General features: G+C 61.8%; 54 protein-coding genes, 1 tRNA gene and 1 pseudogene (1 of these 56 only partly in view). 32 read left to right on the forward strand and 24 right to left on the reverse strand.

Annotation, left to right across the window (positions count from 1 at the left end; translation table 11 throughout):
* Together NKI39_RS17285 and NKI39_RS17290 are read left to right on the forward strand one after the other, a co-directional pair.
* On the forward strand, nucleotides 1-14 hold the 3' end of the coding sequence (locus tag NKI39_RS17285; protein WP_010915070.1) for an SEL1-like repeat protein. The gene continues 253 nt to the left of window position 1, outside the view; only the last 14 of its 267 coding nucleotides appear in the window; its start codon lies off the left edge, out of view; the stop codon is at nucleotides 12-14.
* A gap of 390 nt (nucleotides 15-404) precedes the next feature.
* Nucleotides 405-1,526, forward strand: a complete 1,122-nt coding sequence (locus NKI39_RS17290) for a branched-chain amino acid ABC transporter substrate-binding protein (protein WP_352471026.1) — start codon at nucleotides 405-407, stop codon at nucleotides 1,524-1,526.
* Nucleotides 1,527-1,625: 99 nt separating this feature from the next.
* On the opposite strand, the gene NKI39_RS17295 is transcribed toward NKI39_RS17290, so the two are convergent.
* The 11 genes from NKI39_RS17295 to NKI39_RS17345 all read right to left on the reverse strand — a co-directional run bounded on the left by NKI39_RS17295 (nucleotide 1,626) and on the right by NKI39_RS17345 (nucleotide 11,542).
* Entirely contained in the window at nucleotides 1,626-3,614 is a 1,989-nt protein-coding gene (locus NKI39_RS17295; RefSeq protein WP_352833184.1) for an acetyl/propionyl/methylcrotonyl-CoA carboxylase subunit alpha, read from the reverse strand.
* A gap of 528 nt (nucleotides 3,615-4,142) precedes the next feature.
* Nucleotides 4,143-4,523 carry a hypothetical protein gene (locus NKI39_RS17300; RefSeq protein ID WP_352566154.1) on the reverse strand — a complete coding sequence of 127 codons (381 nt, stop codon included), beginning with the start codon at nucleotides 4,521-4,523 and terminating at the stop codon, nucleotides 4,143-4,145.
* Between the two features lie 29 nt (nucleotides 4,524-4,552).
* Nucleotides 4,553-4,927, reverse strand: a complete 375-nt coding sequence (locus tag NKI39_RS17305) for a hypothetical protein (RefSeq protein WP_352566208.1) — start codon at nucleotides 4,925-4,927, stop codon at nucleotides 4,553-4,555.
* Between the two features lie 115 nt (nucleotides 4,928-5,042).
* Nucleotides 5,043-5,573, reverse strand: coding sequence for an O-acetyl-ADP-ribose deacetylase (locus tag NKI39_RS17310; protein ID WP_352471028.1), 531 nt, complete (start codon nucleotides 5,571-5,573; stop codon nucleotides 5,043-5,045).
* Between the two features lies 1 nt (nucleotide 5,574).
* Nucleotides 5,575-7,182 (reverse strand): carboxyl transferase domain-containing protein, encoded by a 1,608-nt coding sequence (locus NKI39_RS17315; protein WP_352833188.1) that lies wholly within the window; start codon nucleotides 7,180-7,182, stop codon nucleotides 5,575-5,577.
* A 4-nt stretch (nucleotides 7,183-7,186) separates the two neighbouring features.
* Entirely contained in the window at nucleotides 7,187-7,570 is a 384-nt protein-coding gene (locus NKI39_RS17320) for a type II toxin-antitoxin system VapC family toxin (RefSeq protein ID WP_023677795.1), read from the reverse strand.
* Entirely contained in the window at nucleotides 7,567-7,959 is a 393-nt protein-coding gene (locus NKI39_RS17325) for an AbrB/MazE/SpoVT family DNA-binding domain-containing protein (protein ID WP_352833191.1), read from the reverse strand. The genes NKI39_RS17320 and NKI39_RS17325 overlap by 4 nt, the downstream gene beginning before the upstream one ends.
* A gap of 82 nt (nucleotides 7,960-8,041) precedes the next feature.
* Nucleotides 8,042-9,205, reverse strand: coding sequence for an isovaleryl-CoA dehydrogenase (locus tag NKI39_RS17330; protein ID WP_352833194.1), 1,164 nt, complete (start codon nucleotides 9,203-9,205; stop codon nucleotides 8,042-8,044).
* A gap of 47 nt (nucleotides 9,206-9,252) precedes the next feature.
* Nucleotides 9,253-9,915 (reverse strand): TetR/AcrR family transcriptional regulator, encoded by a 663-nt coding sequence (locus NKI39_RS17335; RefSeq protein ID WP_352540763.1) that lies wholly within the window; start codon nucleotides 9,913-9,915, stop codon nucleotides 9,253-9,255.
* A gap of 145 nt (nucleotides 9,916-10,060) precedes the next feature.
* Entirely contained in the window at nucleotides 10,061-10,339 is a 279-nt protein-coding gene (locus tag NKI39_RS17340) for an acylphosphatase (RefSeq protein WP_352616858.1), read from the reverse strand.
* A gap of 90 nt (nucleotides 10,340-10,429) precedes the next feature.
* Nucleotides 10,430-11,542, reverse strand: coding sequence for a pyridoxal phosphate-dependent aminotransferase (locus tag NKI39_RS17345; RefSeq protein ID WP_352833196.1), 1,113 nt, complete (start codon nucleotides 11,540-11,542; stop codon nucleotides 10,430-10,432).
* 119 nt (nucleotides 11,543-11,661) lie between these two features.
* On the opposite strand from NKI39_RS17345, the gene NKI39_RS17350 reads away from it, so the two are divergent.
* Nucleotides 11,662-13,314 (forward strand): tetratricopeptide repeat-containing sulfotransferase family protein, encoded by a 1,653-nt coding sequence (locus tag NKI39_RS17350; protein ID WP_352833199.1) that lies wholly within the window; start codon nucleotides 11,662-11,664, stop codon nucleotides 13,312-13,314.
* A 44-nt stretch (nucleotides 13,315-13,358) separates the two neighbouring features.
* On the opposite strand, the pseudogene NKI39_RS17355 reads toward NKI39_RS17350, so the two are convergent.
* Nucleotides 13,359-13,509: pseudogene (locus tag NKI39_RS17355) on the reverse strand (pyridoxal phosphate-dependent aminotransferase); the annotation flags it as partial.
* Nucleotides 13,510-13,616: 107 nt separating this feature from the next.
* Here NKI39_RS17355 and NKI39_RS17360 point away from each other — a divergent pair.
* Nucleotides 13,617-15,269 (forward strand): tetratricopeptide repeat-containing sulfotransferase family protein, encoded by a 1,653-nt coding sequence (locus tag NKI39_RS17360; RefSeq protein WP_352833202.1) that lies wholly within the window; start codon nucleotides 13,617-13,619, stop codon nucleotides 15,267-15,269.
* Nucleotides 15,270-15,531: 262 nt separating this feature from the next.
* Here NKI39_RS17360 and NKI39_RS17365 read toward each other — a convergent pair whose 3' ends face one another.
* Nucleotides 15,532-16,683, reverse strand: a complete 1,152-nt coding sequence (locus tag NKI39_RS17365) for a porin (protein WP_352616846.1) — start codon at nucleotides 16,681-16,683, stop codon at nucleotides 15,532-15,534.
* A 449-nt stretch (nucleotides 16,684-17,132) separates the two neighbouring features.
* On the opposite strand from NKI39_RS17365, the gene NKI39_RS17370 reads away from it, so the two are divergent.
* The 4 genes from NKI39_RS17370 (at nucleotide 17,133) to NKI39_RS17385 (ending at nucleotide 20,160) form a co-directional block, all read left to right on the forward strand.
* Nucleotides 17,133-17,223: transfer RNA gene (locus NKI39_RS17370), tRNA-Ser, on the forward strand.
* A gap of 94 nt (nucleotides 17,224-17,317) precedes the next feature.
* Complete coding sequence (locus NKI39_RS17375) at nucleotides 17,318-17,569, forward strand: GIY-YIG nuclease family protein (RefSeq protein WP_352833205.1); 252 nt, start codon at nucleotides 17,318-17,320, stop codon at nucleotides 17,567-17,569.
* Between the two features lie 97 nt (nucleotides 17,570-17,666).
* Nucleotides 17,667-18,863: a porin gene (locus NKI39_RS17380; RefSeq protein WP_352833207.1), complete on the forward strand. Its 1,197-nt coding sequence runs from the start codon at nucleotides 17,667-17,669 to the stop codon at nucleotides 18,861-18,863.
* Nucleotides 18,864-19,101: 238 nt separating this feature from the next.
* Nucleotides 19,102-20,160 carry a tyrosine-type recombinase/integrase gene (locus tag NKI39_RS17385; protein ID WP_502898578.1) on the forward strand — a complete coding sequence of 353 codons (1,059 nt, stop codon included), beginning with the start codon at nucleotides 19,102-19,104 and terminating at the stop codon, nucleotides 20,158-20,160.
* A gap of 312 nt (nucleotides 20,161-20,472) precedes the next feature.
* Here NKI39_RS17385 and NKI39_RS17390 read toward each other — a convergent pair whose 3' ends face one another.
* Entirely contained in the window at nucleotides 20,473-21,360 is an 888-nt protein-coding gene (locus NKI39_RS17390) for an alpha/beta fold hydrolase (protein WP_352471040.1), read from the reverse strand.
* A gap of 665 nt (nucleotides 21,361-22,025) precedes the next feature.
* Nucleotides 22,026-24,065, reverse strand: a complete 2,040-nt coding sequence (locus NKI39_RS17395) for a lytic transglycosylase domain-containing protein (RefSeq protein WP_352833250.1) — start codon at nucleotides 24,063-24,065, stop codon at nucleotides 22,026-22,028.
* 327 nt (nucleotides 24,066-24,392) lie between these two features.
* On the opposite strand from NKI39_RS17395, the gene dapA reads away from it, so the two are divergent.
* The 4 genes from dapA to NKI39_RS17415 all read left to right on the forward strand — a co-directional run bounded on the left by dapA (nucleotide 24,393) and on the right by NKI39_RS17415 (nucleotide 27,199).
* Nucleotides 24,393-25,274 carry a 4-hydroxy-tetrahydrodipicolinate synthase gene (dapA, locus tag NKI39_RS17400; protein ID WP_352540767.1) on the forward strand — a complete coding sequence of 294 codons (882 nt, stop codon included), beginning with the start codon at nucleotides 24,393-24,395 and terminating at the stop codon, nucleotides 25,272-25,274.
* A gap of 25 nt (nucleotides 25,275-25,299) precedes the next feature.
* Nucleotides 25,300-25,779, forward strand: coding sequence for an SsrA-binding protein SmpB (smpB, locus tag NKI39_RS17405; RefSeq protein WP_023768487.1), 480 nt, complete (start codon nucleotides 25,300-25,302; stop codon nucleotides 25,777-25,779).
* Nucleotides 25,780-25,885: 106 nt separating this feature from the next.
* Nucleotides 25,886-26,614, forward strand: a complete 729-nt coding sequence (locus tag NKI39_RS17410) for a GH25 family lysozyme (protein ID WP_352471042.1) — start codon at nucleotides 25,886-25,888, stop codon at nucleotides 26,612-26,614.
* Nucleotides 26,615-26,677: 63 nt separating this feature from the next.
* Nucleotides 26,678-27,199: a hypothetical protein gene (locus NKI39_RS17415; protein WP_352471043.1), complete on the forward strand. Its 522-nt coding sequence runs from the start codon at nucleotides 26,678-26,680 to the stop codon at nucleotides 27,197-27,199.
* 30 nt (nucleotides 27,200-27,229) lie between these two features.
* Here the strand turns inward: NKI39_RS17415 and NKI39_RS17420 are convergent, their stop codons facing one another.
* Both NKI39_RS17420 and NKI39_RS17425 read right to left on the reverse strand, forming a co-directional pair.
* The gene (locus NKI39_RS17420) at nucleotides 27,230-27,907 is read right to left on the reverse strand and encodes a uracil-DNA glycosylase (RefSeq protein WP_245274739.1); all 678 of its coding nucleotides are present in this window, start codon (nucleotides 27,905-27,907) and stop codon (nucleotides 27,230-27,232) included.
* Entirely contained in the window at nucleotides 27,904-28,485 is a 582-nt protein-coding gene (locus tag NKI39_RS17425; protein WP_023677774.1) for a LabA-like NYN domain-containing protein, read from the reverse strand. The genes NKI39_RS17420 and NKI39_RS17425 overlap by 4 nt, the downstream gene beginning before the upstream one ends.
* A gap of 278 nt (nucleotides 28,486-28,763) precedes the next feature.
* Here NKI39_RS17425 and rpoZ point away from each other — a divergent pair, with 278 nt between their 5' ends.
* From rpoZ to NKI39_RS17520, 19 genes are all read left to right on the forward strand, one after another.
* A complete protein-coding gene (rpoZ, locus tag NKI39_RS17430; protein ID WP_023677773.1) occupies nucleotides 28,764-29,165 on the forward strand; it encodes a DNA-directed RNA polymerase subunit omega in 402 nt (133 codons plus the stop codon).
* Nucleotides 29,166-29,276: 111 nt separating this feature from the next.
* On the forward strand, nucleotides 29,277-31,505 hold the full coding sequence (locus NKI39_RS17435) for a RelA/SpoT family protein (RefSeq protein WP_352501814.1): 2,229 nt from the start codon (nucleotides 29,277-29,279) through the stop codon (nucleotides 31,503-31,505).
* Between the two features lie 122 nt (nucleotides 31,506-31,627).
* Complete coding sequence (gene pyrE, locus NKI39_RS17440; RefSeq protein ID WP_352471045.1) at nucleotides 31,628-32,206, forward strand: orotate phosphoribosyltransferase; 579 nt, start codon at nucleotides 31,628-31,630, stop codon at nucleotides 32,204-32,206.
* A gap of 42 nt (nucleotides 32,207-32,248) precedes the next feature.
* Nucleotides 32,249-32,659: a VOC family protein gene (locus NKI39_RS17445; RefSeq protein ID WP_352820945.1), complete on the forward strand. Its 411-nt coding sequence runs from the start codon at nucleotides 32,249-32,251 to the stop codon at nucleotides 32,657-32,659.
* A gap of 230 nt (nucleotides 32,660-32,889) precedes the next feature.
* Complete coding sequence (locus tag NKI39_RS17450; RefSeq protein WP_023677769.1) at nucleotides 32,890-33,471, forward strand: DUF2062 domain-containing protein; 582 nt, start codon at nucleotides 32,890-32,892, stop codon at nucleotides 33,469-33,471.
* Nucleotides 33,468-33,881 (forward strand): holo-ACP synthase, encoded by a 414-nt coding sequence (acpS, locus tag NKI39_RS17455; protein WP_352467214.1) that lies wholly within the window; start codon nucleotides 33,468-33,470, stop codon nucleotides 33,879-33,881. Before NKI39_RS17450 ends, acpS begins: the two co-directional genes overlap by 4 nt.
* Nucleotides 33,882-33,958: 77 nt before the next feature.
* Entirely contained in the window at nucleotides 33,959-34,708 is a 750-nt protein-coding gene (gene lepB / locus NKI39_RS17460) for a signal peptidase I (RefSeq protein WP_352471047.1), read from the forward strand.
* A 4-nt stretch (nucleotides 34,709-34,712) separates the two neighbouring features.
* The gene (gene rnc, locus NKI39_RS17465) at nucleotides 34,713-35,438 is read left to right on the forward strand and encodes a ribonuclease III (RefSeq protein WP_352833209.1); all 726 of its coding nucleotides are present in this window, start codon (nucleotides 34,713-34,715) and stop codon (nucleotides 35,436-35,438) included.
* Complete coding sequence (era, locus tag NKI39_RS17470) at nucleotides 35,435-36,361, forward strand: GTPase Era (RefSeq protein ID WP_352501817.1); 927 nt, start codon at nucleotides 35,435-35,437, stop codon at nucleotides 36,359-36,361. Before rnc ends, era begins: the two co-directional genes overlap by 4 nt.
* 369 nt (nucleotides 36,362-36,730) lie before the next feature.
* On the forward strand, nucleotides 36,731-37,435 hold the full coding sequence (locus NKI39_RS17475) for an antitoxin Xre/MbcA/ParS-like domain-containing protein (RefSeq protein WP_352833213.1): 705 nt from the start codon (nucleotides 36,731-36,733) through the stop codon (nucleotides 37,433-37,435).
* A gap of 362 nt (nucleotides 37,436-37,797) precedes the next feature.
* Entirely contained in the window at nucleotides 37,798-38,886 is a 1,089-nt protein-coding gene (locus NKI39_RS17480; RefSeq protein ID WP_352540773.1) for a porin, read from the forward strand.
* A gap of 117 nt (nucleotides 38,887-39,003) precedes the next feature.
* Entirely contained in the window at nucleotides 39,004-39,792 is a 789-nt protein-coding gene (gene recO / locus NKI39_RS17485; RefSeq protein ID WP_352833216.1) for a DNA repair protein RecO, read from the forward strand.
* 97 nt (nucleotides 39,793-39,889) lie between these two features.
* Nucleotides 39,890-40,111, forward strand: coding sequence for a hotdog family protein (locus NKI39_RS17490; protein WP_352833219.1), 222 nt, complete (start codon nucleotides 39,890-39,892; stop codon nucleotides 40,109-40,111).
* Between the two features lie 37 nt (nucleotides 40,112-40,148).
* Nucleotides 40,149-42,866 (forward strand): DUF2339 domain-containing protein, encoded by a 2,718-nt coding sequence (locus NKI39_RS17495; protein ID WP_352833221.1) that lies wholly within the window; start codon nucleotides 40,149-40,151, stop codon nucleotides 42,864-42,866.
* Between the two features lie 154 nt (nucleotides 42,867-43,020).
* Entirely contained in the window at nucleotides 43,021-43,539 is a 519-nt protein-coding gene (locus tag NKI39_RS17500) for a sigma-70 family RNA polymerase sigma factor (protein WP_023719875.1), read from the forward strand.
* The gene (locus tag NKI39_RS17505) at nucleotides 43,536-44,327 is read left to right on the forward strand and encodes an anti-sigma factor family protein (RefSeq protein ID WP_352471054.1); all 792 of its coding nucleotides are present in this window, start codon (nucleotides 43,536-43,538) and stop codon (nucleotides 44,325-44,327) included. The genes NKI39_RS17500 and NKI39_RS17505 overlap by 4 nt, the downstream gene beginning before the upstream one ends.
* A gap of 209 nt (nucleotides 44,328-44,536) precedes the next feature.
* Nucleotides 44,537-45,643 (forward strand): peptidase C39 family protein, encoded by a 1,107-nt coding sequence (locus tag NKI39_RS17510; protein WP_352833224.1) that lies wholly within the window; start codon nucleotides 44,537-44,539, stop codon nucleotides 45,641-45,643.
* The gene (locus tag NKI39_RS17515) at nucleotides 45,640-47,103 is read left to right on the forward strand and encodes a RimK family ATP-grasp domain-containing protein (protein ID WP_352833227.1); all 1,464 of its coding nucleotides are present in this window, start codon (nucleotides 45,640-45,642) and stop codon (nucleotides 47,101-47,103) included. Before NKI39_RS17510 ends, NKI39_RS17515 begins: the two co-directional genes overlap by 4 nt.
* Before the next feature lie 22 nt (nucleotides 47,104-47,125).
* The gene (locus tag NKI39_RS17520; protein WP_352833230.1) at nucleotides 47,126-47,398 is read left to right on the forward strand and encodes a DUF3303 domain-containing protein; all 273 of its coding nucleotides are present in this window, start codon (nucleotides 47,126-47,128) and stop codon (nucleotides 47,396-47,398) included.
* A gap of 129 nt (nucleotides 47,399-47,527) precedes the next feature.
* Here NKI39_RS17520 and NKI39_RS17525 read toward each other — a convergent pair whose 3' ends face one another.
* From NKI39_RS17525 to ygfZ, 3 genes are all read right to left on the reverse strand, one after another.
* Nucleotides 47,528-49,666: a putative bifunctional diguanylate cyclase/phosphodiesterase gene (locus NKI39_RS17525; protein ID WP_352833232.1), complete on the reverse strand. Its 2,139-nt coding sequence runs from the start codon at nucleotides 49,664-49,666 to the stop codon at nucleotides 47,528-47,530.
* 64 nt (nucleotides 49,667-49,730) lie between these two features.
* Complete coding sequence (locus NKI39_RS17530; RefSeq protein WP_023677753.1) at nucleotides 49,731-50,363, reverse strand: HD domain-containing protein; 633 nt, start codon at nucleotides 50,361-50,363, stop codon at nucleotides 49,731-49,733.
* Entirely contained in the window at nucleotides 50,363-51,223 is an 861-nt protein-coding gene (ygfZ, locus tag NKI39_RS17535; protein WP_352833235.1) for a CAF17-like 4Fe-4S cluster assembly/insertion protein YgfZ, read from the reverse strand. Before ygfZ ends, NKI39_RS17530 begins: the two co-directional genes overlap by 1 nt.
* An 83-nt stretch (nucleotides 51,224-51,306) precedes the next feature.
* Between ygfZ and NKI39_RS17540 the strand changes: the two genes are divergently transcribed.
* Nucleotides 51,307-52,638, forward strand: a complete 1,332-nt coding sequence (locus tag NKI39_RS17540) for a dihydroorotase (RefSeq protein WP_352833238.1) — start codon at nucleotides 51,307-51,309, stop codon at nucleotides 52,636-52,638.
* Here the strand turns inward: NKI39_RS17540 and NKI39_RS17545 are convergent.
* The 4 genes from NKI39_RS17545 to NKI39_RS17560 form a co-directional block, all read right to left on the reverse strand.
* On the reverse strand, nucleotides 52,635-53,435 hold the full coding sequence (locus NKI39_RS17545; protein WP_352833241.1) for a hypothetical protein: 801 nt from the start codon (nucleotides 53,433-53,435) through the stop codon (nucleotides 52,635-52,637). The genes NKI39_RS17540 and NKI39_RS17545 overlap by 4 nt on opposite strands.
* 80 nt (nucleotides 53,436-53,515) lie before the next feature.
* Nucleotides 53,516-53,773: a hypothetical protein gene (locus NKI39_RS17550; RefSeq protein WP_023677749.1), complete on the reverse strand. Its 258-nt coding sequence runs from the start codon at nucleotides 53,771-53,773 to the stop codon at nucleotides 53,516-53,518.
* Nucleotides 53,774-54,145: 372 nt separating this feature from the next.
* Complete coding sequence (locus tag NKI39_RS17555) at nucleotides 54,146-54,523, reverse strand: TIGR02301 family protein (protein ID WP_023677748.1); 378 nt, start codon at nucleotides 54,521-54,523, stop codon at nucleotides 54,146-54,148.
* A 48-nt stretch (nucleotides 54,524-54,571) separates the two neighbouring features.
* On the reverse strand, nucleotides 54,572-54,997 hold the full coding sequence (locus NKI39_RS17560) for an NUDIX hydrolase (RefSeq protein ID WP_352833244.1): 426 nt from the start codon (nucleotides 54,995-54,997) through the stop codon (nucleotides 54,572-54,574).
* Between the last annotated feature and the right edge of the window lie 144 nt (nucleotides 54,998-55,141).

The following is a 55,141-nucleotide window of genomic DNA, read 5'->3' on the forward strand; positions in this document are numbered from 1 at the left end:
TGACGATGCACTGAATTCGCCGGCATCGACCTCACAAGGGGTACTGACCTCACGACAGGGACGCTTCGGGTCAAGGCCGCGCAGAGGGCCGGGCCCGAAAAATCAAGGCCGCGCAAGACGGCCGGGCCAACAAGATCAAGAACACGGCGGACGAGCCGCGCCATAAACCGTACAAACAGGGAAGGCGAGCGGATCCTGGTGGGGATACCTCGGGAACTCGATGAGAAAAGCTGCGACCGGCCGGAACAAGGCTGGCGCGGCTTTGTCTTTGGAACAGCGCATTACAGGCCCAATCGAGCGCCGACGATGCGTCTAGACAGCTCCGGTGAAGGATGAAATTCTCCCGCCATTCTGGAAGAGGCGCGGCCGGGATGGTCGCGCGAGAGTGGAGGAGTTGTGTCACCATGAAGAAATTCAGTATTTTCAGCGCAGCCATATTTGGCCTGATGATGACCGCGCCGGTCGCCTTCGCCGATGACATCACCTTTTCGGTGGTCGGACCGATGACCGGTCAGCTTGCCAACATCGGCGATCAGTTTAAGCAAGGCGCGCAAGCCGCCGCCGACGCGATCAACGCGGCGGGCGGCGTCGACGGCCGCCAGATCAAGCTCGACATCGAGGATGACCAGTGCGATCCGAAGCAGGCGGTTTCGGTCGCCAACCGCATCATCGCCAACGGTGTCAAGTTCATCGATGGCCACGCCTGCTCGGGCTCCAGCATCCCGGCCTCCGCTGTCTACGCCGAAGCCGGTGCGCTGATGATGAGTCCGGCTTCCTCGAACCCGGTGTTGACCGATGCAGCGGCGAAAGCCGGCTGGCCGACGATCATGCGCCTCTACACGCGCGACGATGCGCAGGGCGCTTTCATCGGTCCCTGGATCGCCAAGAAATATGCCGGCAAGAAAGTCGTCATCCTGCACGACAAGAGCGCCTATGGGCAGGGCGTGGCCGATGCCGTGAAGGCAACGATGAACCAGAACGGTCTCAATGAAATCCTCTACGAGGGCATCAACGCTGGCGAGAAGGACTATTCCGCTCTTGTTACCAAGCTCAAGGAGCTGAAAGCCGACGTCGTCTATTTCGGCGGCTATCACCCCGAAGCCGGCCTGATCCTGCGCCAGTCGGCGGAGCAGAACCTCAAGTTCCAGTTGATCATGCCGGACTCGATCGCTTCGCCGGAATTCTGGCAGGTTGCCGGTCCGGCCGGCGAAGGCACCATGTTCGTCTTCCCATCGAATCCGCAGGCGAAGCCCGAAGCCAAGGAGGCCATCGCCAAGATCAAGGCCGGCGGCTTCGTGCCTGAGGGCTTCACGCTGTTTTCCTATGCGGTGATCCAGGCCTTCGCCGAAGGCATCAAACGCGCCGGCAGCGACGATCCGGCAAAAGTCGCCGAAGCGTTAAAGAACGGCCAGCCGATCAGCACGGTTGTCGGCTCGGTCACCTTCGACGAGAAGGGCGACCTCAAGAACGCGAGCTACGACATCAACCAGTGGCATGACGGCAAATACGCGCCGATCCAACCGTGATGGCCGCGGCGCCGCAAGACGCGCTGCTGTAATCGAACATGGCCGGGGGTCAAACCCGGCCACATTTTTTTTGGCGACGCCTTTGTCACGCGTTCGAGATCACTTCGTGGATAGGGAAACAGCAGTCAACTGAGGTTCCTCGACAAAGCGAACCAGCACGGTGCCGTCGGTTACCTGCGCGCCTTCGGCAGCAATCTCGGCGATAACCCCGTCATGGGGCGCGGCAATGGTGTGCTCCATCTTCATCGCCTCCAGGATCAGCAGCGGCTGGCCCTTGATCACGGACTCGCCTTTGCCTGCACGCACCAATTTGACCAGGCCGGGCATTGGAGCGCGCAGGCTGACGGAAGCGGCGGCGGCTTCGTCGGCTCGGGCCAGCGGATCCGGCACGGCAAAACCGTAGCCGATGGCGCCATCGAAGACCGTGACGTGGCCCGGCCAGCGGGCGAGGCGAGGCGCCGCGCGGAGATCCCGCGAATTGACGCTGTCATAGGGCGCATCCAGCGCCACCTCGAACCGCCCGTCCGGCCGCACCGACACGCGCGCGCCGATCTCCTGCTCGCCAAACTTCAGCAGGGTGCTCCGCGCTACAGCGTGGAAATGCGCATAGCCGGCCAGTGACGACCAGGGATCGTCCGAGGACGGCAAGTCGCGCGCACCGGACGCGGCAAGTGCCGCGGCGGCAATCGTCTCACCGCTCGGCGGCGGAACCGCCGTCAACGCCTGCTGGTGCCTGGCGATCAGGCCGGTATCGACATCGCCCGCCGCAAAATCCGCATCAGCGGCCAGCGCGGCAAGAAAGCCAGTGTTGACCGTCGAGCCGGCGATTTCGGTCTGCGACAGTGCCGTGCCAAGCGCGATGAGCGCCGTCCGTCTGTCCTTGCCATGAACGATCAGCTTGGCGATCATCGGATCGTAGAACGGCGAAATCGCATCGCCAGCGCGTACACCGGTTTCGACGCGCATGGTCGCACCCTCCGGTGCCGGCTGCGGAAATTTCAAATGGTGCAAGGTGCCGGTCGCCGGCAAAAACCCTCTTGCCGCGTCCTCGGCATAGATGCGCGCCTCGAAGGCGTGGCCGGAGAGCGCGATCTCGCTCTGCGTCTTCGGCAGTTTTTCGCCGGCGGCTACCCGCAACTGCCACTCGACCAGGTCGATGCCGGTAACCATTTCGGTGACGGGGTGCTCGACCTGCAGACGGGTGTTCATTTCCATGAACCAGAAACGGTCGGCCTTCAGACCTTGCGAGGCATCGACGATGAACTCGATGGTACCGGCGCCGGAATAGTGGATTGCCTTGGCGGCTTTCACCGCCGCCTCCGTCATCGCCTTGCGCAGTGCCGGCGTCATGCCGGGGGCAGGCGCCTCCTCGATCACCTTCTGGTGGCGGCGCTGCGCCGAGCAGTCGCGTTCGTGAAGATGCACGGCGTTGCCGAAATTGTCACCAAACACCTGCACTTCGATGTGGCGCGGCTTGTCGACATATTTTTCCACCAAGACGCGGTCGTCACCGAACGCGGCTTTCGCCTCGCGCCGCGCGCCCGACAGTGCTTCCGAAAAATCATCGGGATGCTCGACGCGCCGCATGCCTTTGCCGCCGCCGCCGGCGCGCGCCTTGATCAGTACGGGGTAGCCTATCTCGCGCGCCTTGGAGGCGAGCAACACGATCTCCTGCCCTTCGCCGTGATAGCCCGGAACGACAGGCACGCCGGCCTTTTCCATCAGCCGCTTGGCCGCGTCCTTCAGTCCCATGGCACGGATCGAGGCCGCCGACGGGCCAATGAAGATCAGCCCCGCCGCGACCACCTGGTCGACGAAATCGGGGTTTTCCGAAAGAAAGCCGTAGCCCGGATGGATAGCCGCGGCACCTGTGGCCAAAGCCGCCGCGATGATCTTGTCGCCGCGCAGATAGCTTTCGTTGGCGGGAGAGGCGCCGATATGCACCGCTTCGTCGGCCATTTCGACATGCAGGGCGTGAGCGTCGGCGTCGGAATACACGGCGATGCTGCGCACACCCATCCTGCGTGCCGAGCGGATCACCCGGCAGGCGATCTCGCCACGGTTGGCGATCAGGATCTTGGCGAACATCGGGCCTCCACAGGCAGAGCTGCCGCCAACGGCGCGAATTCTCGTCACGCGAACTGCGGCAATGCCCTGCTTTGTAGTCTGGCGGTCAAAGGGTAGGCAAGCGAGGCCTGCCTACTTTGAGGCCGCGATTTCGCAAGCTCCCCCGGTCGTGACCCTGTAACGGTCGCGGGTGACCTGGCAGGATTTCATCGCCATATCCTCGGCAGCCTTTTGCGAGGCGCATTCAAGCGCGAGCCGCACAGGATGTACAACGAACGCACCCGGGAATACGGAGTGGTCGCATAAGCTGAATGGCCGCTGGCCGCGACATAGGCCTTATATGCCTTGGTGCATGGCCGATCCGCGGTCGCCGGAAAATACGGGTAGAAGCGGACGTCGCCCTTGCTTCCAGCCAGCGATTCCGCCGCGCCGACATTGGGGCTCGAGATTAGAAGCAACCCGGTTATTAGCGAGAAGACTGCTTGTTTGACGCTTATAGATTTCATTTTTCCCACCCATTGAATATGTCGAAGGCCGACGAGTGTCGGTCTATTTGGAGGCAGCTATGGCGCAGGCCCCTGCAGTCGTGACCTTGTACTTGCTGCGCGCGGACTGGCAGGATTTCAACGCCAGCGCCTCCGCAGCCTTCTGGGATGTTGCATTCAGATAAGCACCGCAAATAGTGAATTCGGTTGCCCAGTTGAATGGCGTCATCGCATAGGCCGAGTGACCGCCAGCCGCCACATAGTCCTTGTAATTCTTGCCGCAGCCTCCGATTGTACCCGGTGCAAAATAGACCGGAAAACGGCTGTCGCCCTTGCTTCCCGCCAGCGATTCGGCGGCGCCGACATTCGGTGCAGAGGCCACAAGCAGTGCAAGTACCGACATGGCTGCTCGCTTGATTGATAAAGATTTCATTGCCAAACCCATTTGAACCCCAAACACTGAAATATATTCGCCTACTTGGAGGCAGCGATTTCGCAGCCGCCGCCTGTTGTAACTCTGTAACTGTTGCGGGCGGCCTGACAGGATTTCAACGCCAATTCTTCGGCAGCTTGCTGTGACGGTGCATTCAAGCGCGAGCCGCAGATGATGTACAGAAAACGCACCCGGGAATACGGAGTGGTTGCATAGGCTGAATGGCCACCGGCCGCTACATAGGCCTTATAGGCCCTGGTACACGGATCCTTCGGGCTCTGCGGCAAATAGGGATAGAAACGGGTCTCGCCCTTGCTTCCCGCCAGCGACTGCGCTGCGCCGATGCCAGGGGTCACTAATATAAGCAACCCTGCAAGTAAATGCACAGTTGTTCTCTGAAAAACGCGCCGCCTCATCTTCGCCCAATCCCCATTGGTATTTGCGATGATCAATAGCCGTGATTCTTTCGTCTGGCCAGATCGAGAAGCAAAAAATAGTCTGGAGATGTGGTGGGTTGTCTCCCGCGCAGGGTCACACCCTGCCGAGTGCAGCGACGACCCGCTGATACAATTCGGCCGTCGGCTCGTCGAAGCAGCAGAAAATGACGGTTTCCGGAGCGATGTTCTGGCCGATGAAGGCGCTCACGGTCCCGACAGCAATTTGCGTCGCCTGATCCTTCGGATAGCGGTAGGCCCCGGTCGAGATCGCAGGAAACGCCACCGTCCGGCAGTCCTTTGCGGCGGCGATTTCGAGCGACCGGCGATAGCAGGAGGCGAGCAGTTCGGCTTCTCCTTTGCTGCCACCTTGCCAGACCGGCCCGACCGTATGAATGACGTAGCGCGCGGGCAGCCTGTAGCCCTTGGTGATTTTTGCGTCTCCGACCTTGCAGCCATGCAAGGTCCGGCATTCTGCCACAAGCTCGGGGCCGGCCGCGCGGTGGATAGCGCCGTCGACGCCGCCGCCTCCGAGAAGAGAGGTATTGGCGGCGTTGACGATGGCATCGACCGCCAGCTTCGTGATGTCGCCGGTTTGAATGCGAATCCTCTGGCCGATTTCGCTCATCTCACATCCTGAACACGCCGAATTTTGTCTCCTCGATCTCGGCGTTGAGCGCGGCCGAAAGGCTGAGCGCCAGCACCTCGCGGGTCTTGGCCGGGTCGATGATGCCGTCGTCCCAGAGCCTTGCCGACGAATAGAGCGGGTGTCCCTCGTGCTCGTACTTCATCAGGATCGGCTTCTTGAATTTCGCTTCCTCCTCAGCGCTCCATTCCCCGCCCTTGCGCTCGATGCCTTCGCGCTTGACCACGGCCAGCACCGTTGCCGCCTGCTCGCCGCCCATCACCGAAATGCGGGCATTCGGCCACATCCACAGGAAGCGTGGCGAATAGGCGCGTCCGCACATGCCGTAATTGCCGGCACCGAACGAGCCGCCGATGATCACGGTCACCTTCGGCACCTTGGCCGTTGCGACCGCCATCACCAGCTTGGCGCCGTCCTTGGCGATGCCGCCGGCCTCGTATTTTCGCCCGACCATGAAGCCGGTGATGTTCTGCAGGAAAATCAGCGGGATCCTGCGCTGGCAGCACAGCTCGATGAAATGCGTGCCCTTCAGCGCGCTTTCCGAAAACAGCACGCCATTGTTGGCGACGATGCCGACCGGCATGCCGCTGAGATGGGCGAAACCGGTGACCAGCGTGGTGCCATAATTCTGCTTGAACTCATCGAACTCGGAACCGTCGACGGTGCGGGCGATTACCTCGCGCACGTCGTAGGGCTGGCGCAGATCCGTCGGCACGATGCCGTAGAGTTCATGTGGATCGTGAAGCGGCGGAATCGATTTCTGTAAGGCAAGGCTTACAGTCTTGTTCCGATTCAGGTTTTTGACGATACGCCGGCATATGGCCAGCGCATGCTCGTCGTCGAGCGCATAGTGGTCGGCAACGCCGGAAAGCCTTGTGTGCACGTCGGCGCCACCGAGGTCCTCGGCGGTGACATCCTCGCCGGTGGCCGCCTTCACCAGCGGCGGCCCGCCGAGAAAGATGGTCGCCTGGTTGCGCACCATGATTGTCTCGTCCGACATCGCAGGCACATAGGCGCCGCCGGCCGTGCACGAACCCATGACGCAGGCGATCTGCGGAATGCCGGCGGCCGACATGTTGGCCTGGTTGTAGAAGATGCGGCCGAAATGATCGCGGTCGGGAAACACCTCGTCCTGGTTGGGCAGATTGGCGCCGCCGCTGTCGACCAGATAGACGCAAGGCAGATTGTTCTGCAATGCGATCTCCTGTGCACGCAGATGCTTCTTCACCGTTAGTGGATAATAGGTACCGCCCTTCACCGTGGCGTCATTGACGACGACCATCACTTCGGTGCCTTCGACGCGGCCGATGCCGGCGATGAGGCCGGCCGAAGGGATGTCCTCGCCATACATCGACCATGCCGCGAACTGGCCAATTTCGAGGAAGGGCGAGCCTGTATCGAGCAATTGGGCTAGGCGTTGCCGCGGCAGGAGCTTGCCGCGGGAGACGTGCCGCTCACGCGCCTCTTCCGAGCCACCGCCCTCGATGGCGGCGGCTTTTTCAGCAATATCGGCGACCAGCGCCCGCATGCGCTCGGCATTGCCGCGGAAAATATCGGAGGCGGGCGACATCTGCGAGGTGAGGGGGGCCATGGCGCTACCGGATCAGCTCGATCTTGCAGCCGACATCGAGGTCGCCCCAATCGCGATCAGCGGTGACGGCAATGGCATTCTCGCGAATTGCCAGCGCCAGGCAAGCCCGATCGCCCAGCGACAAGCCGCGATGCCGCGTCAATTGGCGAAGCTGCCCGGCGGCGATGCCCATCGCGTCGTCGAAAACGGCGATCGGCATGCCGAGACTGGCGAGGTCGTCCGCAGCCTGTTCCATGCTGCGTCCCTTGTCGATCAGTTTGGCGATGATTTCGGCCGCATTGACCGAACTGCATTGTGCATCCGGCGCGAACCCCAAAGCATTATCGGTGCCTTGCTCGTTGAGCAGGATTGCGAGCGCCGCCGAACTGTCCATGACATAGGGCTTCATTTCGCCCGCTTTCCCGTTGTCCCTTCGGCGTGAAGCCGGTCGAGACGCTTGTCGCTTCGACGCTGCTCTTCCCGACGCTCCTTCAGAAATTCGTCGACGATGCTTTCACCGGGCTGTTTCAGCGCCGACAATTCGGCCTGGACGCGTCGCAGATTCTGCAGCCACGATCTTACCCGCAGCTCGCCGTTCTCGACATGCAGGATCATGTCCTCGCCAGGCTTCACGCCCATCTCCTCGCGCATCGCGGCAGGAATGACGAAGCGCCCGCCCTCGCCAAGCTTGACACGCTCGCGTTTCGCCGGAGCACGAAGCTGTGGTTGGCGAGCACCGGCATCGAACCGTGCTTGCGGATCTTCGTCAAATCCGGACCTTCCCGTTCTGCCCGCCATGGTCCGCCTCGCCTGGATTGTGGCACATTACCCGAAGTATGCCACATCGTGCGGCTTCTGGCAAAAGCTCAAAAGAATGCCATTAGGCGCTCTCGGACATGATTTCTCGTCCGATCAGCCAGCGACGGATTTCGCTGGTGCCGGCGCCGATCTCGTAGAGCTTGGCGTCGCGCAAAAGCCGGCCGGTCGGGTAGTCGTTGATGTAGCCGTTGCCGCCCAAAAGCTGGATGGCGTCGAGCGCCATCAGCGTTGCCTTTTCGGCGGCGAAGAGAATACAGCCGGCAGCATCCTTGCGGGCCGTCTCACCGCGATCGCAGGCGGCGGCTACGGCATAGACGTAGGCGCGCGCCGCGTTCATCGTCGCATACATGTCGGCGAGCTTGCCTTGCACCAGCTGGAATTCGCCGATCGGCTGGCCGAACTGCCTGCGTTCATGCACGTAAGGGATCGCCACGTCGAGGCACGCTGCCATCAGCCCGACCGGCCCGCCGGCCAGCACGGCGCGTTCGTAGTCGAGGCCCGACATCAGCACCTCGACGCCGCGCCCTTCCTCGTGCAGCACATTGTCGAACGGCACTTCGACATCCTCGAACACCAGCTCGCCGGTGTTCGAGCCGCGCATGCCGAGCTTGTCGAGCTTTTGCGCCACGGAAAAACCGGCAAAGGCTTTTTCGACGATGAAAGCGGTGATGCCGCGCGAATTGAGTTCCGGATCGGTCTTGGCGTAGACGACCAGCGTCTCGGCGTCCGGCCCGTTGGTGATCCACATTTTGGTGCCGTTGAGCACATACCGATCGTTGCGCTTTTCGGCGCGCAGGCGAAGCGACACCACATCAGAGCCGGCACCCGATTCCGACATCGCCAGTGCGCCGACTTTTTCGCCGCTGCAGAGCGAAGGCAGATACTTTTCCTTCTGCGCCTGCGTTGCCCAGCGGTTGATCTGGTTGACGCAGAGGTTGGAATGAGCGCCGTAGGAGAGGCCGACCGAGGCCGAGGCGCGCGAAATCTCCTCCATCGCCACGACATGGGCGAGGTAGCCCATGCCGGTGCCGCCGAAATCGGGATCGGCGGTGATGCCGAGCAGGCCGAGCCCACCGAGCTCCGCCCACAGATGCGCCGGGAATTCGTTCGAGCGGTCGATTTCGGCGGCGATCGGTGCGATCTTTTCCTGGGCGAAGCGCCGCACCAGGTCGCGCAGCGCGTCGATGTCTTCGTCAAGCCCGAAGTTGAGCGTATGCGTGTACATGCCGTTCCTCCCGGCGCACGATCCCGAAATCGGGATCATGCGCGAAATCAAGTTGCTAGAGCGTCCTTTGCGCGCCCGAATAGAGGCGCGGCGTCGTAGCTCGTTGACGCGCCATCGCTCTTTGCTCCAACAAGGCGCATTGTCATTGCCAGATATGTAGCGGTGACTTCGGCGATCGACAGCCGTTCGCCCGGCCGGAACCAGACGATGACGCCGGTCATCATCTGGATCAGCGCCATGGCGGTGAGCCCGGTGTCTTCGATGCTGAATAACCCCGCTTCGACGCCGTCGCGCAGGATGGCGCGCAGCTCCTTCTCGTAGGCCGTGCGCATGCGCAGGATCTGCGTGAGTTTTTCATGCGACAGGCTGCGCAGCTCCATGTTCGAGACATGGGTGGAGTGGCGGCGTTCGATATGGAAAGCGATGTGGTTTTCGACATAAGCGGCAAGCCGCGCTGCCGGATCAGCGCCGACAGGGCGTGTTGCGCGCCACGCCTCGATCAAGCCTTCCATATGCTCACGCATCAGCATGAACAGAAGGTCCTGCTTGGTCGGGAAGTAGCGGTACAGCGCCGCTGCCTGGACGCCGACCTCGGCCGCCAGCTGGCGCATCGACATCGCCTCGTAGCCGAGACGCGCAATCAGGCTGACTGCCGCCTCGCGGACCGCAGCTTCGGTCTTCTCTCCGTCGGAACCGGTCGTACGCGCCATGACAAGCCGCCTTTTCGCGGAAAATAAAACAAACGTTCAATTAATTCAAGAGGCGCGTCCGGGCAGGGCAATGGCTTCAGATTTGCTCTATCTGCACCCTCGAGAACTTTGTGCGATGGAAGCGAATGAGCAGGACCATGCCTTGCTAGGCAACAATCCTGAAATCGGCCGACATGTCGCGAGCCTCGATCTCCTCGACATCGACCTTCGAAACCGCTGCCCCTGGGGGCCCTTGCCGAAGCCGTTCGATCATTGCCAAGACCGCCGCATCGGTCCCTGCAATCAAGGCTGTCACCGAGCCGTCAACTTCGTTGCGCACCCACCCGGCAAGGCCAAGCGCCGACGCCTCGCGCCGCGCCCAGACCCGGTAGCTGACGCCTTGCACCTTGCCGTAAATGCGTACCTGCACAGTCCGGTCGGTCATCACGCTCTCCATCCTCTGAGGCGAGTCTGGCGCATCGCCGTGCAAATTCAACCGCGTTGCCGCCGGTCAGCCACATAGGGCGAAGGCTCTTCAATTCCCTCGCGCTGCCGCCAGCGCGCCAGGCAGTTCCTCGGCAAAGATGTCGAGCTCGTGGTCGAGGCCGACACTGACCCGGATGCAGCGGTCGAGAACCGGCACCATCGGCTTGCGGATGAAGACGTCGCGTGACAACAGCGCCTGCAGCACTTTCAGTGCGAAAGCGCCGTCGCGGCCGCAGTCGATGGTGACGAAATTGGTCGCCGAAGCCAGCGGCTTCAGCCCGTTCGCTTCGGCTGTTGCGGCAATGCGTCGACGGCCGGCGGCGACCCGCGCCACCACGCTCTCCAGCCAGGCCTGATCGGCAAGCGCCTCGACACCGGCGATCTGCGCCATGCGGCTGACGCCATAGTGGTTGCGGATCTTCTCGAAGTCCCGAATCACCTGGGCCTCGGCCACCGCATAGCCGCAGCGTATGCCGGCCAGCCCATAGGCCTTGGAGAATGTGCGCATGCGGATGACGTTCGGCCGCGCCATATCGATCGGCGGCAGCGCTGAGGCTGGCCCTAATTCGCCATAGGCTTCGTCGAGTACCAGCATCGTGGTCTCCGGCAAGGCTTCGATGAAGCGGCTGAGCTCGGCGGCTTCCCACCAACTGCCCATTGGATTGTCCGGATTGGACAGGTAGACCAGTGGCGCCTTTTCCTTGGCCACTGCCGCCAGCAGGCCGTCGAGGTTTTCCCGATCGTTCTCGTAGGGCACTGCGACCAGCCGGCCGCCGACGCCGGCAACATGAAAGTTGAAGGTCGGATAGGCGCCGCGCGAGGTCACCACCGCGTCGCCGGGCGCCACATACATGCGCGCCACCAGGCTGAGCAGCCCGTCTATGCCTTCGCCGATGACGACGTTTTCGGCGCCGACGCCGAGATGCCCGGCGGCAGCTACCTTCAAATCGTGATTATCGGGGTCGCAATACATCCACATGTCGCCGGCAATCTCAGCCATGCGGGCAATGACGCGCGGGGAAGGGCCAAAACTGCTCTCATTGGCGCCGATGCGGGCGCGAAAGGCGCGGCCGCGATCACGCTCCTGCGCCTCCGGGCCGACAAACGGCACCGTGGAGGGAAGCGCGTCGATGAGCGGCGTAAGGGGAGGGCGCAGGCGCATGATAGGGCTCGTTCGAAAGGGGGCCTTCTTGCTAGCCTGCCGGCTTGGCCTGCGCAAGTTCCGCGGCAGGCGGGAACGTCAGGCTGGATTCTCCCGGATCATTTTGCTAGCGAGACATGATGAGCAACCGACTGCCGCCCGCCTGGTCCAAACATATAATGTCGCGCTCGGCGCCGAAAGTGGAACCGCCGAAAGCCAAACCATTGTCGCGGGCGCAGGCCGACGACATGCTGCTGAAACAGGCATATGACTTTCAGCAGGCCAAGCGGTTGGCCGAGGCTAAGGAACTGTGCCGTCGCGTGTTGGAGCGCACGCCCAACCATCCCTTGGCATTGTATATCATGGGCACGCTATTCATCGGGCTCGACGATGAAATTGCATTGCGATATTTGGCGTTAGCCGTCGGCGAGGAGCCTCTAAACCCCTATTACCACCTTAGTCTGGGTGAAACCTATCTGAAGGTCAGCGAATATTCGCCCGCAATCACGCATATCCAGCAGGCCTTGAAGTTGAAGCCGGATTTGCTGGAAGCGCTTTGCGCGTTGGGACGCGCTTACGTCGAATTCGACAAGGCCGACATAGCTCTGCCGCTTTACGAGAGAGCGCTCAAGATCAACCGCGATCATCCCCGCGTTCGGGCGGGATTGGCCAGCGCCCTCATCGGTCTCGGCCGCATGGACGAAGCCGAAATCTATCTGAAAGAGGCGATCGAACGTCGCATAGCCATGCCAGCCGCCTATAATGAGCTTGTGCGCACGCGCAAATTCACTGAAGAGCCGGCGGAACTTAAGTCCATCTTGCGCGAGCTTGGCAACCCAAAGCTTGACCCGGACAGTGCGATGACACTTCATCACGCTGCCGGCAAGGTGCTGAACGACCTTAAGCGCTACGACGACGCGATAGATCATTTCAAGAAAGCCAAACAGGTCGCCGGCTATAAGTTCGATCTGGAAGCCTATCGCCGCTGGGTCGACTCCACGATCGAGTTCTTCAACCCGGATATGTTGGCTGCCAAGGCGGGTTATGGAAGCCCATCGGAAGTGCCCGTGTTTGTACTGGGCATGCCCCGCTCGGGGACCACCCTGACCGAGCAGATTTGCGCGAGCCACCCGGATGTTCACGGCGCAGGAGAACTCAGCAAGCTAAGACGAACCGCAAATGCTATCGGCCTTACGAGGCTTTCGGCACAGGGCTTGGCCCAATCGATCGTGCCGATCACCCCCGACCTAGCCAAGATGCTGACCGAGGGGCACCTGTCCTACCTTCGTGAGCGTGCGCCGACCGCACTTCGCATAGTCGACAAAATGCCCCAGAATTTCGAACTGATAGGCCTCATAGGCCTTCTTTTCCCCAACGCGCGGATTATTCACTGTCGCCGCGACGCCATCGACAATTGCCTCTCATGCTTTTTCCTGAATTTCTCCAAGGGACACAGCTACATCACCGACCTGCAAACGCTCGGGCTGTATTATCGTGAATATGATCGCCTGATGCGACATTGGGACAAGGTTTTTCCGGGACGCATCTTCGAAAGTCGCTACGAGACGCTGGTTGCGGATCAGGAGGCACAATCGCGCCGTCTGATCGATCATCTTGGATTGCCCTGGGACGATGCCTGCCTGCGCTTCTTCGAGAATGACGGTTCGGTCAACACGGCCAGTCGCTGGCAGGTTCGGCAGCCCATCTACAACTCGTCCATCAAGCAATGGAAAAATTATGAGAGCAAGATCCAGCCGCTGATTGACGCCTTGGGCGACCTGGCCGAACTTTGAAGAAGTAGGTGCGACAAGGCCCGTTAGAACGAGCAATGTAAGCGAAGCATGCCGCCGACGCCGGCAATATGAAAATTGAAGGTTGGGTTGGCGCCGAGCGAGGTCACCACCGCGTCGCCGGGCGCCATACATGCGCGCCACCAGGCTGAGCAGCCCGTCTATGCCTTCGCCGACGACAACATTGTCGGCGCCGACGCCGAGGGGAGGGCCCTCGCTAGCCTGCCGGCTCGCCTCGCGCAAGTTCCGCGGCAGGCGGAAACGTCAGGCTGGATTCTCCCGGATCATTTTGCTAGCGAGACATGATGAACAACCGACTGCCGCCCGCGTGGTCCAAGCATGTAAAGTCCCGTTCGGCGCCGAAAGTGGAACCGCCGAAAGTGAAACCGCCGTCGCGCGCGCAAGCTGACGACATGCTGCTGCGACAGGCGCTCGAACTTCAGCAAGCCAAGCGGCTCCCGGAGGCGGAAGAATTATGCCATCGCGTTCTCGCCCGCACGCCCAACCACCCGCTTTCGCTCTATATACTCGGCACGTTGGGCCTCGGTGTCGACGATGAGTTGGCTCTCAAATATTTTGCGCGGGCAGTAAGCCAGACGCCTCAAAATCCATATTTCCACCTTAGCCTGGGAGAGGCCGGTCTGAAACTTGGCGACAGCTTGCTTGCGATCAGGCACCTGCAGCGCGCCTGCGAATTGAAGCCCGATCTGGTGGAAGCGCTTTGCGGACTGGCGCGTGCCTACGTCAACTTCGACAGGGCCGAGATGGCTTTGCCCCTTTACGAGAAGGCGCTAAAGATCAACGGCGACCATCCCATGGTCCGGATTGGTCTGGCTGGTGCGCTCACCGGCCTCGGCCGCATGGACGAAGCCAGAGCCTATCTCGATCAGGCAATAGAACGTCGCGTCGATGTTGGGGCAGCCTACAATTACCTGGTCGACACGCAAAAGTTCACCGAAAAACCTGCCGAGCTCGATTCTATCCTGCGCGAATTGTCCAATCCCAGGCTCGAACCGGTTGCTGCATCGCAGCTCCATCACGCCGCAGGCAAAGTGCTGAACGATCTCGAGCGCTATGAAGAGGCGATGGATCACTTCAAGAAGGCGAAAAAGGCCGCTGGTCACGATTTCGACCTGGAGCACTACCGCCGAAGTGTCGATTCCATGATCGAGATATTCAGCCCGTCATTATTGGAAGCCAAGGCTGGCCACGGCAGTCCGTCCGAAGTGCCTGTGTTTGTGCTGGGCATGCCCCGGTCGGGGACGACGCTGACCGAGCAGATCTGCGCGAGCCATCCGGATGTCCATGGCGCCGGGGAGCTTACGAAGCTGCGGCGAATCGCGAACTCGATGGGCTTTAGAACACTGTCGGATAAAGACCTGCGCAATTCGATCATGTCGATGACGAGGGATCAGTCGAGGGCGCTGGCCGAAGAATACCTGTCCTATCTGCGCCAGCACGCGCCCGGCGCACTCCGCATCGTCGACAAGATGCCGCACAATTTCGAGTTTATCGGCGTGATCGGAATTCTCTTTCCCAACGCGCGCATCATTCATTGCCGCCGCGATGCCATCGACAATTGCGTGTCCTGCTTCGTCCTACATTTCACCAAGGACCACGGCTACAACGCCGACCTTGAGACACTCGGCCTATACTACCGCGAATATGATCGCTTGATGCGGCATTGGAATGAGGTCTTTCCCGGACGTATATTCGAAAGCCGCTACGAGACGTTGGTTGCGGATCAGGAGACACAGTCGCGTCGTCTCATCGATCATCTTGGATTGCCTTGGGACGATTCCTGCCTGCGCTTTTTCGAGAAGGACAGGTCGGTCAATACCCCCAGCCGCTGGCAGGTCCGGCAGCCGATCTATACATCATCGGTCAAGCGCTGGAAAAAATATGAGAGCGCAATTCAGCCGCTGATTGACGCCTTGGGCGATCTGGCTGAAATTTGAACAAGTAGATGCGCCCGATCGGCCGAGGTCGATCGTGACTTGCTGTCGAGATACATTGATCCGGTAGGCCAGCTCTTCAGATCGGCCCAAGTTTTTCTTTTGCACGAACAAGCGTGCGGAGCGAGCATTGCATTCGACCAGCCCTGCGATCGGCTGCTCAGCAGCAGCCTGCATTATGCGTCGAGAGTTGACAGCTGCGTCGCGCCGATACGAAGAACCCGGCGGTTGCCCGCCGGGTTCAATCTCAATCTAGCTCGGACTGTTAGAATGAGCGCTGGAAGCGGAGCATGCCGCCGACGCTGTCCTTGTCGTCGGCATTGGTCCAGTTGCGATCGTAGGCTTTGTCAAACTGACCGTCGCGGGCCCAATCGACTTCGGCAGTGATCGTGAGACCGGGAACGATATCGTAGGCAATGTTCGCAGCGACGCCGTAGTTTTTGTCATCGTCAGCCGAGGCCTGGAGATTGAACGAGGTCTTCTCGTTGATGGTGTAGGTGCCACCACCCCAGACTGCCCAGTTGCCGCCCCACTGCTTGTAGAAGTTGCGGTCGATGTTGTCGTCAGAGCCGTAGCCGGCCATGATGAACAGTGTCAGGTTCTGTATCGGCGTAACGTCGACGCGAACCTTACCGGCCCACTCTTCCCAGGTGCTGTCATAGGCGGCGACACCGGTGATCGAGCCCCAGCCCTGCGTGTATTTGATACCGCCGACAACATACGGGACATAGCTGTCGATGGAATCATTGCCGCTGTTGCTGTCTTGGAAAATGCCAGGATCAGCGGCGGCACTGCCCGAACCGGTTTCCAACGAAGCCACGGCCGAGAAGCCGTTTCCGGCATCGAAGTAATACTGGACGACGTTGGTGTCGAAGCCGCCGTAGGGGACCAGCGTATCCTGGATGACGTTGCCGGCGTAGCCGATGAAGGTATCGAACGCCGATTCGTCCTTACCGACGCGGAGACCGCCAAGCTGGACCCAGGCAAAGTTCAGCGAAACGCTCGTACCGCCATTGAAGTTGTCATCAAGGTAATCGTTGTGGTTACCCCAGTTGAAGCGTGTCTCGGTGTAGGTCTTCAAGGTGCCGAGCTCGGTTTCCTGGCCGGTCCAGGTCTTGAGCGTGAAGCGGGCGTGCTTGTAGTAGGTATCCTGCGAGTCGCCGTCCTGCTGATCGGTAGTCTTTGCACCGTCAAATGAGCCGACGTCACCGATGCCGATGTCATAGCGGACGTAGCCGCCGATGCGCAGGCAGGTCTCGGTGCCGGGGATGTAGAAGTAGCCGGCGCCGTAGACGTCGCAAATCTTGACGTATTCGGCGGGTTCCGGCTCGGCGACCACAACAGCGTCGGCGGCGCGCGCACCGGAGACCGCGACGAATGCCGCGGCTGAGCCGAGAAGAAGGCTCTTGATATTCATTTTCTGACCTCCAGTCAAAAGTTAAAAAACGGGTCTGGGTATTCTTTGCTGAAGGACAGCGTTCCCTGCCCCATCCCCACTACCGAAAAAGATGCGCACCGCGCCGCTCCTTCAAACCCGACATTACCCATGAGACGGCGGCGTTCAACCACGATCGTACCGGCAAAAGGTTTGTGTTGGCGCTATACCCCGGCGTTGTTGCACAAATGACACGATTTGGCCTCACTCCGAAAGCTCCCGTTAACCAACGGCCCTTCGCAAGCCGTTGCAAACCGCGGATTCCGGCGATGGTCGGCCCGAAATGTGACCATGGCCCGAGTCGCGAACCAGGGAATTGCCGTAGAATCGCCACATCGCCGCGCGGCGCTTTGGCGAAGGGTCGATTTTTCAAGGATAATAGCGTCAGCTTGTTGATTGTGCCGGCGCTTTTCTTTATCCACCGGCGCAACGGAGAGGTGGCCGAGTGGTCGAAGGCGCTCCCCTGCTAAGGGAGTAGAGGTCAAAAGCTTCTCGTGGGTTCGAATCCCATCCTCTCCGCCACCCCACGCCCTGCGGGCTTCGGGTGGCAGGCCACCCGGACCCGCATTTTGGGCGTAGGGTGTCGCCCGAAGCTACGAAGTAGCGTAGGGGGACCATGTGGTACGTCTATTTCCTGCAACTTCGTAACGGCGATGTCTACGTCGGGTCGACCAACGACCTTCGGCGCCGTTTCGAATCGCATCGATCAGGCTATGTGACTTCGACCAAGGCCTATCTGCCTGTAACTTTGAAGGCCTACATCGGGGTTGAAACCGAGGCCAACGCACGGCAACTCGAGCGATATTTCAAGACCGGTTCGGGCAAGGCCTTTGCGAGTAAACGTTTTTGGCCGACAGGGCCTCGCTGACGGCCTTAGGACCTATCCATTTGAAATATAAATAAAAACAAACCCAACGAGCTGCTTTTCGCCGACCTCCGTCCCGATTCTGACTGGAGGTCAGAAAATGAACATCAAGAGCCTTCTTCTCGGCTCCGCTGCGGCACTGATCGCAGTTTCCGGTGCGCGCGCCGCCGACGCCGTCGTCGTCGCCGAGCCGGAACCCGCTGAATACGTCAAGATCTGCGACGTCTACGGCGCTGGCTACTACTACATCCCCGGCACCGAAATCTGCCTGCGCATCGGCGGCTATGTCCGCTATGACATCTCCGTGGGCCAGGCTGGCTCGTTCGACGGCGCCAGGTACCAGGACCTGTCGGATGCCTTGGATGGTGAAGACAACGTCAACGACGGCTATTACAAGCAGGCTCGCTTCACGTTGAGGACCTACACCGGCCAGGAAACCGAGATGGGCACCTTGAAGACCTACACCGAGACCCGCTTCAACTGGGGAACCGGTTATCAAGACGTGCCTGGGTTCGACGAGCACTTTTCCAGGTTTGGTAGCAGAGGCGTTTCGCTGAATTTCGCCTGGATCCAGCTCGGTGGTCTTCGCGTCGGTAAGGACGAAACAGCCTTCAACACGTTCACCGGCTACGCCGGCAACGTCATCCAGGATACGATCGTTCCCTACGGCGGCTTCGACACCAATGTCGTCCAGTACTACTTCGATGCCGGCAACGGCTTCTCGGCCGTGGCGTCGTTGGAAACCGGTGAAGGCTTTATCCTTAACAGCGCCAATACTGCCATCACTCTCGGTCACGACTCGGTCGACAGCTATGTTCCGTATGTCGTTGGCGGCGTGAAGTACACGCAGGGCTGGGGTTCCATCAGCGGTGTTGTTGCCTATGACAGCAGCCTGGAAGAATGGGCCGGCAAGGTTCGCCTCGACGTGACGCCGATGCAGAACCTGTCGCTGTTCCTGATGGCCGGCTACGGCTCTGACGACAATCTCCCGCGCAACTTCTACAAGCAGTGGGGCGGTAACTGGGCAGTCTGGGGTGGTGGCACCTACACCATCAACGAGAAGACCTCGTTCAACCTGCAGGCGTCGTATGACGAAGCCAAGGAAGCTGGCGTCGCGGCCAATATCGCCTACGATATCGTTCCCGGCATGACGATCACGGCCGAAGTGGACTGGGCTCATAACAGCCACCACATCGATAGCGACTCGCTGCCTGGCTATGAATACAACTGGACCGGCATCCCGGCGGACAAGAAAAACGCCGTTGGCGGCTTCCTCCGCTTCCAGCGCTCGTTCTAAGGGCTGGACTTAAGGCAAGTGAAATCCAGCCCGGGCGCTTTAACGCCCGGGCTGTTTGTGTTTTCGCGACTGGTAGCAAACAGAAGGAAAAGGGGGTTCGGTAGCTGAACAGGGTTGTGGAACGATGTCGTTGGGATCCGCCAGTGGTGGATGAGATCGGTCGCAGCGCTTAAAACTCTTGAAAGGGCACCGCCAAGCAGGTAGGTCTAGGCCTATCCACTCGGGGGTGTGGCGAATAATGACGAACGATGCGATTCAAGAGGGAGGAACCTCTGATCATTTTTCGATGTTTTCTTCTCAAACTGCAAAGATAAAATACAGTTACAACAAGATACGAGAAGTAAAGTCGCATAGGATCGGAGAACTTTTTTCAGCATACCGGGATATACTTTGGGATGACGGGCGGCATAAATACAATGTCAGCTCCTTCATCGGCGAAATAGACGAGATCCTCCTTGGGGAGCGTTTCAGCGCCTTTGACCAAAGCACCCTCGACAATCTTATCGGCACCTTGCGCCAGCGCGGCAACAGCAACGCAACCATCAACCGGAAGATGGCTGCCCTCAGCAAACTGCTGCGCAAGGCTCACAAGATGGGAGATATCCACAGCCTGCCCGAGTTCCGCCGCCAGAAGGAGCGGGCGGGACGGATTCGTTTCCTCGAAAGGGACGAGGAGGCCCGGCTGTTCGCTGCCATCAAGAGCCGCAGCGAGGACGCTTATCGGCTTTCCGTCTTTCTCGTCGACACCGGTTGCCGCCTCGGCGAAGCGCTGGGTTTGATCTGGAACGATATCCAGGAGCACCGCGTCAGTTTCTGGATCACCAAATCCGGCCGCAGCCGCACCATTCCGATGACCGAGCGGGTAAAAGAGGTGATCAAGCTGCCGGCCACCGAGGGCCGCCGGCCCAAAGGCCCGTTCACCAAGCTCAGCCAGGCGCAGTTTCGCGCCATCTGGAACGATGCTAAGGCCGAAGTCGGGCTTGGCGCCGACGATCAGGTCGTGCCGCATATATTGCGCCATACTTGCGCCTCGCGTCTCGTCCAGGGCGGCATCGACATCAGGCGCGTGCAGATGTGGCTCGGTCACCAGACGCTGTCGATGACCATGCGCTACGCCCATCTGGCCACCAACGACCTCGATGGCTGCGTCACTGTGCTGGAGACGCCGCGGTGCAGTGGCGCGGACAGTGGCGGCGCAAGCGCTTTGTCTGCTCCACCTCCGGCAAGGCGAGAGCCAAAAAGCGAGCCGGCCGCAAGCAAGGCCCCAAAGCCCGCAAAGAGAAGCGCCAAATCCTGACGGATCTGACGTGAGACATCAGCCCGCTCAGGGTTGCGCTGCCCCTCATTGCCCTGCCGGGCATTTCTCCCCGTATAGCGACGGGGAGAAAGGCGCCCTTGCGAAAGATTTCGCTAATCCCCAGCGTTGCAGACACCTCCCTTCTCCCCGTCACTATACGGGGAGAAGGTGCCGGCCGGCGGATGAGGGGCAGCGCCGACATCGATAAAATTATTTCACCGCTAATTCCAACGGAACTATCAACGGCCGCCGGAATGCTTTGACCGACGCAAAACCTGCGCGTGAATTACTTCGCTCGGTCGAGCTTTACTTCTAACCACCCCGCTGCTCCGCCCGATCGAAAAAACCAGCGATCCTGCCCGGCAGGATCCCGGACTCCAAAAACGGTGCATGCCCCTGGCCGTCGGCAGTGATCGTCTCGATATCGGTATGGCGCGTCCGCATCTGCTCGAGCGTTTCGGCGGACAGCAGCTTCGAGTTGGCGCCGCGTATGACGAGCATCGGGATGGCCGCCAGCGCGTCGAACTGTGGCCAAAGATCTGGCAGCGGCCGGCTGGGATCGAGCCCCGCCAGCGTCTCGACCAGTTTCGGATCGAAATCGGGCAGAAATCCCTCCTCGGTCTCGCGGTAGAGGGCTGATGCCATCCGCTCCCAATCCGCATCGGTCAGCGTCGAAAAATCCGCGCCATGGGTGCCGCGCAGGCCGCGGACCACCTCCGCGTACGCCGTTGGCCTGGGCGCGGGGTCGAGATAGGAGCGGATATGGGCGAGACCTTGCGCCTCGATCACCGGGCCGATGTCGTTGAGGACGATGGCCTTCAGCACGGCCGGCCGCATCGCCCCGAGCACATGGATGATCAGTCCGCCGCGCGACGTCCCAATGAAGGCAGCCTCCTCGATGCTCAGCGCCGCCAGCCCGGCGAGAATATCGCCCGCTTCGATACCGACATTGTAATGGCCGATATCGGCATCGTAGGCGGACTGCCCGCGCCCGCGATAATCGAAGGCGACAACCCTACGCCTCGCCTGCGTCGATAGATAAAGCGCCAAATCGTGAAAATCACGGCAATTGCGGGTCAGGCCAGTCAGACAAACGACTGGCCAACCGCCGGGATTCGCTTCGCCGTAGATGCGGGCGTGCAGGGACAGCCCGTCCGGCGCGGCGTAGAAGAAATCGGAAAAACCCTGCTCGATTGGCATGTAGACTCCGTTCCTCTCACCGCCGGATCGCTTCGACTGCTACAGGCGAGGGGCAGGTAAGGTCAAAATAGGGAAGGCGCCGGCGTTGGAGGTCCCTCAACGGGAAGATTGGCTGCCATCGTCGCTTTCGCCAGGTTTCGTAGGATGCAGAAAGGCACTGTCCCCGAAGCTGCCGATCTCCCACTTGGGGGCAGGGCTATTGCAGATGGAAAGTCGAGGCTTTCGCTCTACGACGGACCCCCACCCCTAACCCCTCCCCACAAGGGGGAGGGAGACTTCCGTTGGCACTGACCTCGGCAAATTGCCTGCCTTTCGGCGCCAAAAGGGGAAGTAAGGGCATGCGGCAGCATTCCCTCCCCCTTGTGGGGAGGGTTAGGGTGGGGGTCCATCTTCGTAAGAATCCAAATGCGATTGCCCTGCGCTTGGGGGGATGTCTGGTGATTGGCAAGGAGGGCAGGACAGAGCGGGCCGCTGTCCCGCCAACTCCACGTCCGGAACCTTCATAGCCAGAAACAAAAAAACCGCCTCGGTGGGCGGGTCGTTGGAGCCAATTAGCACCATGCCGAAATTAGTAGCATAGCTGCCGGCACAAAGCAAGAACAAAATACGCCGTGGCCGACAAATTCGCGTTTCTTCGTAGCCTGACTCGGTTTGAAGCCCGGTCGTCACCCCCGGCCGTTCACCAAGTCCCCGACAATGTCATATTTGCCGGAGATACGCATCTTGTAGACCTCGTAATTCTCCATCACGCGCTGAACGTAACTTCTTGTTTCCGTATAGGGAATCCGCTCGATCCAGTCGACGACTGCATCGACGTCCTCGCCGCGCGGGTCGCCGTATTTCGCCACCCACTGGGCGGCGCGGGCGGGGCCGGCATTGTAGCCGGCGAAGGTCAGCACGTAGGAGCCGTCGAAACGGCCGAGCTGCTCGCCCAGAAAGGCGGCGCCCAGCGTTGCATTGTAGCCGGCATCGGTGGTCAGCCGCGCCTGCGAGAAAGTCATGCCGGCCTTCTTCGCCAATTGCTTGGCCGTGCCTGGCATCAGCTGCAGCAGTCCGCGCGCGCCGGCGCTGGAGACGGCGCCGATGTTGAACTCGCTTTCCTGCCGGGCAATCGCATAGGCCAGCGCCTTGCCCGAGCCGGAGACGTTGGCGGTGTCGGGAATGACGCCGAGCGGATGCGACAGCGCGCCTACGTCGATGCCGCGGGCGCCGGCGATCTTGCCGACCTTCAGCGCCATGAAATGGTTGCCTTGTCTTTCCGCCAACACCGCAAGCAGCGCCAGTTCGCCGGGGCTGTTCAGCTGCCCGGCAAGGTCGCGGTAGAGGGTTTCGGCATAGCGGTCATAGCCTGCCTGCTGCAGCCGCTCGATGGCGCTGGCCGCCTCGCGGGTGGTAAAATTCCGGCGGTCGGCGGCACTTGGCTGGGGGTAGACGATATTGAGGGTCTGCCGGCCGACACGCTCGCCGGCGAGCTGGCCGTAAAAGGTCGTGCCGTAGCTAGCGGCACGGCTGAAAAAATCCTTGGCATTGCCGGGCCCGCCGACTTCGGCGGCACGGCCGAGCCAGTAATAGGCGCGCGACAGCGACATCGGCCCTTGGGCGAGCTCCGCGATTTGCGCAAAATGCTTGGCGGCGGTGCTCGGGTCGTTGAGGCCGCGCAACGCGTACCAGCCTGCATGGAATTCCGCCTCGGCGGCATTGGCGGGACTTTCGGCGGCATGCGCGGCGACTATTCTGTAGGCGGTCTTCATGTCGCCCTGGTCGACCAGCTCGCGCGACAGCACCCGGCGTTCGACCCACCAGGCGTCCGCATCGACCAGAGCGTCACGATCGCCCGGCGCCTTCATCACCAGCGCGGCTGCGTCGGAAAATTTCTGTTGCTTGCGCAGATATTCGGCTTCGGCAAAGAGATAGCCGACCGCCCGCTGCGCTGCCGGCACCGCCTTCAGCAGCTTGGCCGCGTTCTTGTCGCCCTTGCTGACCGCCGCCCAGGCGTCGGCCAATTGCTGGGCGCCGGCGAGACCGGCGACGCGTAGCGCCGAAGCGACCCGGTCGGCATAAAACATGCGCTCCATGCGGAAGCGATGGTCGGCGGCCGGGATCAGCGCGCCGAACTCGCGGATGACCGCCGCCTCGTCCCCGGCTTCGAGCTTTTCGGTGCGCCAGAATGGCGACAGCACCGAGCGCGCCGCCTTGGTATTGCCTAGCGCTACATAGGAGCGCGCAAGGATCACCACGCCCTCGAAGGTCAGCGGCTGGCTGCCGTCGAACGCCCGCACCACGACCTGTGGCGCGGGGTTCTCGCGATAGAGCGCGCGCTCGCTGTTCTTGCGCAAGGCGATCGTGCCCGGCCAGTTCGGCAGCATCTTCGCGGCATCGGCGATGTCGCCGCTCGGCACCTGGTCGCCGCCATAGAGCGCAATCGCCCAGGCAAGGATGTGCCGATCGAGCGATTTGGCCGGCAGCGCTTCGCGCACCTGGCGCGCGCGCTGAATGTCGTTTGCCGCAAGCGCATCGAGACCGCTCTTCAGCGCCGCGACGCTGGCGGATGGCGAAGGGGACTGCTGCAGTGCATCGTTCTGCGGCTCCGTCATCGGGATCGCCGACGTGACCTGCCCATCGACGCTGCCGCCGATCGCCGCGCCGGGGACCAGCACAACGATCGCGCCGAGAAGCGCGAAAAGATGAGGCCGCCTGGTCGGCATGGATTTGGTCATTTCCAATTCTTCGATGCTACCACTGGCACAGATGAACTGCAGCCTATTCGTCTGTGATGAAGGGCCCGTAAAGAAAACCTTATCGAGGTCGTTCGAATTGCAATTGCTGGCGCAATGCTTGCCGCGCAACAATGTCGAGACTATGGTGCGCCGCTTCGCTTTCGGCTAGAAGGCGCGCACGACAAACACCTACAGCGCCGCGGGTCTTCTCAGACGCGCAAAGGACGTTGTAGCAATTTAAATTTGGCGCATAACCCTTTCCGAAATCGACTGCGATTTTCGGGGTCATGCGCTAGTCCCAAGGAGTTGGACGACATGCTAAGAGGCTCGCTGACCGCGCTCGTCACACCGTTCGAAAAGAGCGGCCGTTTCGACGAGAAAGCCTTTCGCGCGTTCATCACCTGGCAGATCGCCGAAGGCACGACGGGCGTGGTCCCGGTCGGCACCACCGGCGAGTCGCCGACGCTGTCGCATGACGAGCACCGCCAAGTCGTCAAGGTTTGCATCGAGGTCGCCAAGGGCCGGGTTCCGGTCGTCGCCGGCGCCGGCTCCAACAACACCGAAGAGGCGGTCGGCCTGGTCCAGTATGCCGAGAAGGCGGGTGCCGACGCGGCCCTTGTCGTCACGCCCTATTACAACAGACCGACACAGCGCGGCCTCTATGCGCATTTCGCCGCCGTCGCCAAGGCAACCAGTCTGCCGATCATCATCTACAACATTCCGCCGCGCTCGGTGGTCGACATGAGCCCCGAGACGATGGGCCAGTTGGTGCATGACTTCAAGAACATCGTCGGCGTCAAGGATGCCACCGGCAAGGTCGAGCGGGTTTCGGAGCAGCGCGCCACCTGTGGCAAGGATTTCATCCAGCTCTCCGGCGAAGACGCCTCGGCGCTCGGCTTCAACGCGCATGGCGGCGTCGGCTGTATTTCTGTGACGGCAAATGTCGCACCCAGGCTTTGCGCTGAATTCCAGGAGGCAACGCTTTCCGGCGACAGCGCCAAGGCGCTCGACCTGCAGGACCGTCTGTTGCCGCTGCACAAGGCGATTTTCATGGAGCCCGGCGTTTCCGGCGCGAAATATGCGCTGTCGAAGCTGGGCAAGGTCGAGAACGTGCTGCGCTCGCCGCTAATGACGGTCGAGCCGTCGACCGCCGAGAAGATCGACGCGGCGATGAAGCACGCCGGCTTGATAAACTAGGGATGAGGCGCCACCTCTCCGCATCATGAATCAAGTCAGAAAAGCCGATCCCAACAACAAGACCGTTGCGGAAAACCGCAAGGCGCGGTTTTCCTATGAGGTGCTCGACACGATCGAGGCCGGCCTGGTGCTGACCGGTACGGAAGTGAAATCGCTGCGCCAGGGCCAGGCCAATATCCAGGACAGCTACGCCTCGGTCGAGGGCGGCGAGATCTGGCTGATCAACTCTTATTTGCCGGAGTATCTGCAGGCCAACCGCTTCAACCATGAGCCGCGCCGCCGCCGCAAACTGCTGCTCAACAAGCGCGAGATGGCAAAGCTGGCGCAAAGCGTCGACCGCGAAGGCATGACGCTGGTGCCGCTGAAGATCTACTTCAACGACCAAGGCCGTGCCAAGCTGCTGCTCGCCGTTGGCCGCGGCAAGAAGCTGCACGACAAGCGCGAGACCGAAAAGCAGCGCGACTGGTCGCGCGAGAAGGGCCGGCTGCTGAAGGAGCGAGGGTGAGGAGCGGTCCGCGAAGCGGAGGAAAAGCCAGCGATTTGGCTTTTCGAGCGACGAACGCCCGGAGCCTTAGCGGCGGGCGGGGCGGACCAAAAGGGATAGGTCTCGTTTGAAAAACCGGATCGTCTTATGGGGCGCGGCCGGTCTGCTCGTGGCGGGCCTCGTTCTGGCCGGCGGCTATACCTACTTCCAGACGTTTTCTCCGGACCGCCGCAAATATCCGGTCAGGGGCATCGACGTCTCCCATCATCAGCGGCAGATCGACTGGCGGCGTGTTGCCGCCGACGATGTCGCCTTCGCCGTGATCAAGGCGACGGAAGGCGGCGATCATGTCGACGATGCCTTCGCCGCCAATTTGCGCGCGGCCCGCGCCGCCGGTCTTGCCGTCGGTGCCTATCATTTCTTCACCTTCTGCAGATCGGGTGCGGATCAGGCACGCAACTTCATCTCGGTGGTGCCGCACAATCAGCCTTTGCTGCCGCCGGTGGTAGACATCGAGTTCGGCGGCAATTGCCCGCAGCGGCCAACTCCCGAACAGCTGAGCGCCGAACTCTCCGCCTTCCTCGGCCCGGTCGAGGCGGCGTTCGGCAAGACGGCGATCCTCTATGTGACCGACGAGGTGGCGCAAGCCTATGCCGGGCAGCTAGCCAGCCGCCCGCGCTGGCTGCGTTCACTGGCGCTGCGGCCGGGCCATGACAACTGGATCTACTGGCAGTATCACAACCGGGGCCGCGTCGACGGCATCAGCGGCGACGTCGACCTGAATGTTCTCCAGGGCGGACCTGCGACGCTGGCCGCATTGTTTGCCGCAGCGCCTGAAACGACAGCGTCGGATTGATGCTATTCCCGTCCACCAAAACACCCTCTCATATCGCAGGCGGCGCCGTGCTAAGTACATTTGATGCCGGAGCGCCCTTCATCAACCAATGACAGCAACGCCCCGCCTGCTGCGACGGACGGCGGCGACCCCCGCCTGGCATTTGTCTATGCGGAGGCGGTGCGTGGCCTCCAGCACCAGCAGGGCGTGGTTGAAAGTCTCAATACGCGCGCCGGCAATCTGATCTTCGCAACCGCGTTCGCGAGTTCTCTCCTCGGAGGCAGGGCGCTCCTGGATGGCGTGGGGCCTTGGGACTGGCTGGCGCTGATATTGCTTTTTCTTATCGGGCTGCTGGTCGCGATTATGGTGTGGCCGTATTATAACTATACGTTCCGTTTCGATCCAGAGAAGCTGCTCCAGGACTTCGTCGATCAGCACCCTCCCGCAACCCTGGACGGGATGCACCGAGCGCTTGCGCTGCGCATCAAATCCGACATGGCCAGCAATTGGCGGATCATCCAACGCCTGCGCGTCGCGCTGCAGCTTGCACTGTTTCTGTGGTTGCTGGATCTCCTGGCCTGGTTGTTCGCGATCGCCCGAATCTAGGGCTCGTGCCCTGGCGGGCGTCGTCCGACTCTATGTCTTCAGAAAAGCTTCTATCTGACTGAAGACGTTGACGAACATCGCTTCCGTCAACACGCCGGTATTGGTGTTGTAGCGCGAGCAATGATAGCTGGAAAACAGCGTGATGCCATTGGCCTGCTGCTGCCCACCATGCCGGAACGGATAGGCGGCAACGCGTTGGCCGAGCGCCCGCACGGTCGACTGGTGCGCGATCGAGCCAAGCGCCAGCACAGCGCGCAGATTTGGAAATCGCGCGATCGTCGGCACCAGGAACGTCCGGCAGGTCGCTATCTCGGCGCCAACCGGCTTGTTGTCCGGCGGCACGCAGCGCACCGCATTGGTAATCGCCGTACCGACAAGCTCCAGCCCGTCATCCGGTCGCGCTTTGAATTCGCCGCGCGCAAAGCCGTGCGCGATCAGCGTGTTGTAGAGCAGGTCGCCGGCAAAATCGCCGGTGAAGGGGCGCCCCGTCCGGTTCGCCCCGCGCAGTCCAGGCGCCAGCCCGACGATCAGCAGACGCACTGCGTCCTCGCCTTCCGGCGGCAAAAAGGTCGGCACCGGCGCGTTGAACCAGGACGGCTCGCGCCGCCGCCACTCGGCGATGAAGTCGTGCAACCGCGGGCAGAGCGGGCAATCGCGATCGGGTTCGGGGGAGACGACCAGGGGAGCGGTCAAGGCAACGACCGTCAATAGTCTTCCTCGTCGACTTCGGCCGGTTCGGGCCGGCGCACCGGCCGCTCCGACGGGTCGCGGCCGACTTCATTCTTGAGCGTCATCAAGTCGATGAAATGGTCGGCCTGGCGGCGCAGATCGTCGGAGATCATCGGCGGCTGCGAAGCCATGGTCGAGACGATCGACACCTTGCGCCCGCGCCGCTGCAGCGCCTCGACCAGCGTGCGGAAATCGCCGTCGCCCGAAAAGATGACATAATGGTCGACGACATCGGCAAGCTCGAGCGCATCGACGGTCAGCTCGATATCCATATTGCCCTTAATCTTGCGCCGGCCGGTCGAGTCGGTGAATTCCTTGGCCGGTTTGGTCACCACCTTGAAGCCGTTATAGTCGAGCCAGTCGATCAGCGGCCGTATCGAGGAGTATTCCTGATCCTCGACCAGCGCGGTGTAGTAATAAGCGCGCAGCAGATAGCCGCGTTTCTGGAAGCTCGCCAGAAGTTTGCGGTAATCGATGTCAAAGCCCAGCGCGCGCGAGGTGGCGTAGAGATTGGCACCGTCGATAAAGAGAGCGATTTTTTCACGAGGATCGAACATGGAAAATGTCCTTTTTCGAAATAAGCGGTCGTCTAAATGCGTGGCGACTATCGGCCGGTCTGATAATAGACCTGTTGGCCTTCATCGTTCGAGATAACGCCAGTTTTACGGCAATCCAAGGCACCATGCCGCACCGCAAGCAATTGTGATCGGCGCTGTGTCGCCGCAGGCGGCCCGCGTCAGAGCTGCGCACCGCCATAAAAGCTTGTATTTTGGCGGCGTTCGGGTTATGGACCGCGCCTGTTTTCCATCAAATCCAGGCATGAAAGGGGCAACTCATGGCCCGCGTAACCGTTGAAGATTGCATCGACAAGGTCGACAACCGCTTCGAGCTGGTGCTCCTGGCCGGCCACCGCGCCCGTCAGATCAGCCAGGGCGCGCAGATCACCGTACCGCGCGACAACGACAAGAATCCGGTCGTTGCGCTCCGCGAAATCGCCGAAGAGACGCTGTCGCCGGACGACCTCAAGGAAGATCTCATCCATTCGCTGCAGAAGCATGTCGAGGTCGACGAGCCGGAAGCCGATGGCGAGGCGATTGCCGACCAGACCGGCAGCGCCGTTGCGGCCACCGATGCCGACGACGCCGAGGACAACGTCACCTTCGATCGCATGACCGAAGAAGACCTGTTGGCCGGCATCGAAGGCCTGGTGCCGCCGGAAAAAAGCGACGATTATTGATCTTAGCGACAACTGCCGACACTTTCGCGTCGGCAGTTTCGTGGCTATCTATGACATGCGCCGTACGCCAGTGCGGCGCATGATTCATTTCAGCATTGCGAGATCCCGCCCATGATGCGTCAGTATGAGCTTGTCGAGCGCGTGCAGCGCTACAAGCCTGACGTCAACGAGGCGCTGCTCAACAAGGCCTATGTTTACGCCATGCAGAAGCATGGCCACCAGAAACGCGCCTCCGGCGACCCATATTTCTCGCATCCGCTCGAAGTCGCCGCCATCCTCACCGAAATGCACATGGACGAGGCGACGATCGCCGTTGCCTTGCTGCACGACACGATCGAGGACACCACGGCGACCAGGGCCGAGATCGACGAATTGTTCGGCCCGGAAATGGGCAAGCTGGTCGAGGGCCTGACCAAGCTGAAGAAGCTCGACCTCGTCTCGAAGAAGGCCGAGCAGGCGGAGAACCTGCGCAAGCTGTTGCTGGCGATCTCGGAAGACGTGCGCGTGCTTCTGGTCAAGCTCGCCGACCGCCTGCACAATATGCGCACGCTCGACCATGTGCCGGAAGCCAAGCGCCTGCGTATCGCCGAAGAGACGATGGACATCTATGCGCCGCTGGCCGGCCGCATGGGCATGCAAGGCATGCGCGAGGAGCTGGAAGAGATTGCCTTCCGCTTCATCAATCCGGAAGCCTACCGCGCCGTCACCGCACGGCTGGCCGAAATCTTCGAGCGCAACAAGGGCGTGCTGTCGGAGATCGAGAAGGCGCTCTCCGCGCTGTTCGACAAATATTCGATCAAGGCCGAGGTCAAGAGCCGGCAGAAGAAGCCGTGGTCGGTGTTCCGCAAGATGGAAGCCAAGGCGTTGTCCTTCGAGCAGCTGTCCGACATCTTCGGCTTTCGCGTCGTCGTCGATACCGTCGAGGACTGCTACCGGGCGCTCGGCGCCATCCACACCACCTGGTCGATGGTGCCCGGCCGCTTCAAGGACTACATCTCCACGCCGAAGCAGAACGACTACCGCTCGATCCACACCACCATCGTCGGCCCGTCGCGCCAGCGCGTCGAATTGCAGATCCGCACCTATCAAATGAACAAGATCGCCGAATACGGCGTCGCTGCTCATTCGATCTATAAGGATACCGGTGGCAAGATGAATGGTGCCGCCCATGCGATCTCGAAGGAAACCAATGCCTATGCCTGGCTGCGGCGCACCATCGAGCAGCTTGCCGAAGGCGACAATCCCGAGGACTTCCTCGAAAACACCAAGCTGGAACTGTTTCAGGACCAGGTATTCTGCTTCACGCCGAAGGGCATGCTGATCGCGCTGCCGCGCGGCGCCACGCCGATCGACTTTGCCTATGCCGTCCACACCGACGTCGGCGACACTTGCGTCGGTGCCAAGGTCAATGGCCGCATCATGCCGCTGATGACGGAGCTGAAGAACGGCGACGAGGTCGAGATCATCCGCTCGAAGGCGCAGGTCCCGCCGGCGGCGTGGGAATCGGTGGTCGTTACCGGCAAGGCACGCTCGGCCATCCGCCGCGCCACCAAGAACGCCATTCGCAAGCAATATTCAGGTCTCGGTATCCGCATTCTGGAGCGCGCCTTCGAACGGTCCGGCAAGACCTTCACCAAGGAAAGCCTGAAGCCGGTGCTGCACCGGCTGGCGCGCAAGGACATCGAGGATGTGCTGGCCGCGGTCGGCCGAGGCGAAGTTGCCTCCACCGATGTCATGAAGGCGGTGTTTCCCGACTACAAGGACGAGCGTGTCACGCTGGTCGCGCCCAAGCAGCGCGAGGAGGGCTGGTCGAAGATCCGCAACGCCGCCGGCATGCTGTTCCAGATTCCGGGCCGCGCCGCACGCAAGGACAAGAACCAGCCGCGCGACGACGCAGTGCCGATCCGCGGTGTGCGCGGCGATCTGCCGGTGCGCTTCGCGCCGGAGGGGGCAGTGCCAGGCGATCGCATCGTCGGCATCGTGCAGCCGGGAACCGGTATCACCATCTATCCGATCCAGTCGCCGGCGCTGCAGGCCTTTGACGACCAGCCCGAGCGCTGGATCGACGTGCGCTGGGACATTGACGAGCGCACCAAGGAGCGGTTCCCGGCGCGCGTCTCGGTCACCGCCATCAACGCGCCGGGTTCGCTGGCCGATATTGCACAGGTCGTCGCATCCAACGACGCCAACATCCATACTTTGTCGATGGTGCGCACCGCGCCCGATTTCACCGAAATGCTGATCGATCTCGAAGTGTGGGACCTCAAGCACTTGAACCGGCTGCTGTCGCAGCTAAAGGACAATTCGAGCGTCAGTGACGCAAGGCGCGTGAATGGGTGAATAGTGAATAGTGAATAGTGAATAGTGAATAGTGAATAGTGAATAGTGAATAGTGAAAGAGGGTGCTCACTACCCTACTACCCTACCACCATTCACCATTCACCATGGACATGGAGTGAACGATGAACACCGATGAAGTGCTGGGTATTTTTCGCGAGGCCGGCGCCGTGCTCGAAGGGCATTTCATCCTGACGTCGGGCCTGCGCAGCCCGGTCTTTCTGCAGAAAGCGCGTGTTTTCATGCATGCCGACAAGACCGAGCGCTTGTGCAAGGCGCTCGCCGAAAAGATCCGCACTGACGTGCCCGGCAGGATCGACTACGTCGTCGGCCCGGCGATCGGCGGGCTGATCCCGGCCTATGAGACCTCGCGCCATCTTGGTGCGCCGGCGATCTGGGTCGAGCGGGAAGGGGGTGAATTCAGGCTGCGCCGCTTCGAGATCGCCAAGGGATCGCGCGTCGTCATTGTCGAGGACATCGTCACCACCGGCCTGTCGATCCGCGAGACCATCGACTGTCTGCGCGCACTTGGCGCCGATGTCGTTGCCGCTGCGTGCATCATCGACCGCTCGGCCGGCAAGACCGATGTCGGCGTGCCGCTGATCGCGCTCGCCGAATATGAAGTTCCGGCCTATCCGGCCGACAGGCTGCCGCCCGAGCTCGCCGCCATACCGGCGATCAAGCCGGGCAGCCGCAATATCTAATGCATGTCGCCCAAAAGTGTGCGGCGGTTTTGGGACAACGACATGCACAAAAACAAGTCAAGAGACGCTGCCGTGGTTGCTGGCATCGATCATTTCGTGCTGACAGTTCGTTCGGTGGACGATACCTGCGCCTTCTATCAGCGCGTGCTTGGCTTCGAGCGCCTCGACGAGCCGGATCGACCAACGGCGCTGCTGTTTGGAATGCAGAAGATCAATGTGCATCAGGTCGGGCGTACCTTCGAGCCGAAGGCCAAGGCGCCGACGCCGGGCTCCGGAGATTTCTGCTTGATTGCTGCCCGGCCGCTCGCCGAGATATGTGCCAACCTCGCCGCCAATGGTGTGGTGATAGAGATCGGCCCGGTCGAGCGTGTCGGCGCTCGGGGCGCGATGATGTCGGTCTATTTCCGCGATCCGGACGGCAACCTCGTCGAGGTCAGCGAATATCGATCCTAAGTGACGCTCCTTAAATTCGCCGCGATCATGCCCTGTTCAGAACGGCGATACCTAAGGCTGGCGCGACCGGCCACCGAGCGGATGCCCTCGGCCTCGTTGTTCTTCGGCCAGCGCATCGCTATATCAAAGTCGTAGTTGCTTTTCGGCGACCGCAGAGCGCAGCATAGGCTGTCGCGCCTGGCTGGAAAGGCCGGCGTGAAGCCATCGACGGAACTAGGAACAGGAACAGAGTGCTTTTTCGACGGCGCAAGCCTGATGGTTTTTTCGAGCGGGTGCGTACTTATTTGTGGCCGCGCCGCTCGTTCTCGCGCTCGCTGCGGTATTTCTCCAAACGCATCCTGCGGCTTAGGGCCACGCCGCATGCCGTGGCCGCCGGTGTTGCGGCGGGCGTATTCGCGTCGTTTTTCCCGCTTGGCTTTCACTTCATCATTGCTGCCATCCTGTGCTGGCTGATCGCCGGCAATCTGGTCGCGGCAGCACTCGGCACGGTCTTCGGCAACCCCCTGACCTTTCCACTGCTATGGGCCGCCTCCTGGGAGGTCGGCAAGCTGATCCTGCATGAACACCTGCCGGCGCATGGCCCGCCCGCGCATCTCGGCGACATGCTGCATAATCTTTCCTTTGCGCAATTGTGGGGACCGGTGCTGAAGCCGATGACGATCGGCGCAATACCGCTCGGCCTGGTTTTCGGCCTGCTGTTTTACGGCATCACCCGCTGGGGCATGGTCACTTTCCACGAGCAGCGCCGCAAGCGGCTGGCCGAAAGAGCGGCAAAGGCTGGAAAAACCGGGCCGGAAGTTCCTGCCGAATGATTATCGGTATTGGCAGCGACCTCATCGACATCAGACGCATCGAGAAGTCGCTGGAACGCCATGGCCAACGCTTCATCCAGCGCATCTACACCGAGATCGAACAGGCGCGGTCCGAAAACCGCGCGGCGCGTGCGGCCTCCTACGCCAAGCGTTTCGCTGCCAAGGAAGCTTGCGCCAAGGCATTGGGCACCGGTATGGCGCAGGGTGTGTTCTGGCGCGACATGGGGGTCGTCAACCTGGCCAGCGGCAAGCCGACCATGGCGCTGACCAATGGGGCGGCAGCGCGGCTGGACGAAATTCTGCCTGAAGGGCACCGCGCGGTGATCCACCTCACCATCACCGATGATTTTCCGCTCGCTCAAGCCTTTGTGATCATTGAAGCGTTGCCGGTCGAAGAAGCGCCACATTGATTGCATCTGACCACCGGCATGACGTTGCCCAGCGCGCGCCGAGACTCTATACCATCCAACGCACAATCGAGGACGACATGAGCGTGGCTGAAAAAACCCAGAAGAAATCCGGCGGACTTGGCGAAACCGTCAGCGTCATAGTCCAGGCCCTGCTGCTTGCGCTGGTCATCCGCACGCTCCTGTTCCAGCCGTTCTCGATCCCGTCCGGGTCGATGCGGCCGACTTTGCTCGAAGGCGACTATCTCTTCGTCACCAAGTGGTCCTACGGCTTCTCCCGCTATTCACTGCCGTTCGGGCCGAACATCTTTTCGGGCCGCATCTGGGGCTCAGAGCCGAAGCGCGGCGACGTGGTGGTGTTCAAGTTTCCGCCGGATCCTTCTGTCGATTATATCAAGCGCGTCGTCGGCCTGCCGGGCGACAAGATCCAGGTCAAGGATGGCCAGCTCTTCATCAATGACGTGGGCGTGCCGCGCGTCAAGGTCGGGCAGATCGACAACCGCGACATCACCGAGGAGAACGGGCCGGTCGATGTCTATCGCGAGACGCTGCCGAACGGCGTCAGCTACGACACGCTCGACCTGACGCAGGCTTCGATCGGCGACAATACCAAAGAGTTCAAGGTGCCGCCCGGTCACTATTTCATGATGGGCGACAATCGCGACAACTCGTCGGACAGCCGCTTCACCGTCGGCTTCGTGCCGGACGAGAATTTGGTTGGCCGCGCCAACCTCATTTTCTTCTCGATCGGCGGCAGCGCCAGCCCGCTCGAAATCTGGAAATGGCCGTCACTGATGCGCGCCTCGCGCCTGTTCCATTTCGTCAATTAGGGCCATGGCGGCGACGAAACGGCTGACCGCCGATGGGCTCGCCGAGGCGCTCAGGGAGCGCACCGGCCACAGTTTTGGCGACCATCAGCGCCTGCAGCGGGCGCTGACCCATGCCAGCGCTCGCGGCAGTCACGCCGGCATCGACTACGAACGTTTCGAATTCCTGGGCGACCGCGTTCTCGGCCTTGTCGTTGCCGATATGCTGCTGGCGGCATTTCCCGACGCCGCCGAGGGTGAGCTGTCGCTGAGATTGAACGCTCTGGTCAACGCTGAAGCCCTGGCGGAAATTGCCGAGGAGATCGGCCTGCCGGAACTTGTTCGCGCCGGTTCGGACGTACGCGGCCTCGACGGGCGCAAGCGCGTCAATCTGCGCGCCGATGCATTGGAATCGCTGATCGCCGTGCTCTATCTCGACGGAGGGTTGGAAGCGGCCCGTGCCTTCATCCACAGATACTGGCAGCCGCGCTCGCAAGCCATTGACGCCGCCCGTCGCGATGCGAAAACCGAACTGCAGGAATGGGCGCATCAGGCGGCAGGCGCAGTGCCGGTTTACATAATCGACAGCCGCGAGGGACCGGACCACGATCCGCTGTTCACCGTCAGTGTCAAGGTCGGCGCCTATCCGCCGGCGACCGGCAGCGGGCGCTCCAAGCGCGAGGCGGAGCAGGCTGCAGCCGCGGCACTTCTGCAGCGGGAAGGCGTCTGGCTCGATCAAGGGAGTGCCGCATGACCGCCACCGAAGCTCCGGCAACAGAAGCTCCCGCTACCCGCTCCGGCTTCGTCGCGCTGATCGGCGCGCCCAATGCGGGGAAATCGACGCTGGTCAACCAATTGGTCGGCGCCAAGGTGTCAATTGTGACGCACAAGGTGCAGACCACCCGTGCGATCGTGCGCGGCATTGCCACCCACAACAACGCGCAGATCGTCTTCGTCGACACGCCGGGCATATTCAAGCCGAAGCGCCGGCTGGACACGGCGATGGTGACGACCGCGTGGGGCGGCGCCAAGGACGCCGATATCGTGCTGCTCTTGATCGACGCCGAGCGCGGCATCCGGGGCGATGCCGACGCCATCCTCGAGCGGCTGAAGGATGTTCGGCAGCCGATGGTGTTGATCCTCAACAAAGTCGATCGGGTCAAGCACGAGACGCTGCTGGCATTGTCGGCTGCAGCCAACGAAAGGGTGCCGTTCAAGCGCACCTTCATGGTTTCGGCGCTGACCGGATCCGGCTGCAAGGACCTGCTCGACTATCTCGCCGAGACCCTGCCGGCCGGACCCTGGTACTACCCGGAAGACCAGATCTCCGACCTGCCGATGCGCCAGCTCGCCGCCGAGATCACCCGCGAAAAGCTCTATCTCAGGCTGCATCAGGAACTGCCCTATTCCTCCCATGTCGAGACGGAGAAATGGGAAGAGAAGAAGGACGGCTCGGTGCGCATCGACCAGACCATCTATGTCGAGCGCGACAGCCAGAAGAAGATCGTGCTCGGCCATAAGGGCGAGACGATCCGCGCCATCGGCCAGGCGGCACGCATGGAAATAGCTGGCGTACTCGAACAGAAGGTGCACCTCTTCCTGTTCGTCAAGGTGCGTGAGAACTGGGGTGACGACCCCGAGCGCTACCGCGAAATGGGGCTCGAATTTCCGCACTGAGCCTGTTTGGGCGATCCGCAGAGCGGCCTGTTGGCCGCCTCAGGTTTCTGAGCGGTCGCCGGGCTGCCCGATCGGTCGACTTGCATATTGAACAGCCGACCGAATCATTCCGGGAGACCATGCGCCGGCCATGTCGGGTCGACCCGTTCCTTATTGGTACCGGCGCGACGGGAAATCCTGAGCGGGTTCTGAAAAATTTGCGATATTTCATGCAAAATCGGCCAGTGGATCGAATGGAACTCCTGCCGATACTGCGACCTCGCGTGGTTCCCGTTTGTCGTCTCTCCGTCATACACCCTGCCTATAGGCTGTGCGAAAGACCCGCTTCCGAGCAAACCGGAACCGGCAGGCAAACAGCCAGATCAGGACATGACCGGGACTTGGAATCGCATCGACCCCATCCGTCAGACCGAGTTTGCAGACGCCGTCGCTGTTGAGATCGAGCGCGTGCTGGCGCGGCAAGGCAAGGTGACGAACAGCGATGCGGTCGTTGCAGCGGGCAGGGTCGCCGGCGCCGTTGCCGCCGCCGTCGCGTTGCTTGCGCCGACCGACATCAGTGCGATCGACACCATGCGGGAAAGATTACCCGGCATGGCGTCGCGTTTCGTGCGGATATTGGCAGCCGAAGCTGCGGAACGCCGTGCCAGGAGGCCTCTGTCGACGGCGCACGACGGCCAAGGGGCAGACATCCAACGCCTGGCCGGAACGGGCGACCTCGACGCGATGCGGGTCGAGGACTGGGCCGGTCGGGTCGCCGGGTCGACGTTCCTGCAGCACAATCTCGGCATATCGCGCTCGACTCTGCATCGCTGGCAGCGCAGCGGCACGGTCGTTGCGTTGCGCACCGGTGGCCGCAAACATGTATTTCCCCTGGCCCAGTTCATCGACGGCAGGCCGGCGCCGGGTATCAAGGAAGTGCTATCCGCGATGCCCGATCCACGGCATGCCTGGTCGTGGCTGATCGGCCCCGCGCCCGGCCTCGCCGGACGTATTCCCATTGAACTGCTCAAACGGGATCTGGTGGCGGAAGTCGTTCTTGCCGCACAGAACGCAGCGATGGCGAAGTCGACTTGATCTCGCTGCCAACGGTAGAAGTCTATTCTAAAAAAAGAACACGCACAAGGAATGTATGTCGGATTCCGATCGGTTTGCCGGCTAATGGCATAAGTATATTTTTGTACAATTGTGACAGTGTCTCGTTTGTGCCGGGGGCAAGTGTGAAGAAAATGTGAAGTGATATTTGTGCAACATGGATTTATTCTGTTATGCAAACATTGATTATTTTTGGAATCGTCATTGAGACTGGAATGCGGATGAATATGTTCGCCGCCTGAAGAGGGGGTGCGGTGCGCGCCTTTTTCGACGTGGGTGAGGCGTTCAGCCGTTCAACCCATGAATCCAAAGCCATTTTTAACTTTGACTGGAGAGGTCAGAAAATGAATATCAAGAGCCTTCTTCTCGGCTCAGCCGCGGCATTCGTCGCGGTCTCCGGTGCGCGCGCCGCCGACGCTGTTGTGGTCGCCGAGCCGGAACCCGCCGAATACGTCAAGATTTGCGACGTCTACGGCGCCGGCTACTTCTACATTCCCGGCACCGAGACCTGCCTGCGCATCGGCGGCTATGTCCGCTATGACGCAAGCTTCGGCGACGCCGGCCGCGTTTTCGATGGCGCGACGACACACGACCTTTTGGACGGTGACGAGCAGCAGACCTGGAACAAGAATGCCCGCTTCAATTTGAAGACGTGGACCGGCCAGGAAACCGAGCTCGGCACGTTGAAGACCTATACCGAGACCCGTTTCAACTTCGGCAATACCAAACGCACCGTGAGCGGTGTTGATTTCAGCGTGCAGGACAACAAGGCGGTTACCCTGAACTTCGCCTGGATCCAGCTTGGAGGTTTCCGCGTCGGTAAGGATGAAACTGTCTATGATTCGTTCATCGGTTACGCCGGCAACGTCGTCCAGGACACTATCATTCCTTACGGCACCAAGGACACCAACCTGATCAGTTACTATTTCGACGGCGGTAATGGCTTTACGGCAGTCGCCTCGGTCGAAACGGGCTCCGGCGCTGACCAGTCGATCGACAGCTACGTTCCGTTTGTCGTCGGCGGCGTGAAATACAAGGGCGACTGGGGTGCGATCACCGCGGTCGGCGCCTATAACAGCACGTCGGAAGAATGGGCCGGCAAAGCTCGCCTCGACGTCAAGCCGATTACTGACCTGACCCTGTTCGTGATGGCGGGCTACGGCAGCGACGACAACGTCGCGAAGAACTTCTACAAGCCGTGGACTGGCAACTTTGCCGTCTGGGGCGGCGGCAGCTATGCCGTCAACAAGAAGACCTCTTTGAACGCCCAGGTCTCCTATACCGACGACCAAGACTTCGCCGTTGCGGCCAACGTCGCCTACACCATCGTTCCTGGTTACACGATCACCGCCGAAGTCGATTATTACGACAATTTCGATGCCGACGATGCCGACGCAATCGGCGGCATCTTCCGCTTCCAGCGCTCGTTCTGATCAAACGACGATCTCGTAAAAAACGGCCCGTAGCGATACGCTACGGGCCGTTTTGGTTTGGCGGCGGATTCGTCGCTCATCTTGATTTCGCCATCCAACCGGTGACAAGCTCTCGTCATGGAATGGCGCGACGAGGGAATCATTCTCGGCACCCGCAAGCATGGCGAAACCAGCGCCATTCTTGAGGTGATGACACGCGCGCATGGCCGCCATCTCGGTCTCGTGCGCGGCGGCCGTTCGCGCAAACAGCAGCCTGTCTTGCAGCCCGGCAATCGCGTCGACCTGTTGTGGCGGGCGCGGCTCGACGAGCATCTCGGCACCTTCCAGATCGAGGCTATCGAGATGAACGCCGCCCGGCTGATGGACAGCGCCGTTGCCGTCTACGGCCTGCAGACGATGGCCGCGCATTTGCGTCTTCTGCCTGAGCGTGACGCCCATGGCGGCCTTTACGAGACGCTTGCGGTGATGATCGCTCATCTCGACGATGCCGATGCCGCCGGCGAGCTGGTGGCCCGCTTCGAGCTGCTGGTACTCGACGAACTCGGTTTCGGCCTCGATCTCAGCCAGTGTGCGGCGACCGGCACCAGGCAGGACCTTGCCTATGTCTCGCCGAAATCCGGCCGCGCTGTGTCGCTGGCGGCGGGCGCGCCGTGGCGCGACAAGATGCTGGCGCTGCCTGCCTTCCTGCAGCGCGGCTCCGGGCTGCGCGCCGATCCGGCGGCGATCGAGGACGCCTTCCGGCTGACCGGCTTCTTTTTGACCCGCCGTGTCTACGAACCGCGCGGCATCGAGCCTCCCGGCGCCCGCGCCGGGTTTCTCGCCGCTTTGCGCAGGCATCATTCACCCGGCCATGAATCCGGCAAGGCAAGCGCCGGGGAAACCGCCACCGGGGAAACCACCAGATGAGCGAAGTTGAACCTGATCCCGAAAACGTTTCGCCGCTCGGCCTTGGCACCATTTCGCAGGTGGGCGAGGCCATGCGACGGCCGAGTTCAAAGCGAATTTGACGCGGCCGATCACGCCAAGGACGGGCGAGGTGGTGTGCGAGGGCAAAGTGGTGCACAAGGGCCGCACGCTGACGGTTTCGGAAGCGGCGCTGAAGGACGCCAACGGCAAAGCTGCTGGCTTTCGGCACCGAAACATGCTCGATCTTTCCGGCCAATCTGGCGGCACGTTGAATGGACCGGCCGTTTGGCCGCCGCATTTGAATGTCACTGAACATTGAATGTCAGTGACAACTGGCCTGGTTTGGGGGAACCGCCATGTTTGAAGGCCTGATTGGCCTCGTCGCCATCATCGTGCTGTTCGTCATCATTTCACGCCAGCAGAGCCGCATCGGCCTGATCGAGCGCGAGCTTGGCGCCTTGCGCAGCCTTGTGCTTTCGGGCACGCCTGCGCTGTCGCCGCAAGCCAAGGAACCGGCTGCAAACGACAGCAAACCGGCGGATGCCGCAATCCCGCTTGCGGTCACAGCCGACATGGCCGTATCGCCACGGCCCGCAGCGGTCGTGTCAGCTACAGAGGCCGATGCCGATACAACGGCGCCGTCCGCGCCGGAGTCGGCGCAACCGGCGGCAGCGGCGAAGGCAGCTCGCCAGTCCGACGTCGAAACGGCGCTCGGTACCCGCTGGGCGGTCTGGGTCGGCGGCATCGCGCTGGCGCTGGGTGGCTTGTTTCTGATCCGCTACACCATCGAGGCCGGCATTTTCGGGCCACGCGTGCGGCTTGTCATGGCGGCGGCACTCGGGCTGGTGCTGGTCGCCGGCGGCGAGTTCATCCGGCGCACCGGCTTCAGGGTGCCGGTGCAAGGTGCTGCCGGTGCCTATATCCCGGCGATCCTGACGGCGGCCGGCGCTTTCATCCTGTTCGGTACCGTCTACGCCGCATACAGCATTTACGGCTTCATCGGCCCGACGCTCGCTTTCACGCTGCTCGGCGCCATCGGGGTGGCGACGATCGCGGCAAGCCTGGTCCACGGTCAGGCGCTGGCCGGCGTCGGCCTGCTCGGTGCCATGGTGACGCCGCTGCTGGTCGCCTCGCAGGCGCCCAATCCGTGGGCGCTGTTCGGCTATCTGGCGATCGTGCTCGCCGCCACCTGCGTCATTGCTCGCATCCGCGACTGGAGGCTTTTGATGGCCGCAGCCTTCGTCGCCACGGGCGTCTGGACCATCTTCTATATGACCGACGCGCCGGGGGCGAACCTTGCCGTCATCCTCTTTATCGACGGGGTGACACTGGCCGTGCTCGCCTTCGTCTGGCTTGGCCGCCGCGACGAAGCGGGCGCTGGCAGCGGCTTCGACTGGCCGTCAATCGCGCCGGGCTTCTTCGTCGGCCTTTCGGCGCTGGCCCTGTTTGTCGATCCGGCCTTCGTCGCCATCCGCGGTGCATTGCCGGGGGCCGCCCTTGTCGCAGCCCTGGTGGCGGTGGCTCTCTACCGGCCGCGGGCGCTTGCACTGCTGCACGCCGCCGGGCTGGCGACGGTACTGGTCTATCTCGGCATCATTCCGCCGACCACGATCGCTTCAGATTTTTCGGGTGGCGCTCTCGGCGTCGACGGCATGCCGGTCGTGGCGTCCGATGCCTTGATGCTCAGGGTCGGCATCGCTCTCGGACTAGTCTTCATCGGCGCCGGCTTTTGGGCGGCGCGCCGTTTTGCGGCCTCTGGCTGGCTGCGCGCCGCCGCATGGGCGGCCTGGAGCGCTGTCGCGCCACTGGTCATCCTGCTGGCGCTCTGGGCTACCTTCGGCAATCTCGACCGAGACCTTGCTTATGCGGCGGTCGCAGCCGTTTTGGTCGGAGTCTTCGTCGCCGGCGGCGAGTGGATAGCGCGCGGCGAAGCGCCGCCGCTAACCGGCGACGCTGCTGTCTCCTTTGCGCTCGGCGGGGCGGCGATTGCCGGCCTGCTGATGCTGCACATGGCCTTTGGTTCCGGCTGGACAACCATCCTGCTCGGAGCAGCCGCCGCCGTGCCGGCGCTGGCGACGCGCTGGCGTAGCTATCCGGTGCTTGGCTGGATTTCCGTTGGTGCGGTGATTGCAGTGCTTGGTCGCGCTGCCTTCGACCCGACCATCGTCGGTGCCGAGTTCCTGTCGAAGACGCCGGTGTTCAACTGGCTGCTGCTTGGATATGGCGTGCCGGCGCTCGCTTTCGGTTTTGCCGCCTGGCAGCTTGCCCGAACCACCAACGGCCGACCGCGCCTCGCAATGGAGGCCGGCGCCGCGCTGTTTGCCCTGCTCACCGTCGCCATGCTGGTGCGCCATGCCATGCATGGCGGCGTCATCGATACGGCTGCTGCGACGCTTGCCGAACAGGCGATCTACACGCTGATCGCCATCGGTGCCGGTGCCATCCTGGTCGCCATCGACATGCGCTCGCCAAGTTCGGTGCTGCGCTACGGCTCGATTGCAGCGGGCGTGGTCTCGGTCGTGTTCATCGTCCTCCAGCATTTTCTGGCGCTGAACCCGCTGCTGATGGATGAATCGACCGGCAGCATTCCGGTGTTCAACCTTCTGTTCCTCGCCTACCTCTTGCCGGCGGTTGCGGCCGGCGCACTGGCGCTCTATGCCCGCGACAAACGACCGAAATGGTATGCAGCGATGCTGGCGATGGTGGCGGCGGTGCTCGGCTTCGCCTATGCCACGCTGTCGGTCAGGCGCCTGTTCAAGGGCGAGTTCATCGGGCTGTGGAGCGGTCTCGGCCAGCTCGAGACCTATACCTATTCGGCACTGTGGCTGGTCATCGGCGTGGCGCTGCTCACCGCCGGTGTCTGGCTGAAGTCGCAGGTACTTCGCATAGCGTCGGCGGCGCTGATCTCGATCGCCGTGCTCAAAGTCTTCATCTTCGACATGTCGGAACTGGAAGGCGTGTTGCGGGCGCTGTCCTTCATCGGCCTCGGCGCGGTGCTCATCGGCATCGGCCTGTTCTATCAGCGGCTGCTGACAAGGGCCGCGAAAGCAAAGCTCGAGACGAGCAATAGCTGACGATTTCAATTTGGCCGGGAATAAACCTGCCACTGGCAGCGTTATTCAGTTGCTTGGGTGACCGGGGCGGCGGACCGCTTCGCGCTGGCCGCTTGCGCCGCGCTGCAAAGGCGCGTTCAATCACCACGGACAGGGCCCCCCAGAACCAGCGGTCATGGACGAAAAGAAGGCAGCAATCCTTGGTGAAATACCGCGTCTGCGCCGCTATGCACGCTCGCTGTTGCGCGACCGCGATTCCGCTGACGATCTCGTCCAGGATTGTCTCGAGCGGGCACTTGTGCGGCTCGACAATTGGCAGACAGGAGAAAGCCCCAGGAGGTGGCTGTTTACGATCATGCATCATTTGTTCATCGACCAGATGCGCAAGGTGAACCGGCGCGGCGAGGCAGCGATGCTGCCGCTCGAGGCGAGCGAGGCGCAGGCAGCACCCGCCGAGCAGGTCGAGAGCATCGCCTCGCGCGAGATCGTCGACGCGCTGCAGGCGATCAGCCCTGACCGGCGCGCGGCACTTGTGATGGTCGCCATCGAAGGGTTTTCCTACGCCGAAGCCGCCAACATCCTTGGGGTTCCCGCCGGCACCTTGATGTCGCGCATCGCGCGCGGGCGCGAGGAACTGCGCGCGCTGCTTGATGATACCGCGCGCCGCCGGTCGATAAGGATCGTCGAGAAATGAGCCGACGCGATTTCTCCGAACGCGACATCCACATGGCTCTCGATGGCGAGTTGCCGGGCGATGAGCGGACGGCCTATGAGGCATGGCTCGAGGCCAATGCCGAGATGAAGGCCAGGAGCGCACGCTACGCCGCCGACCGGGCAGCGTTGCGCGCAGCCTTTAACGGCGTGCTGGACGAGCCCGTCCCGGTGCGGCTGACCAAGGTGGTGCTTGGCGAGGCGCCGGTGGTCAGAGTGTCGCCATCGCGCTCGCGTTGGTGGCTTGCGGCCGCCGCTGCCGCCATCCTGGTGATTGGCGGCGCTGGCGGCTACCTTGCCGGCATCGGCCGCCTCGGCCTGGAAAACACGGCCGAAGACCAGCTTGCCGAAGAGGCGATCGCCGCCCATGTCATCTATGCCGCCGAAAAGCGGCATGCGGTGGAAGTGCCGGCAAGCGACAAGGATCATTTGCAGAGCTGGTTGTCGAACCAGGTGGGTTTGAAGCTCGTCGCACCGGATCTGGCGGCGCAAGGTTTCCAACTGGTCGGTGGCCGGCTGCTGCCTGCCGGCCAGGGCAAGGCCGCGATGCTGCTTTACGAGGACGACAAGGGCGAGCGCATTTCGCTCTTCGTCATCGCCGAATCGGCAGCCAAGGCCAAGGGCACTTATGGGGAAGAAGATGGTCCTGAGGCCGTCTACTGGCTGGACAAGGGTTATGGCTGCGCCGTCGTCGGATCGCTGCCGCGCGAGCAGCTGGCCGCAGTGGCCAAGAGCGCCTATGGCCAGCTTCTGGCGGGCTTGAAAAGCTGAGCAGGATCTCGTTTTTCCGGAGCCGCGCCGATGCCGAAACACGAAGGTCGTTTCAAAGCCTTTGCGCGACCTGCCTGCCTTGAAAACTGTCACAATTCGGCCCTAATCGAGGTGCGATAGCGCTTGCTGAATGCTGGCACTTCGGCTGGTGTGACCGATGTTTAGACTAGGGCAGTTTCCACAACCCAATCGAGGTTTTCTGAGCCCGCATGCCTGCCGAGATTCGCAAGGCCCGCGCGTCCGACGTCGATGACCTCGCCGCCATCGAAAAAGCTGTTTTCTCGAGCGACCGCATTTCTCGCCGCTCTTTTCGCCAACTGATCGAACGCGACACCGCCGAACTGCTGGTTGGCGAGAACGATGGCCACGTCGCCGGCTATGCGGTCGTGCTGTTTCGCAAGGGCAGCGGCGTCGCGCGGCTTTATTCGATCGCCGTCGGTCCATTTTTCGGCGGCCGCGGCGTTGGCCGCCTGCTGCTGGAACAGGCTGAAGCCGCCGCTTTCGAGCATGGCCGCATGATGCTTCGTTTGGAAGTCCGCGAGGACAACCCGCGCGCCATCCAGATCTACGAGCAGAGCGGCTACCGCAAGATCGGTCGCGAACCGGGCTACTACGAGGATGGCGCCACTGCGCTGCGCTATGAAAAGACCTTGCGCGGCGACATTCCGGTCGCCACCGAAGTGCCGTTTTATCAGCAGACTTGCGAATTCACCTGCGGACCATGCTGCCTGATGATGGCGATGGCTAACTTCGACCCCGGATTCGTGCCGGATCCGGTTATGGAAATCAGGCTGTGGCGTGAGGCGACGACCGTTTTCATGATGTCGGGGCCGGGCGGCTGCGAACCGTTCGGGCTGGCCGTCGCCGGCTATGAGAGCGGGCTTGCTGCTGAGATCTATGTCTCCTTCTACGGCGCGCTGTTCCTGCAGTCGGTGCGCAGCGAGGACAAGCGCCGGGTGATGGAGCTGGCGCAGGTCGACTTTCGCCGCCGCGCGGAACTTTACGGCATCCCGGTGAATTACCGTTCATTCGGGCTTGACGACATTCGCACCGCGATCGCAGAGGGAAAACTGGTACTGGTCCTGATCAGCGGCTTCCTGATGTTCGGCAAGAAGGTTCCGCACTGGGTATTGGCCATCGGTGACGACGGCGATCATATCCTGATCCACGACCCTTGGGTCGAGGACGAGCGGCAGGAGACGATCCTCGATGCTGCCAACATTCCCGTGCCTTACGGCATCTTCATGAACATGGCGCAATTCGGCCGCGACGGATTGCGCGCCGCCATCACTCTCGGAAAGCGCGACAGCCAATGACCTGGGTCATCCTTACCGGCCGGCAGAACGATCTCGACCAAGTGGCGACGCCGCACAAGATCATCACCAATCGCGACTACCTTGCCCATCCGGCACTGTTTCGCGGTCAGCGGCCGAAGGTAATCAACCTGTCGAACAATTACGGCTACCAGAGCCGCGGCTATTACGCGTCGCTGCTTGCCGGTTCGCGCGGCCATAAGGTCATCCCGACGGTCGAAACGATGATCGACCTGTCAGAACGCAAGCTCTATGAGCACGCGTTGCCGGAACTCGAACTCGCACTCAACAAGTGCCGCAAGGACCTGGGCGGCGCTTTTCCGCAGAAGGTCTGCATCTTCTTCGGCATCGGACCATCCAGGATCTGGGACCGCTTCGCAAAACTTCTGTTCGACTGGTTCCGTGCCCCGGCGCTCGAGGTTCACATCAGGGACAGCGCCGAATGGGCCTCGATCCGCAAGATCGGGTTCCATCCCCTGGCCAGGATGACCGAGGACGAGGAAACGCACTTTCTCCAGTCCCTGGAGACCTACACCAACCGCGAGTGGCGCGACACCAAGGGCCGCACGCCGGCGCGCTACACTTTCGCCACGCTGGTCGATCCGCATGAGGAACTGCCGCCGTCGGAGATTTCGTCGCTGCGCCACTGGGCCAAGATCGCTGAAAAGATGGGCGTCGAAATCGAGCCGATCACCAAGCGGGATCTGGCCAAGCTCGCCAACTACGACGCGCTGTTCATCCGCGAGACCACCTCGATCTCCAATCATACCTACCGCTTTGCCCGCCGCGCCCAGCAGGAAGGTATGCCGGTCATCGACGATCCGCTGTCGATGATCCGCTGCACCAACAAGGTCTATCTCAACGAGCTGATGACCTACAACAAGGTACCGGTGCCGCCGACGGTGATGATTGCTGGCACTTCGGACCTGGAAGTTGCGGCACAGACGCTGGGCTTCCCGCTGGTGCTGAAGATCCCGGACTCCTCGTTTTCGCGCGGCGTCAAGAAATGCGGCACCTTTGAAGAGTTGAAGACGCTCGCAACCGAATGGCTGGAGGATTCCGACCTCCTGATCGCGCAAAAATTCATTCCGACGGAATATGACTGGCGCGTCGGTGTCCTCGGCGGCCAGCCCTTGTTCGCCGTCCATTATCTGATGGCCAAGAAACATTGGCAGATCGTCAATCATAAGGCCAACGGCAAGCCCGACCAGGGCGGCATCAAGACGTTCACCCTGAAGGAAGCACCGGCCCATGTCGTCGAGACGGCGGTGAGCGCGGCGCGCTGCATTGGCGACGGCCTCTACGGCGTCGACCTCAAGGAAACCAGGGACGGCGTCTTCGTCATCGAGGTCAACGACAACCCCAACCTCGACCACGGCTGGGAAGACTCCGGCGAAAAAGACGAGGTCTGGGTGCGGCTGACGCAGTGGTTCCTGGAGCGGCTGGACCGGCCGGGGCGATAATATCCGAACTGAGGGGAAAAAGATGCTGTTCTTCGTAACCGAGGATTTTCGCGGCTGCGACCGCAAGGAGATCTACCGCCGTTTCCGCGACCAGGGCCGCCTGAAGCCGGACGCGCTTCTCGTGCACCACAGCTGGATCGCAGCGGATATGAGCCGCTGCTTCTTGGTGGTGGAGGCCGATGACGTCACACTCCTGCAGCGGTGGGTCATCGAATGGGCGGATCTGGTCGAATTCGAGATCGTTCCCGTGGCGACGAACAAGGATATGGTGGAGGCATTGAGCGGACATCTCTGACCCGTTGGGAACCTCCTGGTTCGCCACAGCTGAATGCCGCCTTCTTCTATCAAGGAATTAACACGCGGATCGAGTGTCATCCCAAGGAGATCTAAGCCGGTTGCCCGCGCTTCCGCGAGACTGTCGCACTTAGCCGGACTGCCGGATCGTCGCGCTCGACTTCAGCAGCCGATTAATGTCCGACGCCTTTGACGGCACCCCGATCAAATAGCCCTGGGCCTCGACACAACCCTCCTTTTGCAGGAATTCAAGCTGCGCTTCGGTCTCGACACCTTCGGCGGTGACGGTGATGCCCAGCTGTGCGCCAAGCCCGATGATGGTGCGCACGATCGCCGCGGTATCGTGACTGTCGATGTCACGGGTGAAAGAGCGATCGATCTTGATCTTGTCGACGGGAAAGCGCCTGAGGTAGCCCAGCGACGAATAGCCGGTGCCGAAATCATCCAGCGCGATGCGGACGCCCAGATCGCGTAGCTGCCTGAGTGTCTTGAGCACCAGATCGCTCTCGTCCATCAGCACCGTTTCGGTGATTTCCAGTTCAAGCCGGTTGGCCGGCACGCCCGAGAACGCCAGGGCCGAGATAACGCTGCGGGCAAAGGTACCGCTTTTGATCTGTACGGCGGAGACATTGACGGCGATGCGCCAAGCCGCCCAGCCTGCCGCGGTCGTGCAGGCTTTTCGCAGCGCCCATTCTCCAAGCGGCACGATCAGCCCGGTCTCCTCGGCGGCCGGAATGAAGTCGTCCGGCCGTACCAGGCCGCGCACCGGCGAACGCCAGCGCATCAAGGCTTCGGCACCGACGATTTCGCCGGAGGCGATGTTCATGATCGGCTGGAAATCCAGCTCGAATTCCCGGCGCGACAGCGCTGCCCTGAGATCGATTTCGAGCGCCCGGCGTGCCCGCACCATCGCGTCCATGGCTGGTTCGAAGAAGCGGTACAGGTTGCGCCCTTCGCTCTTTGCCCGATAGAGCGCCATATCGGCATTTTTCAGCAAAGTGTCGGCGTCCTTGCCGTCATTCGGAAACAGCGCGATGCCGAGACTGATGCCGACACGCATGTCGTGTCTTTTGTCGCGAAACGGCTTTCCGATGATCTCGACGATGCGTTTGGCCAGCTTTTCCGCGTCGCCCGGGCTTTTGAGATTGAACTGGATGATGACGAATTCGTCGCCGCCGAAGCGGGAGACAACGTCCGTTTCATTGCGCAGGCACCGTTGCAGCCGTTCGGCCACGCATTTCAGCAGCCAGTCGCCGGAAGGATGGCCCCAAGTGTCGTTGACTGCCTTGAAGTGATCGAGGTCGAGCGAGAATATCGCCAGCGATCCGTCTCTCGTCTCACTCAGGGCTTGGTCGAGCCGTTCGCGAAGCATCGAGCGATTGGGCAGGTTGGTCAGTGTGTCGTGGTGCGCAAGATGGGTCATGCGCTCTTCCACGCGCCTGCGCTCGGTCACGTCGTCGAACGTCGCGACCCAGCCGCCGCCGCTCATCGGCCGGCGCGCAACCAGCAGCGTTCTGCCATCAGCGAGATGGCGATGCGTTACGTGTGTTTTCCCCGCCCGCAGGCAGGCTTCGATTTGCGAGATTTCGCTGTCGGGGTCGAGCTTTGTATAAATGCCCAGTTCCAGCAGCCGCTTGAACGCATCACGGTGGCTCATACCAAGCGGGAAGTCGGCCGGGCTGACATGATAAAGTTCCAGGAAACGTTCGTTGCGCACGATCAGCTTGCCATCCGCATCGTACATCAAAAGGCCTTGCGACATGTTGGCAAGTGCCGCGTCGAAACGGCGGTGCTGCTCCTTCAACTCCTGCTCGGCGCGCCGTTGCTCGGTGATGTCCTCGTAGATCGATACCCAACCGCCTGACGCCAGCGGCCGGTGCGAAATGTTGACGATACGCCCGTCTGCAAGCGTTTCCTCATAGGTGGAAGGTTTTGCCTGGTCGATATAGGGCTTGCGGATAGCATAGAGTTGCTCAGCGCTTTGCGAGGCGATGCCGATATCCACGCTGTGCTGGAGGATGTCGAAAAACCGGACGCCGGGGCGCACCACTTCGGCGTCGAGGCGAAAGATACTGATGTAGTTCCTGTTGCAGATGATCATCCGTTCATCGGCATCGAACATGCACAGGCCATGCGACATGTTCTCGACCGCTGCCGAAAAACGCTCGTTCTGTTCGCGCAGCTCGTCTTCAATAGGTTGCGGCTGACCAACGCCTTTGGCCCTCTGTCGGCGGACGGACGAACCAGCCTTGATACCGGCAACGGGCATGAGGCAAGCCTATGGACCATGGTTAACCATGGCACTGTTGTCCCTGCCGGTTAATTTACCGTTTTCAGCCGGCTGGAACGGCAGTCTGGCGTCGCGACTTTTCGATCGCCGCAAAGCGTTTGAGAAAGGCATTCTGCGCCCAAGTCACCGAGCGCGGCGTGACGTCGAAGCGCTCGGCGTTGAAGCCGCGCGGCCTGCCGAAGAACTCCGTCGCCTCTGCCGTCGAAAAACCCGCAAGCAGCGTTGCTTCGAAATAAGCGGCGATCTGATCCGCTCGCTTGATCTCCTTGCGCAGTCCCGCGTCGAGTTCGGCCGGCAGTGAAAAGCGCAGATGGATGGCGCGCTGCAGCCTGATCTCGCAATCCCTGTAGCTGCCGCCCATCACGGATTTAAACGGCGAGATCATGTCGCCGATGACATATTCCGGCGCGTCGTGCAGCAGCGCCGCCAGCCGCGCGTCGGCGTCGGCATCCGGCATCAGCTCGCCGACAAGCGTTTCGACCAGCAGCGAATGCTGGGCGACCGAAAAGGCGTGATCGCCTCTGGTCTGGCCGTTCCAGCGTGCGACGCGGGCAAGGCCATGGGCAATATCGGAGATCTCGATGTCGAGCGGCGAGGGATCGAGCAGATCGAGCCGTCGGCCGGACAGCATGCGCTGCCAGGCGCGCGGCGGCGCCCCGGCGCGATCGGCAGCCATCAGGCGTCCTCCGCGCCGATGGCTTCCTGCGGAAAGCTGAATTTCGCCCAGGACGGGATAGCGAGCGACACGGCGACATCCTCCGCCAGGATCGGCAGGCCGGCGTCGAGCGCTGCCTTGACCCGGTCGATGCGGGCAATGGCAAGGCCTGTCCTGGCCGCGGTCGAGCCAAGCGTGCCGACCGGTCGCCCCTCCACGGTCAACTCTGCGCGCGAAGTGGGCAGGGTGCGTCCGGCCGAGACAATCAACACCCGACGCCTGGCAGTGCCGCGATGCTGCATGCGCGAGACGACCTCCTGGCCGACGTAGCAGCCTTTCTTGAAGCCGACACCGCCGATCTCGTCGAGCAGCACGTCATGCGGAAAAGCGTCGCCGAGCTGGTAGTCCGCGCCGCTTTCGGCAATGCCATGGACGATGCGAAAGGCTTGCCATGCGGCAAGGTCGCCGCCATCTGCGGTGTCATCATAGAAGCGCTTGACGGCAGTATCGACAAACCGCGCATCAGCAAACGGTGCTGATTCAAATTGCGAAGCGGTTGAATCGCTTCCCCATGCGACGGCCACAACCGGCTGATCCAGCTTGGCAATTTCGACTTTGGCGCGCAATTTGTAGAGCGTCAGCCGTCGCATGAAATCATCGGCGGTCTCGGTACGGCATTCAAGTCGGAAAGCATTTTCGCCGGCGCGCGAGATCAGGAAGTCGAAAAGGATCTTGCCTTGCGGCGTTAGCAGCGCGCCGGGCTTTGCTTCGCTGCTGCCGAGCACGTCGAGGTCGGTGGTCAGGATGTTCTGTAAAAAGTGCTCGGCATCCGGCCCGGACACGGAAACGAGTGCGCGATCTCTGAGCGGGGCAAAGGGCATGGTGGGAAAACGAGCCTGATCTTGCAAAACTATCGGCCATTACGTAAGCCGCTGGCACTTCCCCCGCAAGAGACCGGATCCGTATGGCCCCCATCTACGATCTCATCCTGACAGGCGGCACCGTGGTCAATCACGACGGCCAGGGTTTTCGCGACGTCGGCATCAATGGTGGGCGCATCGCTGCCATCGGCGACCTCCGCCAGGCGTCGGCCGGTGAGACGATCGACTGCCGTGGGCTGCACATCCTGCCGGGCGTCGTCGACAGCCAGGTGCATTTCCGCGAGCCGGGCCTGGAGCACAAGGAAGATCTGGAGACGGGCTCGCGGGCAGCGGTGCTCGGCGGCGTCACCGCCGTCTTCGAGATGCCGAACACCAATCCGCTGACCACCAGTGAGGCAACCCTTGCCGACAAGGTGCGGCGTGCCACCGGCCGCATGCATTGCGACTTTGCCTTCTGGGTTGGCGGGACCCGCGACAATGCAAAAGACGCTGGCGATCTCGAGCGGCTGCCTGGTGCGGCCGGCATAAAAGTTTTCATGGGCTCGTCCACCGGCGACCTGCTGGTCGAGGACGACGAAGGCGTTGCCTCGATCCTGAGGAACACACGCCGCCGCGCCGCCTTTCACTCCGAGGACGAGTTCCGGCTGCGCGAGCGGCTTGGCGAGCGCATCGCGGGCGATCCGTCCTCACATCCGGTATGGCGCGACGAGATCGCTGCGTTGCGCTGCACGGAGCGCCTTGTGCGCATCGCGCGCCAGGTCCGCGCCCGGATCCATGTGCTGCACATCTCGACCGCCGAGGAGGTAGGCTTCCTCGAACAGCACAAGGATGTCGCGACCTGCGAGGCGACGCCGCATCATCTGACGCTGAGCGCCGATGATTATGCGCAGTTGGGCACCCTGATCCAGATGAACCCGCCGGTGCGCGCCACGCGCCATCGCGACGGGGTCTGGTACGGCGTTGCGCAAGGCATCGTTGATGTGCTCGGCTCCGACCATGCGCCGCACACGCTGGCCGAGAAGGCAAAGCCTTATCCGGCGTCGCCGTCCGGCATGACCGGGGTGCAGACGTTGGTGCCGATCATGTTGGATCATGTCAACGCCGGCCGGCTGACGTTGCAGCGCTTTGTCGACCTGACCAGCCACGGCCCGCAGCGTATTTTCGGCATCGCCAGGAAAGGCCGTATTGCCGCCGGCTACGATGCCGATCTGACCATCGTCGATCTGAAGCGCCGCGAGACCATCGCCAACGCCCAGCAAGGCTCCAAGGCCGGCTGGACGCCTTATGACGGCAGGCAGGTGACCGGCTGGCCCGTCGGCACCATCGTGCGCGGCCGGCGCGTGATGTGGGAAGGCGAGATCGTCACGCCAAGCCAGGGCAGGGCGGTGGAATTTTCCGAGGCGCTGGCGCGCTAGTCGCCGGCGACGAAGAACGTCCATTGTCCGGTCGGCGTGATGCCGACGCGGTAGAAAATGTAGGCACCGAACTGCTTCATGTCGTCATAGTCGCTGGCGGTGACGATCTTGAACAGCTCGACCCGTTGTCTGGCGTCGAGCTTGTCCAGTGGCAGGGCGAAGAAATAGGGCCAGACATAGAGATCCTGCGGCGTGCCGGCATCGACATGGACAAAACCGGCACTGAGCACTTCTTCCAGGATGGCGAGGATCTCCTGGCCTTCCGTATCGCCCGAAAGGCCCTTCAGGAAGGCGATCGGGTCGCCCTCGATGTCCCCCAGCGACAATTGGGTCATCGTGTCGCCCTTGCCGATCAGCGGCCGAAGTTTTTCGATGTCGCCGCTTTTGCAGGCCTCGACTATCAGATCGTGCATGCGCCTGACCGGTTCCGGCAACTTGGCCAGGTCGTAGACGACTTCGGGCACGGGCGCGTCCGGATCGACATGCGGATTGGCCATGCCGCCATCGTTGGCCGGCCCTTTCGGTTCGGTTTGTTCCGGCTCGTCGGATGGCGTCGGCTGGCTGGCCTGTGGCGTCGTGCCGAGCGGGCCGGGCATCGGCACGGTACTTCCGGGCGGCGACATGTCAGCGTCGGGCGGCGGTGTGACCGGTGAGGGAAGGTCTTCGCGCTTGATCTCGCTGAGGGCTTGAGAGGGACTGCTCGCAAGAAACAGTGCAGAAGGAATCATCGCGCAGGAAGCGGTGAACCAAATGCTGAGGACCAGGCCGCGCGGCTTGCCTGATATCAAAAAATTCACCGCCTGCTACTCCCTGGTTCCAGCCCATCCATGTGCCCGGACATGATGTCCGGCGGCGCGCCGTCGTCAAAGAACGGGGGTCAGTGACGCAGTCTTTCGGGCTCGAAGGCCCCGGCAATCACCTTTTCACGCATGCGATCGAGCAGGGCAAGCGCCGAGGTCTCGCCATTGGTGCGCAGCATTTCGCCGAATGCCGTTTCGAGGGCCGCCTCGGCGATGATTTCCGGCTCGATCCCGGCCGACAATCCTTCTGCCCAGGCTTCGCTGTGGCTTTCCACGGCGGTCAGGCGCTTTTCTTCCCTGACCAGCGCGTCGATGTCGTTGACGCCATGTTCCATTGCGATGTCCACCCTTTCAAGCGGTGATCCGTTGGACAGGGATCAAGCTTGAGTTGTCCCTTTTACACGCAGGCGCAGTAAGTATTTGTAAATGCGACATTTTTTTGGTCGTCGTCTACAAATTCCGTCGCGTCCAGCAAACCTGCGTCCGATCCGTTTCAAACTTAGCCGATTAGGCAGGCCAAGGGGACGGAAACCTTCAGTTTGAGTTAATTTCACATCTGCGCGCTAACGTTTCGTTAACATAGTTGCAAAAGTGCAACATCAGGTTTGCACCAAGACCTCACTCGAGGCAAGCGGAGAAGCGTCGAACGCGTCCGCCGCAACGGCGCCGACCCTTGATGCGGCTTTTTCGCAAAGCGGCTGCCGCCGTCAGTTTCCGTAGCGCGAGGCGATGTCGCGAGACAGCGTCTCGCCTTCCTTCATGTAGCGGCTGATGGCTTCCGTCGCCGAGGCCGTGCATTGCGTATAAGTACCGCCGAACGACCGGTAGCCGCGGTTGAAGCTGGCGATGAAGCGGGCGCGCCGCTCCGGGTTCGGATTTTCCGATGCGATCAGTTTTTCCATCTCGGCTCGCCACCGATCGCCCTTCTCGCCACACAGATTACGCAGGAAATGCAGCGAGCCGAGCACTTCCGCCAGCCGCATCAGCCCGGGCTCGAACGGTGCTTCGGCGGCAATCGCCGGGCGCGCACCGACAACCACACTGACGGCGAGGCATGCGGCGAGAAACGAAGACGTGCGGCTCATGGGTCCTTGTGCTGAAACAATTTGTCGCCTGCAAGGCGATTCTCTGGCTCAGATCTCGCCGTCTTTGTCGGGACCGAGTAGATCGTCGGCAATTTCAAACACTGCATCGGCGAGCGGCATCGCTGTCATTTCGGCCAGCGTATAGAAAGCCGCGGTCTCGGCATCGTCGCTGGCCACCGCCTCGCCGCCAGCATACTCGGCCCCAAACACCGTCAGCCAGTAGTCGACCGGATGCCCGTCGCCGCTGCCGTCGATGTGGATTTCCCGCAGCGGCCGGTAGCTGCGCGCCTGCAATCCGGTCTCTTCCAGCAATTCGCGCTGTGCTGCCTGTTCCAGCGTCTCGCCGGCTTCGACCTTGCCGCCGGGAAAGGCATGGAGACCTTGCGAGGGCGGCCTGGCCCGCTTGACCAGCAGCACCGTGTTCTCGCGCACCACGCAGACCGAGACTGCCGGAATGATCTTGCGTGCTTCCATGGGCTTCGGATCGCTCGATTGGCATAGCCCGTTGTGGACCGGCCGCCGGCGAACAGCTTTAGGTCGTGTGGACTCTTGGGATTCCCAAGGCTGAGCAAATCAGATTCAAGGCTGTCTTTTGGAGGCAGCCATGGGTGTTCTCGA

Source organism: Mesorhizobium sp. M0664 (assembly GCF_040320565.1).
In the GTDB taxonomy this organism is placed as follows: Bacteria; Pseudomonadota; Alphaproteobacteria; order Rhizobiales; family Rhizobiaceae; genus Mesorhizobium.

Coding starts and splice junctions, on each gene's coding strand:
- NKI39_RS17290 (WP_352471026.1), top strand. CDS start 405: ATGAAGAAATTCAGTATTTTCAGCGCAGCCATATTTGGCCTGATGATG.
- NKI39_RS17295 (WP_352833184.1), bottom strand. CDS start 3,614: ATGTTCGCCAAGATCCTGATCGCCAACCGTGGCGAGATCGCCTGCCGG.
- NKI39_RS17300 (WP_352566154.1), bottom strand. CDS start 4,523: ATGGGTTTGGCAATGAAATCTTTATCAATCAAGCGAGCAGCCATGTCG.
- NKI39_RS17305 (WP_352566208.1), bottom strand. CDS start 4,927: ATGAGGCGGCGCGTTTTTCAGAGAACAACTGTGCATTTACTTGCAGGG.
- NKI39_RS17310 (WP_352471028.1), bottom strand. CDS start 5,573: ATGAGCGAAATCGGCCAGAGGATTCGCATTCAAACCGGCGACATCACG.
- NKI39_RS17315 (WP_352833188.1), bottom strand. CDS start 7,182: ATGGCCCCCCTCACCTCGCAGATGTCGCCCGCCTCCGATATTTTCCGC.
- NKI39_RS17320 (WP_023677795.1), bottom strand. CDS start 7,570: ATGAAGCCCTATGTCATGGACAGTTCGGCGGCGCTCGCAATCCTGCTC.
- NKI39_RS17325 (WP_352833191.1), bottom strand. CDS start 7,959: ATGGCGGGCAGAACGGGAAGGTCCGGATTTGACGAAGATCCGCAAGCA.
- NKI39_RS17330 (WP_352833194.1), bottom strand. CDS start 9,205: ATGTACACGCATACGCTCAACTTCGGGCTTGACGAAGACATCGACGCG.
- NKI39_RS17335 (WP_352540763.1), bottom strand. CDS start 9,915: ATGGCGCGTACGACCGGTTCCGACGGAGAGAAGACCGAAGCTGCGGTC.
- NKI39_RS17340 (WP_352616858.1), bottom strand. CDS start 10,339: ATGACCGACCGGACTGTGCAGGTACGCATTTACGGCAAGGTGCAAGGC.
- NKI39_RS17345 (WP_352833196.1), bottom strand. CDS start 11,542: ATGCGCCTGCGCCCTCCCCTTACGCCGCTCATCGACGCGCTTCCCTCC.
- NKI39_RS17350 (WP_352833199.1), top strand. CDS start 11,662: ATGAGCAACCGACTGCCGCCCGCCTGGTCCAAACATATAATGTCGCGC.
- NKI39_RS17360 (WP_352833202.1), top strand. CDS start 13,617: ATGAACAACCGACTGCCGCCCGCGTGGTCCAAGCATGTAAAGTCCCGT.
- NKI39_RS17365 (WP_352616846.1), bottom strand. CDS start 16,683: ATGAATATCAAGAGCCTTCTTCTCGGCTCAGCCGCGGCATTCGTCGCG.
- NKI39_RS17375 (WP_352833205.1), top strand. CDS start 17,318: ATGTGGTACGTCTATTTCCTGCAACTTCGTAACGGCGATGTCTACGTC.
- NKI39_RS17380 (WP_352833207.1), top strand. CDS start 17,667: ATGAACATCAAGAGCCTTCTTCTCGGCTCCGCTGCGGCACTGATCGCA.
- NKI39_RS17385 (WP_502898578.1), top strand. CDS start 19,102: ATGACGAACGATGCGATTCAAGAGGGAGGAACCTCTGATCATTTTTCG.
- NKI39_RS17390 (WP_352471040.1), bottom strand. CDS start 21,360: ATGCCAATCGAGCAGGGTTTTTCCGATTTCTTCTACGCCGCGCCGGAC.
- NKI39_RS17395 (WP_352833250.1), bottom strand. CDS start 24,065: ATGCCGACCAGGCGGCCTCATCTTTTCGCGCTTCTCGGCGCGATCGTT.
- dapA (WP_352540767.1), top strand. CDS start 24,393: ATGCTAAGAGGCTCGCTGACCGCGCTCGTCACACCGTTCGAAAAGAGC.
- smpB (WP_023768487.1), top strand. CDS start 25,300: ATGAATCAAGTCAGAAAAGCCGATCCCAACAACAAGACCGTTGCGGAA.
- NKI39_RS17415 (WP_352471043.1), top strand. CDS start 26,678: ATGCCGGAGCGCCCTTCATCAACCAATGACAGCAACGCCCCGCCTGCT.
- NKI39_RS17425 (WP_023677774.1), bottom strand. CDS start 28,485: ATGTTCGATCCTCGTGAAAAAATCGCTCTCTTTATCGACGGTGCCAAT.
- rpoZ (WP_023677773.1), top strand. CDS start 28,764: ATGGCCCGCGTAACCGTTGAAGATTGCATCGACAAGGTCGACAACCGC.
- NKI39_RS17435 (WP_352501814.1), top strand. CDS start 29,277: ATGATGCGTCAGTATGAGCTTGTCGAGCGCGTGCAGCGCTACAAGCCT.
- pyrE (WP_352471045.1), top strand. CDS start 31,628: ATGAACACCGATGAAGTGCTGGGTATTTTTCGCGAGGCCGGCGCCGTG.
- NKI39_RS17445 (WP_352820945.1), top strand. CDS start 32,249: ATGCACAAAAACAAGTCAAGAGACGCTGCCGTGGTTGCTGGCATCGAT.
- acpS (WP_352467214.1), top strand. CDS start 33,468: ATGATTATCGGTATTGGCAGCGACCTCATCGACATCAGACGCATCGAG.
- lepB (WP_352471047.1), top strand. CDS start 33,959: ATGAGCGTGGCTGAAAAAACCCAGAAGAAATCCGGCGGACTTGGCGAA.
- rnc (WP_352833209.1), top strand. CDS start 34,713: ATGGCGGCGACGAAACGGCTGACCGCCGATGGGCTCGCCGAGGCGCTC.
- era (WP_352501817.1), top strand. CDS start 35,435: ATGACCGCCACCGAAGCTCCGGCAACAGAAGCTCCCGCTACCCGCTCC.
- NKI39_RS17475 (WP_352833213.1), top strand. CDS start 36,731: ATGACCGGGACTTGGAATCGCATCGACCCCATCCGTCAGACCGAGTTT.
- NKI39_RS17480 (WP_352540773.1), top strand. CDS start 37,798: ATGAATATCAAGAGCCTTCTTCTCGGCTCAGCCGCGGCATTCGTCGCG.
- recO (WP_352833216.1), top strand. CDS start 39,004: ATGGAATGGCGCGACGAGGGAATCATTCTCGGCACCCGCAAGCATGGC.
- NKI39_RS17495 (WP_352833221.1), top strand. CDS start 40,149: ATGTTTGAAGGCCTGATTGGCCTCGTCGCCATCATCGTGCTGTTCGTC.
- NKI39_RS17500 (WP_023719875.1), top strand. CDS start 43,021: ATGGACGAAAAGAAGGCAGCAATCCTTGGTGAAATACCGCGTCTGCGC.
- NKI39_RS17505 (WP_352471054.1), top strand. CDS start 43,536: ATGAGCCGACGCGATTTCTCCGAACGCGACATCCACATGGCTCTCGAT.
- NKI39_RS17510 (WP_352833224.1), top strand. CDS start 44,537: ATGCCTGCCGAGATTCGCAAGGCCCGCGCGTCCGACGTCGATGACCTC.
- NKI39_RS17515 (WP_352833227.1), top strand. CDS start 45,640: ATGACCTGGGTCATCCTTACCGGCCGGCAGAACGATCTCGACCAAGTG.
- NKI39_RS17520 (WP_352833230.1), top strand. CDS start 47,126: ATGCTGTTCTTCGTAACCGAGGATTTTCGCGGCTGCGACCGCAAGGAG.
- NKI39_RS17525 (WP_352833232.1), bottom strand. CDS start 49,666: ATGCCCGTTGCCGGTATCAAGGCTGGTTCGTCCGTCCGCCGACAGAGG.
- NKI39_RS17530 (WP_023677753.1), bottom strand. CDS start 50,363: ATGGCTGCCGATCGCGCCGGGGCGCCGCCGCGCGCCTGGCAGCGCATG.
- ygfZ (WP_352833235.1), bottom strand. CDS start 51,223: ATGCCCTTTGCCCCGCTCAGAGATCGCGCACTCGTTTCCGTGTCCGGG.
- NKI39_RS17540 (WP_352833238.1), top strand. CDS start 51,307: ATGGCCCCCATCTACGATCTCATCCTGACAGGCGGCACCGTGGTCAAT.
- NKI39_RS17550 (WP_023677749.1), bottom strand. CDS start 53,773: ATGGAACATGGCGTCAACGACATCGACGCGCTGGTCAGGGAAGAAAAG.
- NKI39_RS17555 (WP_023677748.1), bottom strand. CDS start 54,523: ATGAGCCGCACGTCTTCGTTTCTCGCCGCATGCCTCGCCGTCAGTGTG.
- NKI39_RS17560 (WP_352833244.1), bottom strand. CDS start 54,997: ATGGAAGCACGCAAGATCATTCCGGCAGTCTCGGTCTGCGTGGTGCGC.